Origin of the sequence: Thermococcus sp. Bubb.Bath, from assembly GCF_012027595.1 — an archaeon.
In the GTDB taxonomy this organism is placed as follows: Archaea; Methanobacteriota_B; Thermococci; order Thermococcales; family Thermococcaceae; genus Thermococcus.
This window is the reverse complement of the sequence record NZ_SNUR01000002.1, coordinates 220,402-274,056: the sequence shown is the minus strand read 5'-3', so window position 1 is coordinate 274,056 and position 53,655 is coordinate 220,402. Positions and strand designations below refer to the sequence as shown.

The following is a 53,655-nucleotide window of genomic DNA, read 5'->3' as shown; positions in this document are numbered from 1 at the left end:
CTCCTCTCAATTATCTTCTTTCTCTCCGGGTCATCAAGGTTCAGGTCGGTTATAACCACGTTGGACGGATGAAGCGGATAGAAGACCTCCGTACCATCGCCCTTTTTCTGGGTTACCCCCTCAACATGTATCCTGTATCTCTTGAGGTCTACTTCCATGACCTTCCTCTCTTCAGGACCCTTGAAGTCTCCCCTCACGATCTTTACCTTGTCTCCCTCCCGAATGGGAAGGTTCCTTACTCCGTACTTCTCCCTCAACTCCCTGCTGAGGGGAGCGCTCATGAGCTTCTGCCTGAGGTGAAGGGGAGCGTTGTGGAGGAACTTCCTCTGCTTCTTGGGCTGTTTGGAGTTAAGCCTCATCTTCTCACCCTCCTTCTCACAAAACTATGCTCGCTATGCTGCCGAGCCTGACCCAGCGCTCGGCGGCTTCTCTAGCTATCGCACCCCTGATCTCGGTGCCCCTTGGGACACCTTCTGGGGTAACTATTGCCGCCGCGTTGTCCTCGAACTTAACGCGCATGCCGTCAAGCCTTCTGTACTCCTTTCTCTGCCTTACTACAATGGCCCTGACTACCTGGTGCCTGATGTCAGGCCTTCCCTTCTTGACCGCCGCTATGACCATGTCCCCAACGCCAGCGGAGGCGAGCCTCCTCCTGGTACCCTTGTAACCAACGACACCTATGATCTGAATGACCTTGGCGCCGCTGTTGTCGGCGACCTTTAGGTAGGCACCGATGGGGAGAGCGCGCGTTGGCCTAACCGGACTTATACCTCTGGTAGCACCCGCACCCTTCTTGGCCATCCATCACACCTCCTCTGCCCTCTCTGCCTTCTGGGTTATGGCAACGACGACGAAGCTCTTGGTCTTGCTTATAGGCCTTGTCTCGGCTATGAGAACCCTGTCGCCGACCTTCGCATCGATGCACTCTGGATTGTGGGCGTGAACCCTGCTCCTCCTGAGCTCGTACCTCTCATACTTCTTGAGGTACTTGTAGTGCTGTCTCTCAACGACGACTGTCTTCTTGCCCTTGTCGCTGACGACAACTCCCTCGAAGTACCTGCCGTGTATCTTGAGGTGCCCGTGCCACGGGCAGTTTGGATCATTACATTTTTCAGCGGGAGGCTGAACGTTCAATCCGATCTCTCTCATTTCCGCCACCTCTTCTTCAGTCTCATCTCAGGTCTCCCAACCAGTTTGGTTCCATCCACCACGATCCGTTCGCCGGCGGCCGTCTTAAACTCAAACTCGGCGACGTCCTTCGGCACGGTCCAGACCCTATCACCCAGGATGGTGAGAGTGTTACGCGTCTCATCAAGGACGTAGCCCTCGATGCCAACCAGCTCTGGATGAGATGCCCTTATAACCTTTGCTTTCAGCCCTATCAGCTCGTGCCACACTATGTTTTTCCTAGTTACTCGACCTCGATGAGCTCCTCTGAAAATCCAAGCCCCCCAAGTAGGGTTTTGATTCTGTCCCTGTGGTCTCCCTGAAGCTCTATCCTTCCCTTCTTCACCGTTCCGCCGCATGCCAGCTTCGCCTTCAGCTTTTTTGCAATATCGTCGAGGTCGAACTCCTTATCATCTATGCCCTCTATTATGGTCTTGAGCTTGCCGTAGCGGGCTCTCTCCACGTAGACACGTATCCTCTGCTGCTCCTTCAGGACTTCCTTAAACAGCATCTCATCCAGAGGGTTAACAATCCTGGGCACTAAACATCACCTTTTCCTCGAAAGTTTCTCCTTCCTTATAGTCAGCAGGCGCGCGATGTCGCGCCTGAGGTCACGAATGACCATGGGGTTCTCGGTGGACGTCCCCATGGTGAGCATTCCCCTCTCCTTGGCGAGTTCGAGACGGAGCTGCCCGAGCTTCTCATCAATCTCGTCAATGCTCATGTCCCTAATCTCACTGGGCTTCATTGGAGCTCACCTCCTCAACGACCGGCTTCTCAAGAACCTCTATCTCGTCCGGAAGCCTTGCGTCGGGTGGCATGATTGAGACCTTAACGCCGATGACACCGAGCTTGAGCTGGGCCTGGGCGTAGCCCCTGCTGACGAGGGTCTCAGCCGGGTTTCCAACCTTGGCGAGGTAGCCTTGGTAGAAGCGGACGCTCTTGGCTCTCTCACCCGTGAGCTTTCCGCTGAGCCTTATCTCAACACCGCGAGCACCGTTCCTCATGATGGCCCTTATGGCAGAGTAGGCTGCCCTCCTGAAGTGGACGCCCCTCTCAAGGGCCTGGGCGAGCCTGACGGCCTGAACCTTAGCGTTGAGATAGGGGTTCTTGATCTCCTCGACCTCAATCTGCGGGTTCTCAAGCCCGAAGTCCTTCTCAAGGATCCTGGTGAGCTCCCTTATCTTCCTGCCGCCCCTACCAATGACGTATCCAGGGCTGGCCGCAAATATGACGACCTTAGCTCCAAGGGGGGTCTTCTTTATGTCTATTCCTCCGTAGCCGGCCCTTCTGAGCTCCTTCTCAAGGTACTCGTCGATGAGCATCTCCTTAACGTTCTCTTTGATGAAGTATCTCTCAATCGCCAAAGTCTCACCTCCTAATCTCCTCGACGACTATCTCCACATGAGTGGTCTCCTCGTTGAAGGGTGTCGCCCTTCCGAAGGCCTTGGGTGTGTAACCCCTGAGAACGGGGCCCCTGTGGGCTGCCGCGTGGACTATCTTGAGCATATCCACGTCGAGGCCCTTCTGCTCCGCGTTGTTCTTGGCGTTGAGGAGTATCTTCTTGACGTTCTTGGCGACCTTGACCGGGTACCTTCCGGGACCGAAGCCCCTGCCCGGTTTGTGACCCTGGCTGTCGTGGTGCTTCCTGAGTGGAACCGGTCTCTTCTTAGCTATAACGTCGTCGAGGTAGCGGAGAGCGTCGTTGACCATCATACCCCTTATCTCCCTGAGGAGTTCAACGGTGTGCTTGGGAGACATCCTGAGGTCCCTTCCGCTCGCCCTCGCCATCCTCTCGGAGTCAAAATTTTGGAATGAGTAGGAAAATCTGCCCCTGCTCATCTAAACCACCTCACTTCACCGCAACGAACATCGATGACCTGGTGGCACCGACACCCGGTGAGCCATGCTGGACGATCTTCCTCGTGAGGGCAAACTCTCCGAGGTAGTGGCCTATCATCTCATCCTGTATCTCGATCGGGACGAACTCCTTCCCGTTGTGAACGTGGATGGTCATGCCGACCATCTCTGGGAGGATGACCATGTCCCTGCTGTGGGTCCTTATCGGCTTGCTGTACCTGCCCTTCTTTGCGAGCCTTATCTTCCTGAGGAGCTTCTTCTGCTCCGGGCTAAGGCCCCTCTTAAGGCTCCTCCTCTGCCTGCTCGGAAGGAGCTTGGCAAAGTCTTCAAGTGACATGTTGAGGAGTTCCTCAAAGGAATAACCCCTGTACTTAAACTCCTTCTTTCTCGCCATCTTCATCACTTCCTCCTACCAACTCTTCTCGCGGCTATGTGACCAACCTTCCTTCCGGGCGGGGCTCTTCTCGAAACGGTCGAGGGCCTTCCTATGTGGTGCTCCTTACCACCGTGCGGGTGGTTGACGGCGTTCATCTTGACGCCCCTCGGCTTCGGCCAGAACCTGTTTCTAGCTTTCGCGATGTAGTAGGCCTTACCTGCCTTGACTATCGGCTTCTCAAGCCTTCCACCGCCGGCAACGACGCCGATGGTAGCCCTGCATGCAGGGTGGAACTGCTTGAGCTCACCGCTCGGAAGCTGAACTATGACCTTGTCCTTCTCCCTGCTGACGACGAGGGCGTAGGAACCGCCGGCCCTAACGTACTTACCGCCGTCCCCTGGCCTGCCTTCAATGTCATAGACATAGCTTCCCTCAGGTATCATAGCGAGTGGAAGGGAGTTGCCTACCTTTACCGGGGCCTTCGGTCCGATGGCTATCTCCTCACCGACGAGTATTCCTTCCGGAGCTATGATGAGCTTCTCCATGCCGTTGTTGAATTTGACCCTCGCGACCGGGGCGGTCCTCCCGGGGTCGTGCATTATCTCGACGACCTTGCCAATGAGGGTCTCATCCTTCGTGAGGTTGAGCGGAACGTACCTGACCGCACCCCTGTAACGGTGGGATGGAGCGCGGAAGGTCGTGGTGCCCTTACCCCTCCTCTGCTGAATCAAACTCTTTCCCATCTCACCTCACCTCAGAACAATCCTATCCTGGCAGCGATCTCACTGGCGTTGTATTCGGGCTTGAGCTTCACGTAAGCCCTCTTTTCGCCCTTCATGGTGATGAGGGTGTTGACCTTCTCGACCTTAACGTCGAACATCGCTTCCACGGCCATCTTGATATCCTGCTTTGTGGCCCTCTTATCGACCACGAAGGTGAGCTTGTTCTCCCTCTCAATAAGGGAGACCGCCTTTTCCGTAACGACCGGCTTGACAATAACCTTGTACGGATCCATCTCTCATCACCCGTAAATCTCCCTAAGCCTCTCTATAGCGCCCTTGGTCCATATGGTCAACCTCCCAGGGTGAGTACCCGGAGCGAGGAGCTCTGCGCTGAGGTTGTCAACGGTCACGATGTCAACACCAGGGTGGTTCCTGGCTCCCTGAACGATACCCTCGTTCTTGGCAACGACCAGGAGTGGGCCCTTGGCCTTCTTGTACTTCCTACCGCGCATCTTGCCCTTTCCGGCCCGGATCTTGGTGTTCCTTTTAGCCCTCTCGATGTCGTCCCAGACACCGAGCTTCTTGAAGATCTCCCTAGTCTGGGCAGTCTTGAAGACCTTCTGGAGGTCGTCGGTAACGATGATGGGAACCTGCAGGACGTTGTCAACCACGTGGCCCCTAGCCCTCACAAGGTCGTAGTTGGCGGTGGCAGCGATGGCGCTCATTATGGCGAGCCTTCTCTCCTTCTTGTTGATGTCCTCCCAGATTATCTTCTCGACCTTCGGCGGGTGGGTTCTCCTTCCACCCACGGCGAAGGGCACGAAAGCTGCGAACCTTGGGGAGGTCTTTATCCTCTCAACCCTGGCCATTCCGTGGCCCTTTCCGATGTTCTCGGTGACCCTTCTCTTACCCGCGTAGGGGCTCCTTCCCTTGGGCTGTATCCTGTGGGTCCAGGAAGCGATGACGGCCCTCCTGATGAGGTCGGGCCTGAAAGGAGTGCCAAAGACCCTTGGAAGCTCAATCTCCTCTACCGGCTCGCCTTCAAGGTTAAACACCTTAACCTTCATCTATCTCACCTCACTGCTTGGACTCCCTACTGACGTATGTGATCTGCGGCCTCTCAACGGGCGGCCTCTTCTTCGGTGCCCTTATGGCCGGCCTGACCCTGACGATCCTCTTGAAGGAACCCGGAACGGTTCCCTGGATGAGGAGGAAGTCGCTCCTTATGACCCCGTAGTGTGGGAAGCCTCCCTTCGGGGTGATCTCAACCTCGTTCTTCTCGTCGAGCTTGAGCTTGCCGTTCTCGCCTATCGCTATGAGCCTCTTGTTGAACTCTGTCCTGTGGTGAAAGCCCATCTGACCCGCGAGCGGAACGGTCCACATGACCCTGGTCGGGTGCCACGGACCGAGGTTACCGATGTGCCTGGCCTTTCCGGCACGCTGGGCCTTGTGGAACTGTATCTTGACGCCCCAGCGCTTGACCGGGCCCTGGGTTCCCTTACCCTTTGTGACGGCTATAACGTCGAGGAGCTCTCCCTCGTGGAGAACCTCGCTTGCGCGGAGCTCGTTGCCTATCTTCTCCCTAGCGTAGGCGAACTTGGCGGCAACGTCGCCGCCGCCTATGGCGTACTCCATGACTTCGGGCTTCTTCTTGAGCTTGACGAGCCACGGCTGGGTGTGGACGAGGAGCCTTACATCGACTATCTCACCATCGTTGATGAGGTCCTCAAACTGGCCGAGCTTGGCCTGGAAGGCCTCCTCGTTGTAGTCCTTCGGCAGGGTCTTTATCCTCCTCTTGATATGCTTGTGAAGATCGTGGAACCAGACCTCTGTCGCAGTCTCAAGACCGAGGTAACCCTGCCTGTAGGCCCTTATGCCGTAGACGAAGAGCGGCGGGACCTCAACTACCGTAACCGGCATGAAGATCTCCTTGCCCTTCGTGAGCCCTGGCCTGTCGTCGACCATGAGGATGTGAGTCATGCCGGCCTTGTATCCGGCGAAGCCCAGCATCCTGACTTCGCTGTCCTGAGGCCATGTCTTAATCCTGGGGACCACACTCCTGGCCCTTTTTCTGGGGGAGTAAGCCAGTGAACCTCTCCTTGGCCTGTGTACCTTTCCCATCTCAATCCCTCCTTATGAGATTAAACACAGCGAGCGTCGCCAGCACGGCCTCTTCAGTACGGACCGTAGCCGTCCGCTGATTTGGGACCGTGTTGAGTATTAGATCAAAGGGATAATCTTCCTCTCCGAGGAGCTCCCTCACGCCCTTCCTCGGTGAGCCAAAGACCAATCCGACCTCCCCCTCCAGCGGGGGAAGCTTCACGTCCCTAATGTCACGACCCCTCCGAGAGGTCGCGATGACCAAATCCAGCCTGGCCTTTTTAAGTGTTTTCGCCAGCGGTTTCCTCGTGAGGTGAACCCTGTACCCCCAGTACTCCTCTGGTTCTGCTGGTGTAACTCTGAGCGGCTTTGTCGAGACGATTCTGAACGTTGCGCGCCCTTCGACGTCCCCTTCTACCATTGCAAGATCGTCGAGGCCTATGTCAGCATAGGTCCGCTTTCCCTTCCTGAAGGCAAAGCCCTCACGGATTTCGCCGACCTTTGGTTTTCCCTTGAGCTTGTGGTGGGGGGTTCTCAGCGGCGGGATGACGCCGACGTACTTGAGCTCCGGCATGAGGGGGAACAGCCTTTTCCTGAGGTACTGGGGCGTTTCCGCGTACTCGAGGATCGTCTTGATGAAGTTTCCGTCCTTCCCGCCTGCCCTATAAATCCATATGTGCTCGACGCCAAAGATTGCGCAGGCCCTGGCTATCTGTCCGACTTTGTACGTCCTGATCTTTGGATCGTCGGTCTCTTCGAGGAGTGAATCGGGAATGAAGACGTGCCAGGCCATTTTTCCGTCATCCTTTGATATGGTAGCTCCAACGCTGGACTGGGGTCTGTGGAGACTATTTAAAAGGCTTTCGAACTCCTCCACCCTCTTTTGGGTTGGAGGGTGTGAAATTTTTTTGCAAACAAACTTCGCCTGCGCGAAGTTTGATCAAGGTTCGTGGTTCCTTTTAGAATTGCCATTCTGCGGGGATTTTTACAATAAACGAAGCTAAAAAGTGAGCGAATTCTTCGAGCATGCTCAATTGGAAAGGAGTTTTTCTCACCTTGACGCCCTACGGGCGTCGATTACAAAGCAAACTCACAGAAAACAAGGCCGCTAAAATTGGAATTCCAATCCAACAGCAAATTTCCAGGAAAATCGCCCTGAGAATAACACCTTTAATAAGAACCACAAACTTTGATGAAACTTTGCTCAGCAAAGTTTCTTAGAAACCAGGGAAACTACGTTTCCCCACCTTCCTTTTTCCTTAAATTTACTAGGAGCTCCGCCCCACACCCCCAACCACCGCCTATATAGCTCCCCAAAACCTTGCAAAAAAGTGATTCTGCAACAAGGACCCCCCATTCAGTTGGTAGAACTTCACCACTTCCCCAAGCAGAGAATGAAACGGTTTTAAACATGATAGCATAGCTAGAGTTGTGGTGGGAATGAGGTTCGTCCTCGATACGAGCGTCTTTGTCAACCCCAACGTAAGGGGAGAGTTCGGCGAGAACTCCCTGGGCCATGAAAACCTTTCTGGGCTACGCTGAAAGGTTATTCGGAAAGGTTGAGTTCTACGTTTAAACCAGTGTTTATAGGGGAGATAGTGCACTTCATCGATATAGAGGAAGTCTCACCGGGGGTGGAACTCTACCTCGTGGAAAAATCCCCCAACGTCCACGATATCAAGATTCCAGCCTTTGTGATTTACGAGCTTATAGACGACCTGAGAAGAAGGATTGATAAGGGGCCCTGGGTGGCGGAGAAGGCCGTGAGAGAAAGCCTGGTCGAGGAGGACATCGACAAAATCATCCAGAAACTGAGGAGAAACTACAGGAGAGCCTCCGTGAGGGGATAGTGGACAGCAAGGAAGACTTCAAGCTTATACTCCTGGCCAAGGAGCTCGACGCGACTATCGTCTCGGCAGACGTCGAGATACTCACCTGGGCCCAGAAGATGGGGATAAAATGGGTCGACGCGGCCAGGTTCCGCGACGTCCTTGAGGAGCTCGTTGAGAGACTAGGCCAGGAGTAGAAGGGCAGACAAAGCCACCGCTGGTTATCGCCAGAACTTTGTCCCTAACCCTGACGACGCGGACGTTGTAGCCGTCGACCTTTTCCTCAACGTAGAATGGTCCCTTCTTGAAAACCCGCCTTATACCGTTCTCAAGCTGACGACCCGTTTTATGTGTGGAAATCCCAGAACCACGGTGCCATCCTCAAAGACGACCGTTCCCCTTCTGAAACCCCCCGCAGAATCCCAAAAGCGGACGTATCTGATACCCTCGAACTCGTCCTCGACCAGGGAGCCCTTACCTTCAAGAACTTTGAGTCTCTCCTCAGGGAGACCAAGCTTAAGGAGCATCTCCCTAAAGTACGAGCCCACCATTCTCCCACCGGTGAGTGTAAGGTGGCATCTTTAATAATCATTATGAAATTATGCCAAACTCGCAAATACAAAATTTTGATATCACGTAAACCCATCAAATCAAAAGAGAATAAGCAAGAGAAAAAGCCAGCCAAAGGGCCCGACATGCTTCAGCGCTGCGCTTCAGCGCTTCATCGTGGAGAGAACCTTGGTGGTAACCTCGTTCCCATCCTTGTCGTAGATGCGGTAGTAGGAACCGTAGGGAAGCTTCATCCTGGCCCTGTAGACCGCCTGGAGGGCGAACTTGAGATGGGACTCGTTCACCCAGACGGTGAGTATCTTCTGGTCCTTCCTGACGCGAGCGGCAAGACCTATCGGCTTTCCAAAGGGCCTCCTCATGCCGTTTCCGTAACGGTCTGCCTTCCTGCCTGTGGCCATCGGGTTCTCCCTGAGAACCTGGAACGGATAGACCCTTATCTTGAAGTGGAAGTTGCTCCTTCCGACGGTCTTCTGGAGGTACCTGTTCACATGGATACGGATTGACTCCAGAGCGTTCTGCCTTATCTGCATGGGCTGTTCAGCGTGAAGGCTGACCTCGTACTGGAAGTCGGCCGAGAGGTTGCCCATGTCGAATATCGTTATCCTCGGGCCGGGGGCACCGCGGATGTATTCTCTCCTGGTGTAAGCGGGCTTTTTAACGTCCCTATCAATCTTAGCAGGTCTCAGTCCCATACTCTCACCTCCAAATGAGCATAAGTCAAAGCCTATCCTTAGCTCCACCTCGCTTTTATAAAAGTTTTGGAGCGTTTAAAGAAAACTCATCAATCCCTACCTTTAAGCTTAACTGACTCAAAGAGGAGCGCCAGCGAAACCGGGAGAAAGGTCAGGAGGGCGAGGTTGAGGGTAACCCCCAAGTGAACCTCACCTAGAGAGTAGGTCACGCCGAAGAGCATCCCGCCAGCGAAAGTTGAGAGGTTCTGCACCCCGTTAACTCCACCTATGGCGAGGGACGAGCGATGGTAGGAAGCGAGAACCTTCCTTGAAATGGGCCTGAAGCTCTGAAAAGCAAAAAGGGCAAGAAAGATGCCGAGAAAAACCGTTGGGGCACTCTTCACCGCCGCAAGGATTGGAGAGATCGCCGCCAAGAAAGAGGTGAGAATTACCATCCTCCTCTCGCTCCTCACATCGGCGAGCCATGAAACGCCGTAGCTGAGCAGCGCCGCTAGAAAACCAGTCCAGCCGATGAGGGTCGCCGTCGTCCCCTTGGCCATTCCCAAAGCCTCAGAAACGTAAACGTATGTTATCTCCCCCGAGGTGAACGCCACTATGACAGCCATGAGCGATGCTATTATTAGAACCTTTCTCGGATCGAGGGAAGGTCTCTCCCCATTGGAGGTTCTTTTTCTCCTCGGGACTATCCAGCCATAGAGGAGAGCGTAGCTGGAAACCATTATGAAGCCGGTCAACAGAAAAAACGCCGAGGAAATCCACATCTGGCCCGACAGCCCCCATCCAACGGTGTATGCGTAGACGTAGTTACCGAGGAGAGAAGCGAGGCTCCCAAAGAAGAAGTAGACCGAGGTTATCCTCGCCCTTATCTCGTTTGGGGTCGCCACGGCTATCACGAACTGGGCCATCGGCCAACTTAGGCCGTTGAGAAAGCCGTTCAGGAGCTTTATTCCAGCGACCTGGAACCAGTTCGACGTGAGGGGATACAGCTGAACGGCAAAGGCGTTGCCCATCATCGCCAGGGCACCGATGTAAACGAGCCTTTTACCCCTCTCCAGAAGAAGACCACCGAAGACTGAGGTGAAGGCCCTCGCGAGGACGAATGACATCGAGACTATCGAGATGGAGAGCATTGAAGCTTTGAGGACGTCGCGCGTGTAGAAAGCTATCGCTGGGGTGGCGAGACGGAAGGCCATGGTCCCGGTGAAGGCCGAGATGATGAGCAGGATGATTCCAGCGAGGCGCTCGCGTTCCATCAGACCACCCTCTGAACGTTCGGGGAAATGTTTAAAAGTCTTGGCCGGACCGAAGAGAATTCTAAATCAAACCGGAATTTCCGACGAAATTTCACAAAAAGATGGTACAACACGGGCAAACACTTTTTACCCCATCGGACAATTCCCGTCGAGGTGATGCGGATGGAACTACACTTTGATATGTCCTACGAAGAGGCCTACAGGGAGGTTTACGAGCTCGTCAAGCCGAAGTATAAGCTCTTCACCGCAGGTCCAGTTGCATGCTTCCCGGAAGTTCTCGCGATAATGAGCGTCCAGATGTTCAGCCACCGCTCGGCTGAGGCCAAGGAGGTTCACGCTGATACACTCAACAGGCTTAAGGCTTTCCTTGAGGCCGACAGAGGGGAGGTAATCCTCTTTCCGAGCTCCGGAACCGGCTTTATGGAGGCCGCCGTCAGGAACACGATTCCACGCGGCGAAAAGGTTCTCGTAACAACTATCGGGGCGTTTGGAGACAGGTTTGCTGAGGTCGTCGAGACCAACGGAAGAAAGGCGGTTATCCTGCGTAAGGAGCCGGGCCAGGCCGTCAAGCCAGAGGAGCTCGACGATGCCCTCAGGAAGAACCCGGACGTTCACGCAGTGACCATAACCTACAACGAGACCTCCACCGGTGTCCTAAATCCACTCCCGGAGCTTGCCAAGGTCGTCCACGAGCACGACAAGCTCCTCTTCGTCGATGCCGTCTCAGCCATGGGTGGAGCTGATATAAGGTTCGACCAGTGGGGAATCGATTTGGTCTTCGCGAGTAGCCAGAAGGCCTTCGGCGTCCCACCGGGACTTGCGGTGGCAGCAGTCAGCGAGCGCGTTTTCGAGATAGCCGAGAAGATGCCAGAGCGCGGCTGGTACTTTGACTTACCCCTCTACAAGAAGTTCAACGAGAAGAAGAAGGGAACGCCCTCAACCCCGCCGCTCCCGCAGATATTCGGCCTCAACGTTGTTCTCAGGATAGTCGAGAAGATGGGCGGCAAGAAGGAGTGGCTTGGCATGTACAGGGAGAGGAGCGAGACCATACGCGAGGGCGTCAAGAGCATGGGGCTGAGCGTTCTGGCAGAGCCCGGCTACGAGAGCCCGACGATTACCGCCGTAGTTGTTCCGGAGGGCATGAAGGGTGTCGACGTCTACAACGCTATGAGGGGGAGGGGCTTCGAGCTGGCCAAGGGCTACGGAAGCGTTGCGGAGAAGACCTTTAGGATTGGAAACATGGGTTACATGACCCTCGAGGACATCGAGGAGATGCTCGCCAACCTCCGCGAGGTCATTGAAGAGTTCAGGAAGGCCTGAGACCGGAACCAATTTAAACATCTTTTCTTTTCCATTTAACGTGGAACCATGGTCTCCAAAAAGATGCTCTCACTTTGGATGATCTTAAACTTCATCGCATTCTGGGCTGTCTGGCTCTACACCACAGGCTACTCCGCCAAAGGTTATTTTCCGGGGGAGAGCGAGAGAGCAGAGGAATACGCCCCATACATTTACACCGCACTAGGGGACCAACCCGTTAAAATGCTCTATATGGTTGATCAAAACGGCACGATACACTACTACGTGGTATGGAAAGATGAGCACATGGGAAATGAGCTGAAAGACAGAATATACCGGCTGTTCAGAAAGCTGATATACAGGGGTTCAAGCATGGACATAGAGACCGTTGAGATCAACCCTGAAAAGAGGGAGTTCCACTTTGAAACAAGGGGACATAAAAGTGTCGATGGAGTAATGCTGGAGGACGGAAGCTGTCGCGTTTTCGAAACAGGAGAAACGATCCATAACTGTACTTCAAATGGAACCCACCTTAAAGTCTACGTGGTGACCTGGAACCACATGCTCTGCCTCAAGCCGGAAGCAGGGACAGGGAAAGTGGAGGTGGAGCTGAAGAAGATGAGCCCTCTAGACTACACGTCCCTCACGGTATACAGAAGAAACAACGAGAATACGCGAGAGCTCATAATAAGTGCCACAGAATACTCCATCGTGGTAACGGGAGGTATAAACGTCGTTTTATTCATCGCATTAAAGAAGTGGGGAGAGAACATCAGAGAACGGGCTCAAGGGTTCCGTCTTTCACTTCGTAAATTCTGTCGATCGATCTTTCGCCGGTTCTGAAATCCCTCTTGAGCGAGACAACGATGTCAAAGCGCCTGAAAACCTCCTCAGTAATGCCAAGCCAGTGCATCACCTCTGATTTGATATCATCCGTCATGGCCAAGGAGGTCACTATAAAAGCGTAGTCGTCTATGAGGACATCAAAAAGGTTGGAAACACTTATCGTATGGATCGTATCAACGACAACATAGTCAGGGTCTATTTCCCGTATCCTGGATATGACCTCATTAGTGCGGTTCTTCAGCGGCTTCTCGCCGAACTGGGTGTCAACGACAACGATATTGGGCTTGAAGGGTTTGAATTCACCGTAGGCCGTGACAACCGCAACCTTCCAATCGTCGGGGATGAAATGCGTCAAAGCTTCCACAAGCTTCGTCTTTCCAGAGCGGCTCGAACCTGCAATGAGAATGTCCTTTTTACTCAAAATGGCCCCTTTAAGGACCTCCAGCTGCTCGTTGGTTGCAGACCCATAGCGGACGAGATCTTCGGGGGTAAATATGTAGACTCCCATGCGTTGACCACCATACATAATTCTCAGAGAACGTTATAATGTTATCGACGAATGGGTAATTCAAAAGTCAAATATAGAAAGAAAATTTGTCATTAAGTCAATATAAAAGCTTGTTAGATGTCAATTTTTGCCCAAAATTCAAAATTATTTGCATAAAAGTCATAAGGGATGAGGTTACTGACAATAATCAGGTGATTACATGAACGCCCTCCAAATAGTTACCCGAAAAATTGAACCAATAATGGAAGTTCAGACGAGAACCATTGACTATATGACAAGATACATGGTGAGCAAGGGATTCAAGTGGATGCTCCCCGTGATGCTCAGCTCAATAACCGACCCCCTGTGGCCAGATCCCGCGGCAGAGAAGGCATTGAAACCGCCGGAGGTTGAGGTCTACGGCTCCAGGTTGAGGCTGACCCACAGCATGATACTCCACAAGCAGATGGCTGTCGCGATGGGGATAGACCGGCTCTTCATCCTCTCCCCAAACATCAGACTCGAAGGGCGGGAAGCCGACGACGGCAGGCACGCCTACGAGTTCACCCAGCTCGACTTTGAGATAGCCGGCGCGAGCATGGACGACGTCATGACCCTCATTGAAGGCCTCATCAGCGGCCTCTTCAAGGAGGCAAGAAGCTGGGGGCTTGAACGCGAGGTCCCCCGGATAAAGCCGCCCTTCAAGCGCTTCACTCTGGAGGAGATAATGGACGAATTCGGGAGCGAAGATGAGGCAAGCAGAGCCACGGACGAGCCATTCTGGATAACCGACATTGAGAGGGAGTTTTACGATAGGGAGGAGCCGGAGAGGCCGGGCCACTTCAGGAACTACGACCTCTACCTGCCCGAGGGGTACGGCGAGGTCTCAAGCGGCGGCGAGAGGGAGTGGGCGTACGAGGTGATAGTGCGCAAGATGAAGAAAGCCAGCATAAACCTCGAAGCCTTTAGACCATACCTTGAGGTCGCGAGGGCAGGTCTCCTGAGACCCAGCGCCGGGGCGGGAATAGGTGTCGAAAGGCTCATCCGCTACATGGTGGGCGCAGGACACATAGCGGAAGTCCAGCCATTCCCCAGAATCCCAGGTGTTCCAGCGGTTATTTAAAGTTCTTACTCCTCTATACTTTTTTGATACCCATTGATGTTCGAAAACCTTATTAAGATATTACTGATAAAATAACCCGGTGGGACTGGTGAACGATGCGATTTTCAAGATGTTTGAAGGCATAAAGCCCGGCGAGATAGTCCTCCTGGAATATTTACCCTCACACATACCCGAGTTCTTCGTCAAAGAGGTCGTGGAGTACGCGAAAGCAAAGGGATTACCCCTTATCATCGATGACAACTTCGACACCCTTCCGGTCATAGTCAACAACATGGACACCCTTGATATCTCCATTGATATTAATAACGTCCCAGTCATAAAAACAGGGGGAAGAATAGATGTCGGAAACGTCATCGCAAAGGTCAAATTCCACCCAGACCCCAGAGTTTATCTGATGAACTACATCAACGCCGCAAAAGGAGCTTTTGATGAGTATCCCAACGCGATGAATATGGTCCTAGGCTTAGAAAGCCTCTTCCACCTCCCAATGTCTGTGCCGGAGTTCTACACGATAATCCTCAACCTGGAGAAATTCCTTGGAAATGAAAAGAGAAGAGCGTTCTATTTAATGAATAAAGAGGTGCTAAACGCTCTCCCTTTCTACACAGCAGCTGAAATGAGAAGGATTGCAAGCACGGTGGTAGAGCTAAAGCCGTACCCAACGGGAGCGAGGGCACTTTTCGTCAAATCCCCCAACATTGGTATACTGGGAAGGGAGGTCATAGTTGACGTGGGTGAGGAGTTATGAACAACGACGTTGAAAAGCTGACGGAGATACTACTCAGCAAAAAACCAGGGGGAACAGTACTGGTCGAGAACTACGCTCCCCTTGGGACCGAGGCAATTCTGACGCTCCTGCTCAGGAGTGCAGAGGAGAGGGGCACTCCCGTACTCATAGAGGACATACTGGATACGCTCCCGGTGTACATCAAACACCTCAAGTTGATGGACGTCGACGTCGACCTAGACAAGAGCAACGTCCTGAAAATAGGAGGCAGCGAGGCCGTTGGAAACATCGTTAAAAGGATGAACTTTGATGTTGATCTGAAAGTATACCTACGCCAGTACGAGAAAGCGTTCTCTGAGGTTTCCATAGGTGAACCATTCATAGACATCATCCTCGGGTTCGAGAGGATTTTTGCATTCAACGACAACATAAAAGATCTCTACACGCTGATATCGAGCCTAAGGCAGTTCATCACAGACAAAAAGAGAAGGGCATTCTACTTCATTGAAAGCCCCATAATGAACAAACTAAAGAGTTCTCCCCGACCCATCCTGGAAGACTTGGCGACGTCAGTTGTCTCCCTCAGCGAGGAAAAAGAGATGCTCAGAGTGAGGATAAGGAAAGACCCCATGATACTACGGCTTAATATCGGAGAACTGGTGGTACCTCTCTCAGACATCCTGAGAATTCCAAGAGAACTCGCCAACGACCAATGAAGTTTACAGATAAAAAAATCTCGATAATGAGGAAAAATCAAAGTGAAACACCAGCGGTCTCAATTCTCCCGGGGCTTCCAACCTCTCCTTCAACCTCAAATACCTTTCCAAAGAACCTCTCAACTACCCAAACGTTGGTGAGCAAATGGTTCGTTACCTCACTCACCCCAACCTCGCCACCGGCAAAAGCCAAGAACGGCACCAGCTGATCGCCGAGGAACTTATCCACCGCCATTCTCGTTGTCAAAGCCCCAATCAGCTCGTCCGCCGCTTCCCTTCCTACAGTTTCAGCGGGTTTTCCGCGTTTTCCAAGGGCATCTCCGCCGAGCCTAAGTTTATCCGTCTCGGCCCAAACCACCACACCGCTTCCGGGCCCCAGGGAGCGCGAAACTTCGGTCTCTATCCCAACTGGAACGCTGTAAAACTCTTCCAGCCTCTCCCGAGCGGCCTTTGCCTGCCTCTCCGCCACGTGGGCTGGAAGGTTGGTAGCATGGCTTATCCCACCAAAGCGCTCAACCCTTTCGAATTCGAGTGCTCTAAGGGGCTTTTTCTCTTCCCACGGCTCCACTTTACCAACCACGAGGCCGCCGCCCTTTGGATAGTGGCCGCGCCGCTTTATCTCCAGTTCGACTTTAAGGCCCATCTTCTCAAAGGCGTGAAGGGTAACGTGCTTGAGGTAATCTACCGGCGGGCTCCAGGGGACGTCGGTTCCCCCGGTTATCTCAAAGCTACCTCCAGTAAACGCCATCGCTGGAAGAAGAGCCTGGAGGATGAGAGTTATACTCCCAGCGGTCTTAACGGGTACTCTTATGTGCTTAGGCTCTGGTTGTCTGGGGATGAACTCAAGCTCTGTCGAGCCGACGCTGGCCCCTTTGACTTTCGCGTTGCTCAGCTCCTTCAAAGCCAGAATCCCGTGCAGGTGCTGTGGTCTTAAGCCAGGATTGGACCTGTTGGCGCGGATTTTGGTTATTCTAACTGCCTTTCCGGTTATTACAGATAGAGCAACGCTCGTCCTCAGTATCTGGCCTCCACCTTCCCCGTACGAGCCGTCTATCTCAACCCACTCCATGTTACCACCGTGGAGTCTTCAAAGGAGGGAGATAAAAACATGACCTTCTCACGCGGAACTCAGAAACATTTTTACCGGCACCGGGGAAGTTAAAACGGTGAGAAAATGGACGAACTTGAATTCTGTGTGAAAAGCCTCAGTTATCCGCTGGGAATGCTGATTGAAGGGCTGGAGCGTAGGAGAGGCGATATAATAACCGTTTCCAGGGGACGGCTATACACGATGGAGATGCCCTTCGCGGCCCTGTGCTACCTCACAGCACTTATGCTCTTCAACTCCCTCGACCAGGTCGACAGGAAGAGGCTGGGGAACGATTACTCTTCAATCTATGGGTTCGGGCGGAAACTCCTGGGCTCAAAGCTGGGGGAGAGGCTTAAACCATATCTCAAGAGCCCCGGAAAGTACATAGGGATAATAGAGAGACTTGCGATTCCATGGCTTGAGTTCGAGGAGAGGAAGATGAAGGTTGAGCCCTACCTGAAAAAACTCAAACTGGGGGAAATCCGGGACCGGAACGAGTTCCTCAGGAGATCAGATTTCCTTAAAGAACTCTCGGTTGATGAGGCGCTCCTGCTGTCGTACATCGTGGAGGAACCCAAAAAGAAGGAGCTGGTAAACGCGGCCCTTGGAAAGCACAACCCCTCGTTCAGGGAAGCGGCGAAGGCATACTTCACCACCCTCCGCGGTTGAACCTAAGGGCTATCTGGAGGGCCTTCCCTTTCTCCACTCCGAACTTAGCCACAATAGCCCCAACGAGCTCCGCCAGGGCATCAACGTTTTTTAGGTTCAGCCTCTCCGGTGGATAGTCCGAAAAGAGGGAGGAGTCAACCTCCATCCCCAGGCGGGAGGATAGCTCTGCGGCAAACTCCTCAACGGACAGGGGCGGTATCCTGATGACCGCGGGGAAATCGAGGAAGTAGTACTTATCCGCGTTTTTCGTCTCGACGATTACCACGGAGCCAGCGTCCAGGAGCTCGGCAACCTTCTCGACCGGGGGCTCCCTGAGGAGAATCGCCTCCGGAGGGATGTACTGGGAAATATCAACCCCCGCCAGGTTCTCAACGAGAACACTGACACCCAGCGAAAGCATCTCCTCTGGAGAGGGCTCTTCATCCTTTACCGCCCCTGAGAGGGCCCCCTCATTCTCCCCGACTATGCGGTTGTAGAGGGACTCGCTGACCATCGTTATCTGGTAGACCGTCTTGGCATCCCCCAGGTGCAGGACGCCGTTGGAGAGGAGCTTTAGACCCAGCCTGGAGAGGGCCGAGCTGAGGGAGGATTCAGTCCTCGTTGTTATCGCCTCCCTGTCCCCAACGTCCTCAGTGCCGCTGCTCACAAGGAGGTAGTCTGCCGGGAAGAGGCCGCGGGCGTTAAAGAAGCGCTCAAGGGTCTTCTTGGCGAGCTCCTCGCTCACGGCGTAGACCCTGACGAACTCCACGTTGCCAACTGGGTCCACTCCTATCAGAACGACCGCGTCTTCCCTCTCCATCGGAACGAGTATGTCCTCCATCACCATCGCCCTAAACCCTGTGAAGGGGTTAAAATCAACCTCAGAGGCTCATGGCACCGAGGAGCTCCCCGGTGTCTATGTTGATTATCTGGACTTCCCTCCTCCTCGTGTCGAGCAGGGCCACGCTCTTAACGCCGGTGACGTAGCCGCAGACTTCCCCCGGGTTTATGAGGATGGTCCTCCCTTCTTCCCTTATCTCGTAGCGGTGGGTGTGGCCCACGACGACAACGTCGTAGAGCTTGCTCCTGGCGAGGGCGCGAACGAGGATGTCGTTCGTCCCGTGGGTCACGGCTATCTTCATCCCGTCGGCCTCAAGTTCTATCAGCTCGTCGTATATACCAAGCGCCTCGTAGAGGCCCTTCCTCTCGCCGTCGTTGTTTCCAAAGACGCCCTTTAGGGGGGCTTTCAGATTTTTCAGTTCTTCCGCCACGAAAGGAGCCACGAAGTCTCCCGCGTGGATGACGAGCTCGACGTTCCTGGAGTTGAAGAACTCCACGGCCTTCCTTATGGCGGGGAGGTTATCGTGAGTGTCGCTCATTATGCCGATCAGCATCGTTACCACCTAAAACTGGTTCCCCCAACGGTTTATAGGGTTATCGTGCCCATCAAAGGCGCTATGAATATATGAATACATGAACACGTTGGAGTGGAAAAGAACCTCCCACTGAACTGACCATGAGGGAACTCATCGGGACGGCCAAGGTTTATTAGGCCCTCGTCCAACACCCCAACAGGTGGTGGCATGCTGAGCGGGAGGGCCCTCATACCAATCAAAATCCTCAAGCCCCTGGGAGACTGGAATAAGGGAGACATCGCCCTGGTTGAGGATTGGAAGGCCAAGGTGCTCTGGGAGAGCGGAATCGGCGAGATAGTTGACGAGACAGACAAAGTCATAGGCGAGATAGACCGCGCCATCTCTGGGGAGAGGGAGAGTGAGCCCCTAACTGCCCTCCCGGCCGGCCTCTACGACAGGGCCGAGTTCTACATATATTATCTCGAAAACTACGTGAGGAAGAACCCCGAGGAGAGCATAGACGTCCTGGGGATCAAGATGACGAAGCTCGCGAACCTCAAGAAAAAGTACCGCTATTTGAAGGAGCTCCGCTTCAAGAAAATCCTTGAAACGGTGAGACTCCGGCCCAACAGCCTGGAAGTCCTCGGAAGGCTCTCACCGGAGGAGAGGAGGATATACATCGAGCTTTCCAAAATCAGGAACGAATGGCTTGGGGAGTGAGGAGAATGGAAAGGGAGGAGATGATATCGCGCTTTTCCACGTTCTTCCGCGAGTACAAAGACGACGAGGGGAACCCCGTTTATCTAAACAAGCTCAGGGATCTGCTGACGGTGGTCCCAAAGCGCTCGCTCTCGATAGACTGGAACCACCTGAACTCATTTGACCCGGAGCTCGCGGAGGAACTCCTTGAGAACCCAGAGGAGGTAATAGCCAGCGCAGAGGACGCGGTTCAGATCGTCCTTCGCGAAGACCTAATGTACAACGGAGAGCTTAAAATTCACGCCAGGTTCTTCAACCTCCAGCACACCCTCCTAGTCAAAGAGCTGGGGAGCGAGCACATAAACCGCCTGATCCAGGTTGAAGGCATAATCACGCGCGTGAGCGAGGTCAAGCCCTTCGTCGAGAAGGCCGTCTTCGTGTGCAAGGACTGCGGAAATGAGATGGTTCGCCTCCAGAGACCCTATGACAACCTGGTGAAGCCCGCAAAGTGTGACGCCTGTGGAAGCAGAAACGTTGAACTCGATGTGGAGAAGAGCCGCTTCATCAACTTCCAGAGCTTCCGCCTTCAGGACAGGCCGGAGAGCCTCAAGGGCGGCCAGATGCCGCGCTTCGTCGATGCAATCCTTCTTGACGACCTCGTTGATACCGCCCTGCCCGGTGACCGCGTCCTCGTCACAGGAATACTCCGCGTTATCCTGGATCAGAAGGACAAGAGGCCGATATTTCGGAAGGTTCTGGAAGTAAACCACATAGAACAGCTCAGCAAGGAGATAGAGGAGCTCGAAATCTCACCAGAGGACGAGCAGAAGATACGAGAGCTGGCAAAGAGGAAGGACATCGTCGATGCGATAGTAGACTCAATAGCACCCGCAATCTGGGGCCACAAGACGGTGAAGAAGGGAATAGCACTGGCGCTCTTCGGTGGAGTCCAGAGAACGCTGCCGGACGGGACTAAACTCAGAGGAGAGAGCCATGTTTTGCTCGTTGGAGATCCGGGAGTAGCCAAGTGCGTTGACTACGATACAAAAGTAGTGCTTGCCGATGGAAGCATCAGACCAATCGGAGAGCTCGTCGATAAAGCTATAGAGAACGCCAAAAACGATGGAAGGCTCGGAGTCGTTGATGACGGTTATTACGCCCCCATAGACCTTGAACTCTACGCTCTCGATGCTTCAACACTTAAGGTGAGGATGGTTAAGGCGAACATCGCGTGGAAGAGAACCTCTCCAGAAAGAATGTTCAGGATAAAAACGGCAAGTGGAAGGGAGATAAGGGTAACGCCCACACACCCATTCTTTGTATTCGAGGATGGGACCTTCAAGACCAGAAAAGCCGAAGAGTTGAAGGTTGGGGATTTCATTGCAGTTCCCAGGACTATCCCTACAACTGGAAAACCAGTAAACCTCAGCGAGGTACCTATTCAAAAACCAAAGACTGCAAAGAGCAGATTGACACTCCCAGAGTTTGCAGATGAAGAATTTTGGTACGTTATTGGGTTGATTACGGGAGAAGGCCACACCCAGAAACGCGGTAGTAGTGCGACCCTTTACTTCACCAATAACGATGAAGAGCTGATAGAAAGGGTTCACGGATATCTAAGTAGGATTGGACTTAATCCAACTGTGAGAAGCCCACACAAAGGAAAGACCGCAAGTGAGGTTTATGCATCCGGCATTGAACTTTACAGCCTCCTTGAATGGCTTAGAATAGCCGGCAACTCTGCAGAGAAGAGAATCTCACCTCAACTATTTAATGCCAGAGACGTCGATATAAAAGCCTTCCTAAGAGGATACTTCGATGCCAAAGGAACCGTTGATAAGAGAAGACCAAAGATAACGATTGTTTCAGCATCAAAAGAACTTGTCAGAGGAATACAACATCTGCTGCTCAGGTTCAGCATTAAGTCCCAGTTCCATGAGACCGTTAGTAAAGCAACAAACGGAAAGATGAAGGAAAAAAAGACGTACTATCGACTTTTCATAACCGGAGAGGACGCCGCAAAGTTCAGGGACATTGTTGGATTCGGACTTCCGAGAAAGATGGAAGTCCTCAGAGAAGTTACTCAGAACATCAAACCCAACACGAATGTAGATGTTGTCCCCGGCGTTAGCAAGCTCCTCAGAGAGGCTAGGATGAAAGCAGGACTCACCCAAAAGGACATGGGGATAAACCGTTCTACGTATCTGCATTATGAACGGGGAGACAGATTGCCCAGCAGAGAAAAGCTCATGGCTATAGCTCAAACTCTAAAAGCCCAATTACCCAACTCGGATGATGTTAAACTCCTTGAACTTCTTGCAGGCTCAGACATATTCTGGGACAGGGTGGAAGAGATAGAGGAATACAAGCCGGAGCACCCGTGGGTCTATGACCTCCAGGTTCCTGAGCACCACAACTTCATAGCGAACGACATCTTTGTCCACAACAGCCAGATTCTCCGTTACGTCGCCAATCTGGCCCCAAGGGCTATTTACACGAGTGGGAAGAGCAGTTCGGCTGCCGGTCTTTGCATTGCGCCGGATTCACTTATTGTGACCGATTCGGGGCTTCATGAAATAGGGCCACTTGTCAAAAACTGGATGAGAGGCATGGGGGATATTGAGTACTCAGAAGGAATATCATACACCCCCTACCTCGGAGAAAGTCTGGCATTTGAAAGCAATTCCGGTAAAGTTAAAGAGGCCGTAATGAGCCGGGTCTGGAAGCTAAATGCTCCCAGGGAACTCGTTAAAATAAAAACAATCGCAGGAAAGGAAATAACTACGACTCCGGAAACAAAACTGCTCACCTTCGACGGAACCTTTGAATGGAAAGAGGTCAGCGATGTTAAACCCGGGGATTACGTGGTAACGCTGAGAAAGCTTCGGGTTGAGAAGAAGCCAATCTACACTATGGAGCTTATTAAAGATTTGGACGACCTCGTGATCTACGGAGCCAAGAAAGAAGTTAAACGCCTAATCGAGAAGATAACTAAAGAAAAAGGCCTCACGAAGAGGGAACTGGCCAAAACTCTAGGAGTCAGCGAAGATATGGTATACCACAACTGGGTGAACGAAAAAGCAAGGGGCAATGTAACCATAAAACACCTGAAAAAACTTGCTGAACTGGCCGAAGAACCACTCCATGCCATTCATCCCTCTGAAGTCGCGCTCCAGGATGGAAAGAGAATCAAGATACCAAAAACCATCGATGAAAAGTTTGCCTATTTCATTGGATTGGTCGCTGGGGACGGCGATGTCTCCAGGGCAGGATGGGGTGTTTCAGTAAGGTTCTCCAATGGAAACGGGGGAATGAGGGAGAAATTCAAAGAGCTGGCAAAGGAGCTCTTTGGAATTGAAGCCAAGGAAAGCCAGCAGGGATGGAGAGTCCCTGCGGTGCGCTTCCACTCGAAGATCGTCGCCCATATTCTCAACGAACTTGGAATCCCGCTCTCGCCGAAGTCAAGCAGGCTAGATATCCCACCCAGGCTCTTTAATGCTCCAAAGGACGTGCTTGCCGCTTACATAAGGGGGCTTTTTGATTGCGATGGCACAGTGGTTATAAAGACCAATGGCTCCTCATACGTTGAATTAGACACGGTGAGCGAAAAGTTAGCCAGAAAGCTTCAGTTGGCCCTTCTTCGCTTTGGCATCCTGTCCCACCTAAGAAAGAGGAGCAGAAAAGGCAAAGTTAACGAGATAAACGGAAGAATGGTTATCCCCAAACACGACAGATGGGAGCTCAAGATTTACGGGGAGAACATACTCCGCTTTGCCAAAGAAATCGGCTTTGAGCACCCAGAGAAGAAGGAAAAGCTTGGTAAGCTCGTCGAACGTATTCACCTCTCAAAGAAGGACACCAACGTCGACGTAGTTCCGAGTGTCGGAAAGATAATCAAAGAGATAAGAAAGTTCTACGGGATGAGTATTGAGAACCTCTACGGCTCAAGGGTAGGCTCGACAGTCGAGAGGGGGAAGACGATTTCGAGAGCACTCCTCAGAAAAGTCGTATCGAACCTTGAGAAGGCGAAGGTTGAGACAGTCCCGGTTAGATTGCCAAATGACCTCAGGAGAAGGATCGGCAAGGCACTAAAACCGAGCGAGCTCGGACTTAAACGCGAAGAGTTCTACGAACTGTTCATAAGAGAACGGGACAGACCCATAAGGTATAACCTTCTCGTTAAAGCCGCGAAACTTCTCTCGGAGAAAGATGAACAAGCATATAGGGAGCTTATCTGGCTCTTAAGCGAGGTCGCCGCTCGAGAAAAAGAAATGCGTGAAAAGATTGAATTCCTTAGAGGCCTGGTCAATTCAGAGGTTCTCTTTGAGAAAGTCAAAGAAACAAAGCAGATTGAAACACCCTACGATTACGTCTACGACCTCACCGTCGAAGGTTCACACAGCTTCATAGCCAACGGTTTCGTCGTCCACAATACTGCAGCAGCCGTCCGCGACGAATTTACGGGCTCCTGGGTGCTGGAAGCAGGTGTTTTGGTTCTCGCCGACGGTGGATTTGCCTGTCTGCATCCAGACTCCCGCGTTCTCGTCGATGGAAAATACCAGCGCATAGAGGATCTCTTTGAGCTCCAGAAGTCGTACAAAGCGCGCTCGGGCAACGAAATTGTGGACATCCAGGAGAAAAACATGGAAATAGTGGCCCTCGACCTCTCCACCATAAAGACAAGAAAAAGCACAGCCACTATAATCCGCAGGAAGCCTTGGAAAGGCGATTTAATCCGCTTAAAGCTGCGCTCAGGCAACGAGATAACGCTAACCCCCGACCACCTGCTGATAGACGGAGAGACTCTGGAGTGGAAGGAGGCGGAGAAATTCAGAGTTGGGGACAAAATACAGGCCATAGATGAAAACCTGAATCCAAAAGCTGATGAAATCGTCTCAATTGAGCGCATACCCTACGAGGGTTATGTATACGACCTCTACGTTCCGGACGAGCATAACTTCATCGCCGAGGGAATAATCGTCCACAACTGCATTGACGAATTTGACAAGATGAGCGACCGCGACAGGAGCGCGATACACGAAGCTCTTGAACAGCAGAGCTACCACCACGACTTCGAGCTTCTCTTAGCGGATGGCAGGAAAGTAAAGATAGGCGAGCTCGTTGATGAGCTCATCGAGAGGAACCGGGATAAGGTCATACTTGGAAAGGACACGGAGATACTTCCCGTTGATGACGTCGAGCTCCTAGCTTACGACCTTGCAAAGAAGGAAGTCGTTAGAGTAAAGGCCGACCGCGTGAGCAGACACACGGCTCCAGAGAGGTTCATAAAGATACGGTTCTCAAATGGCAGGGAGATTACAGTAACACCAGAGCATCCGGTTATGGTGTGGGAGAAGGGGGAAATAACCGAGAGGCCCGCCGAAAAGGTAATCCCCGGCGATATTGCATTGGGAGTGAGACGGTATCCCATCCACGTTGATGGAAAGTCCATGGAGCGCTACAAAGATCCTAGAGAAGCGGAAGCCTACCAGGACCACCTCTACTTTAAGGGGGTTCTCTCAAAGATCAGAAAAACGGGCCTGAACCTCACAGTTGAGAGGGCCGAGAGGACGCTACCAAAGGAACTCGTGAAGCCGCTCTTCCGCGCATCCCGGGCTATTGGGGTAAGACTGAGCCCGAGGGAAAGGGCGCGACTGAGCCAGCCCCTCGTTAAGGAATCCCACATGCAAGAGATTCTCAACAAGATAGAGGAGAGGCTGAGAGACCTCGAAGAGTGGAAGGAGAAGGAACCTCTGAAGGCCCTTGATTCCATACCCAAGAGCTGGCTGTACTTCAGGTACGGGATCACAGTGAACAGACTCAAGAAGGAGATCGGGAAGGGAGAAGGCTTCCCCGTGGAGATAGTCAGGAGCGCGGTCGACGAGAAGATCAGGGAGGCGAGGAAACATCTCGACGAGTTCTACTCCCTGTGGAACGCCAACGTGAACTTTCTGAGGGTAAAGCGGGTCGAGGAAGTTCCAAACGACCGGTGGAAGTGGGTCTATGACGTTACCGTCGAGCCGTACCACCTCTTCGTTTCCAATGGATTGGTTCTCCACAACTCGATAAGCATTTCAAAAGCCGGCATCACAGCCACGCTGAACTCCAGGACGACGGTTATAGCGGCCGCCAATCCAAAATTCGGGCGCTTCAACAGGATGAAGTCCCTTCCGGAACAGCTCGACCTGCCGCCAACGCTCCTCAGCCGTTTCGACCTCATATTCCTCCTCCTGGACGAACCGGACGAGAAGGTGGACGCCAGCATAGCCGAGCACATCCTCAAGGTTCGTAGGGGGGAGGCAGAGGCGGTAACTCCAAAGATACCCTACGACCTGCTCAAGAAGTACATAGCCTACGCGAGGAAGAACGTTCACCCGGTTTTGAGCAGGGAAGCCATGGAGGAGATAAAGAACTACTACGTCAGAATGAGAAAGGGATTCAAGCGGAGAGGAGAGAGCGAGGAGGAGATGCAGCCAATACCGATTACAGCAAGGCAGCTGGAGGCACTCATAAGGCTGAGTGAAGCCCATGCACGCATGCGCCTGAGCGAGACAGTTACGCGGGAGGACGCGAGGGCGGCGATAGAGATCATAGAGAGAATGCTGAGGACAATCGCGGTGGACGAAGAGGGAGCACTCGACGCGGCAATCCTTGAGGTCGGTAAGAGTACGAAGAAGCTCAACAAGATAGAGAAACTGATAGACATAATCAAGAACCTTGAGAGCGAGGGAGAGTTCGGGGCCCCGGAGGAGAGTGTGATAGAAGCCGCTAAGCAGGCGGGACTTGGAACAGAAGGCGATATAAAGCGCCTCCTCAACGATCTGAAGCGCGATGCACGGGTATACGAACCGAGGAGTGGATTTTACAAAGTTCTCTAACTCCCCCCTTATTTCCCCTTAAAGGCAAGGATTATAAAGCGGCACGGCCACATGGAATGGGGTGAGAACATGAGCGAGAAGACGGACTTTTACGATTTCGAGAGCCTGCTTGGCAAGGCTTATGAAGAACTTCCCGAGAACGTAAAGGAGCACTCCTCACGTTTCGAGGTTCCACCTGCCCAGGTCACGATAGCGGGCAACAGGACAATAATAGAGAACTTCGTGGGCATAGCCGAGGCAATGAACCGCGACCCGAACCACCTCCTAAAGTTCATCCTGCGCGAGGTTGCAACGGCCGGAACGCTCGAAGGGAGGAGGGTAATCCTCCAGGGGCGCTTCACGCCGTACCTCATAAGCAACAAGCTCAAGAAGTACCTCAAGGAGTTCGTCATCTGCCCGGTCTGCGGAAGCCCGGACACGAAGATAATCAAGAAGGGCCGCTTCCACTTCCTCAAGTGCGAGGCCTGCGGTGCGGAGACGCCGATAGCACACCTGTAAAGCCTTTCCTCTTTTTGAATTCTCACTTGTCTTTAGGGGAGAGTTTTGATTATTCCAAATGGATACCTCCAAGCGCGTTTCCGATAGCGAATGGCTCTTTGAACTCTGTTAGATAGACCTAACGCCTTTGAAAACCCTTTTAAACTTTACAAACTACAACCTCCAGCAATTTACGGAGGAGTTCTTATGAGCATGGAAGATAAACTTGAGGAGCTCTATGAGAGAAGGAAGAAGATTATGGCGATGGGCGGCGAGAAGGCCGTCGAGAAGCAGCACGCCAAGGGCAAACTCACCGCCAGGGAGAGGATAGAGAAGCTCCTCGACCCAGGAAGCTTCGTCGAGATTGGTGCCTTCGTGAAGCATCGCGGCACGGAGTTCGGAATGGACAAGAAGGAGCTACCTGCCGACGGTGTCATCACCGGCTACGGAACCATCGACGGGCGCCTGGTTTTCGTCTACTCCCAGGACTTCACCGTCATGGGCGGTTCTCTCGGTGAGATGCACGCGGCAAAGATAAAGCGCATAATGGAGCTAGCCCTTGAGGCAGGGGCTCCGGTCATAGGTCTCAACGATTCCGGTGGGGCGAGGATACAGGAGGGCGTTGACTCCCTGAAGGGCTACGGAGACATATTCAAGATGAACACCCTCCTAAGTGGCGTCGTCCCACAGATTACGGCCATTATGGGCCCATGCGCCGGTGGAGCAGTTTACAGCCCTGCCATCGGTGACTTCATTCTGATGGTGGACAACCCGGCGACCTTCATGTTCATCACAGGTCCACAGGTCGTCAAGGCCGTTACGGGCGTTGAAGTCAGCTCCGAGCAGCTTGGGGGTGCGATGGTCCACGCCCAGAAGGCGGGGCAGGCACACCTCATCGGCAAGAGTGATGAGGAAGTTCTGACGCTCATTAGGAAGCTCGTGAGCTACCTGCCGTCCAACAACATGGAGAAGCCGCCAAAGGTCAAGACTAGTGACTTACCATTCAGAAAGAGTGAAGCGCTGTACTCCATAGTTCCTGACGACCCGAACAAGGGCTACGACGTGAGGGGGGTTATCTACGAGATAGTCGACAGGGACGAGAACGGAAACCCCGACTTCCTGGAGATTCTGCCGTACTTCGCACCCAACGCCGTCGTCGGCTTTGGGAGGATGAACGGCCAGACCGTTGGAATAGTCGCCAACAATCCGATTTACTTCGCCGGCGTTCTCGACATCGACAGCTCGGACAAAATAGCGAGGTTTGTTAGAACGTGCGACGCCTACAACATACCGGTGGTTACCCTCGTTGACGTCCCAGGTTACCTCCCCGGAACCCAGCAGGAGTACGGGGGAATCATCAGACACGGTGCAAAGGTCTTATACGCATATTCTGAGGCGACCGTTCCGCTCGTCACCGTCGTCCTGAGGAAGGCCTACGGTGGAGCATACCTGGCCATGGGAAGCAAGCACCTCGGTGCTGACTTCGTGTTCGCCTGGCCGACGGCGGAGATAGCGGTCATGGGTCCGGAGGGAGCGGCAAACATCATCTTCAGGAAGGAGATAGCAGCCGCTGAGAACCCGGAAGAAGTCCGCCAGCAGAAGATAGCCGAGTACCGCGACAAGTTCGCCAATCCGTACGTGGCCGCGGCGCGCGGATACATCGACGACGTTATAGACCCGGCTGAGACCAGGGGGAGGGTAGTTATGGCCCTTGAAGCGATGGGGAGCAAGAGAGTAAAGCTCCCGCCGAAAAAGCACGGCAACATGCCGCTGTGAGGTGTTAGCATGTCGTCAGCACTAATAGAAGGCGGATGGGTAACGGTAATCGGCGTTACCGTCGTCTTTATTATCCTGGGAATACTGGCCCTAGTTCTCTACTTCGTGGGCTGGCTGGAGAGGCGCCTCGTCGAGAGAGAGACGCCAGCTCCGGTGCCGGCCCCAACACCGGCTCCTGCAGAGCCTAAGCCGGAGGAGAAGCCGGAGATTCCGCCGAGGGACCTGGCGGTTATAACGGCGGCGATACTCGCTTACACTGCAGAGAAAGCAAGCCAGCTGAGGCCGGTCCCGTTCAGGAAGAAGATTTCGGATGCATGGCGCCTCTACGGCCTCCACACCGCAACGGAGGAAGTTGAGGATTTCAACTATGAGAAGAGGAAGTGGTGAGAATGGCGAAGGTTAAGGTCATCGTTGATGGCGTTGAGTACGAGGTAGCGGTAGAGGAGCTCCCTGGAGGAAAGTTCAAGGTCAGCTTTGAGGACAAGAGCTATGAGATTGAGGCACAGGGTTTTGGAATAGACGTGAGCGCCCTTAGTGCCCAAGCGAGCGTTTCAACTGCCCCTGCTCCTGCGGTTTCTTCACCTGCTCCAGCTCCAGTTGCACCAGTGGCACCTACAGCTCCGGCAACTCCTTCACCGGCTCCTGCGGGTGAGGGTGTTGTTACTGCTCCAATGCCGGGAAAAATCCTCAGAATACTCGTCAAAGAAGGAGAACAAGTCAAAACTGGACAAGGACTCCTGATCCTTGAGGCAATGAAAATGGAGAACGAGATTCCAGCACCAAAAGATGGCGTAGTGAAGAAAATCCTCGTCAAAGAAGGAGACACCGTAAACACAGGAGACCCAATAATAGAAATCAGGTGAAGGGGCATGACGGGCTTTATAGACTTCCTCGGAACACTTGGCTTCCTTCAGCTGACAGTGGGCAACCTCATAATGATACTCGTCGGCCTCACCCTCGTCTACCTCGCGATAAAGTACGAGATGGAGCCCCTGCTGCTCCTGCCAATAGGTATAACCGCAGTGCTGGTGAACCTGCCGTTAAACGGAATAGCCAACTGGCCGGTGGCCATAAACCTCCCGCAGGGAATAGAAGGAAACATATTCGCCACACTCACGTACATGAACCAGCACTACGGCTCGCCGGGCCTATTTGACATAATCTACTACACCCTTGTAAAAACGGAGATAGTCCCGCTCCTCATATTCTTCGGACTCGGGGCAATGACGGACTTCGGGCCCATGATAGCCGATCCAAAGACGGCTTTGATGGGCGCTGCTGCTCAGATAGGTGTCTTCGTTGCAATGCTAACGGCTCTGGCGATAGGCTTCAACCTCCACCAGTCGGCGAGCATAGGAATCATCGGTGGTGCCGACGGGCCGACCACAATCTACCTAACTACAAAGCTGGCCCCTGAGATACTGGCAGCGACGGCCGTTGCAGCCTACAGCTATATGAGCCTCGTCCCACTCATTCAGCCTCCTATCATCAAGGCATTAACAAGTCCAGAGGAGAGGAAGATACGCATGGAGCAGCTCAGACCCGTTTCAAAGAGGGAGAAGATACTCTTCCCAATAATCACCATGATAGTCATTGGACTGCTCGTTCCGAGTGCGGCACCACTGATAGGCATGCTCATGATAGGAAACCTCTTCAGGGAGAGCGGCGTTGTTGAAAGGCTCAGCAAGGCCGCACAGGAGGAGCTCATGAACATCGTCACCATATTCCTCGGCCTCGGCGTTGGCTCGACCATGAGGGCCGAGAGCTTCCTTACAGCCCAGACCCTTGAGATACTCGGACTCGGTGTCGTTGCCTTCGCCAGTGCAACCGCTGGAGGAGTGCTCTTTGGTAAGCTTATGAAGAAGTTAAGCGGCGGGAAGATAAACCCGATGATAGGTGCCGCTGGGGTTTCAGCAGTTCCGATGTCGGCCAGGGTCGTCCAGAGAATGGCGAGCGAAGAGGATCCCGGAAACTTCATCCTCATGCACGCAATGGGTCCGAACGTCGCCGGCGTTATAGGAACTGCAGTTGTCGCCGGAGTGTTCCTTGCCCTCCTTGGGTAAGTTCTTTTATTTCCCCTTTGTACCATTTTTTCATCGGAGGAATTCCAGCTACTCCACTTATTTTAGGGCCCCTGAACAAAACATTAAAATATGGGAAGGGTTCTCTAAGGTAAAGCGGTGGTGAAGATGAAAGTAAAGACCATAATGACCAAGGATCCCGTGGTCATCGAGCTCCCTGCCACTAGGAGCTATGCATTGGAACTATTCAGAAAATACAACGTTAGAGCGTTCCCAGTTGTGAACAAAAAGACCGGGAAAGTCAGCGGGATAATAAGTATAAAGCGCCTTCTTCTGCACCCCGACGAGGATCAGCTGGCCATGATCATACAGCGAGATGTTCCGATGGTAAAGCCCGACGACGACCTGAAGAAAGCCGTGAGAATGATGCTCGAAATGGACTATCGCCGGGTGGTCGTCGTTGATGAGGACGAAAAGGTCGTTGGTATTCTAACCGTTGGGGACATTATAAGGCGTTATCTCTCCAAGAACGGGAAGCTAAAGGACGTAACAATCGAGAACTACTATCAGAAGAACGTCGGTGTCGTCTGGCGCGGAACCCCCCTAAAGGCTGCCCTAAAAGCCCTCCTCCTATGCAACGCCATGGCAATCCCGGTCATAGACGACGACGGGAACCTCGTTGGGATGGTAGACGAGACGGACCTCCTGAAAGACGGAGAGGTAATCCGAGTAATGAGGAGCACTGAACTGGCCGTTTCAAGCGAGGAGGACTGGATACTGGAGAGCCATCCAACGCTTCTCTTTGAGAAAGCCGAGCTCCAGCTTCCGAAGAAGCCCGTTGAACAGATCATGAATCCCCACCTGGTAGTGGCAACCCCCCACATGAGCGTCTATGATGTCGCCCAGAAGATGGTGCAGCACGAGATAGAGCAGTTGCCCGTGATAAAAGGAGAAGGGGAACTCACGGGCATAGTCAGGGACATGGATATGATAAAGGTCATCCTGGGTAAGTGACCTTTTCTTTTCGGTGGTTTTTATGGGTGAAGTCATCCTCTCCATTTTTGGTTTCGGTAACGTTGGACGGGCAACTGCACAGGTTCTCCTGGAGAAAGCCGGGATTTTCAGGGAGAAATATGGAGTTAACATCAAAGTCGTCAGCATCTCAGACACAAGCGGAACGGTCTGGCTGCCCGAGGGGATAGACCTCCCAGAAGCCCTTCTCGTGAAGGAGAACTTTGGAAAGCTTTCGAAATGGACGAATGACTACGAGGTTTACAACCTTTCTCCGAGAGAAGCGGTTAGAGAGATTGATGCCGACGTAGTCATAGACGTTACGAACGATAAAAATGCATGGGAGTGGCACCGAACGGCGCTCAGAGAGGGGAAAGGAGTGGTAACCAGTAACAAGCCACCTCTGGCGTTCCATTACGAGGAGCTCATCAAAGAAGCAGAGAAAAGAGACCTTCCGTACCTCTTCGAGGCGACAGTAATGGCGGGAACTCCGATAGTGGGGCTACTCAGGGGAAATCTCCGTGGGGACACCATTGAAAGGATTGAGGCAGTTCTCAACGCGACGACCACCTTCATCCTGACAGAGATGGAAAGGGGTATGAGCTTTGAGCGGGCACTCGAAAGGGCCCAAAAGCTTGGAATCGCGGAGCGGGACCCGAGCGGCGACATAACTGGGGTGGACGCTGGTTACAAAGCCACGATACTCCACTGCCTAGCTTTTCGTCCGATAACGTTTAACGAGGCAAAGGTCAGGGGGATAACTGAGGTAACGGAGGGAGAGATTGAGAGGGCCAAAGCACGGGGGAAAACGGTGAGACTCGTCGCCAGGGTTGAAGGGGGCAGCGTAACCGTGGAACCAAAGGAAATACCAAGGGACAGCCCCTTAGCGGTTGAGAGCCACGAGAACGCGGCGATTATAAAGACCGACCTCCTTGGAAAGCTGGTCATCAGTGGAGCAGGCGCAGGGTTGAAGGAGACGGCCAGCGGGGTCATAGGGGATATTTTGAAGGCTTCACTAACGCTGCTGAAGAGATGATTGGCCAGCTTCGTTGTTCTCTCCAGCTATCTTCTGAAGAAAGAGAATCAGGGAAGGGAATACTTCTCCCCCACAATCTCCACCACAACCCGGGTACCCCCAAGCTTAGTGGGCGTGGGGTACACGCGGATTGGGGTACCACACACAGCGGTTTCAAGGGGTTCGTTCAGGCGAAGTTCCCGCAAACTGTAGCCATCTTCCAAAACGGAGAGAACCGGCGTATCCTGGTCGTACCAGTAAATCCGGTCACAGGTTTTTTCGCCGTTAGTAACTCTAAGGGCAGGTTTTCCACCCACTGCCATCCCAATCAGAGGCCCCAGAACCATTCCACCAAAAAGTACCCCCACAAGTGCTGAGGAGGTGAAGGGCGCTATAACGAACATGAAGAAGATAAACAACAGCACTGCGATAGCCAGGGAAACTATTGCAGCTTTTCTATTGTAGCGTCTGTATTTCTTAACAGTGATCACGTAACATTCACCCACCTAACAATACGTAAGAAACTCTTTTTAATAGTTGCCTCCACTCAAGGTAACCTGACCTTTACATCTTCTGCTTTTATCACGAGCTCTATCTTTCCAAAGAGAAGCAGCATCAAAGAAAATTGCGCGCAATCCTTTTTAACCTTTCATCGAGCCATGTGGTGGTGAAAAGAGCATGGAGCACGTCATAGCCCTCCACCAGGTCTACGCGGAGCTGATATTCCGAGGACTGAAGACGGTGGAACTCCGAAAGAGAAAGGCCTTCAATGAGGGAGACCTAGTTTTTCTCTACGTAGCAAGGGGAAACCCCTACGAGCTCAGGGACACGTTGAGAAGGCTTGGCCTCCACGAGGAGCAGACTTTAACGCGGAGGGGAACGATAGCGGGCGGTTTTGAGGTTGGAGAGGTTATCAAGGCCGACCTCGACACGCTCTGGGAGATAGCCAAAGATACAAGCGGATTGACTTTAGTCCACAGCGAGAACGGTAAGAAGTGGCTTGGGGAGTACATAAAGGACTTCGGATACGCCTTCACGATAGAGAGGCCCTTTCTGTTCAAGGAGCCAATAAGTAGGGAGGAAATGAAGAGGCGCTACGGAATCCACGTGGAGGGAATAATCCACGTTTCGGCGAGAACGAGGAAGGAGTGGGTGAAAAACCTGATGGAAGACCTCCTGACGAGGGAGGTCGTTTACCTCTAATCGGTCTCTTCTTCGTGGTCTTTCTCTTTGGAGGAACCTCCCTCCCCAGAACCTTCATTCGACCCAGCTTCTAGTTCATCCGGGTTCACCTTCACGTATGGGCCGAGGCTGAGGGAGTCTATCTCCTTCTGCGTTAAAAGTCTGCTCTTAACTTTCTCGCCGACGAGGGCGCTGTTGCCCAGTGGGTCCATTATCCTGACGGTGAGAGGTTTTCTGCCCTCCCCAACCTCCTTAATGTACTCAAGCACTTCGTCCGCTCTCTTCACGGCCTCTTCGTCGCCTTCCTGCCGCTTGAACTCCCTGGCCATCAGCAGGGTCTCCCTCACCCTCTCCAGAACCCCTTCAACGTTGCTGACGAATCCCTCGGCGGCCGGGCCGGGCTCAATCTTAACGCCTATCTCGTCGAGCTCTATTGTTCCGCTCTTGCTTCTGACGACGCGCGTGAAGAGGTCTTTCTCCTCCTCTACCCGAACGGTGTAGAGCTTGGGCGGCCTGTCCTCGAGCATGACGACGTCGGCGTTTCGGTAGCCGCACTTCTCGCAGAATATCGTGCTCTCCATGACCTTTCCGAAGTAGGGAATCTCGTGGATGTACTGCATGGCCTTGAGCGTGCCCTTCCCACCGCATACTGGGCAGTCGCCGAGGGTGATGACCTGAATCTCATCTGGATTAACGTTATCCTCTCTCTTCTTTTCCTCTCTCTCCACCATCTTCACCACCGGAGAGTGAACTCAAAAAGGGTTTATAAAGTCACGTGCTTAGTGCAAAAACGGCAAGAATAGGAACGGGGTATGAAGAAAGAAAATCACTTGGCGAGCTTTATGTCTTCTGGGGTCAGGAGAAGCCTTATCTCGTTCTTGCAGACCTTGGCGACCTGACCGCCGAGGGCGGCGCTCATTCCCTTTATCTGCTCCGCAACCTTCTCAAGGATGTCCGGTTTGACCTCCAGCGGGCTTAGGTCGACGAGAACGAGGTTGCCGTTCTGGAGTTCGGTGGATATCGTCTCAAGGTCGGAGTAGCTCGTCACTATGACCTTCTTGATGTACCTGACCTGAGGTTTAACTATCTCCCTGGCGAGAACATCCTCCTCAAGGGGGATTACGTCAACGTCCCTCGGAGCCTGGGTTTTATCCTCCTTAGCGGGGGCAACCTCCTTAACGGGCACGGACTTCTTGGGTTTATCCTCCGCCGGCTTCTTCTTAACGATGCTATCAAACAGCCCCATTCTTTTCACCCCGGTTTAATCGTAACGAAAGCTGGACTAAATTGGACCTCAATGTTTATATCTCTTTCCCATAGAAAAAGGGGCCTCATTCGGCCCCACCTATGGACTTCATGAGGAGTTCCCTGAGCTCAGCCGATTTTTTGATTGCGATATCGACGGCGTACATAACCTCCTCAAGCTTGAAAGAGCCGCCTTCTCCTTTCTGAGCGGCGGAGATATGACCCGTTTCGTCGGTGGTTATGGTTATCCTGCTGTCCATAACGTTCTCTTCGTCGAGGTTCGGATCCACGACTATGTTGGAGCCAATCTTGGCGAACGTTACCGGAAGTGGAACGTGAGTTACTGGGAGCGGGAATCTCTCCTCAAGGCGCACCAGCTCTCCGGTCTCCTCGTTGTACTCTATCTTGGGAATCTGAGTCGTCAGAAGGGCAGCCATGGCGGCAAGGCCCGTGGCGTCGATGAGGTTGCCGTCATGGTCCAGGACGTGGACGTCTATGAATATGACGTACACGAGCTTCCCTGGGATGATAACGAGCTTCTCAAGGTCGACGGCCCCGCTCTCCCTTATGCCCCTGTCAACGACGCGGGCGAGCTCAATAGCCCTCTCATCCGGCGGGCCGGGCTCAAAAGTCGGCGATGCGAGCGGGACAAGCTCAACGTTAGTTGTCATAACACCTCTGTCAGGTAGATCGGGGAAGGGCTCGCCAACGTCGATCTTTATGCCGACGAGAACCCTGGTATCACCAAGCCTGACCCAGGCAGAACCCTCAGCTTTCTCTACGAGGCCGGTCTTTATCTCGATGTCGCGGTAGTCCTCAAAGCCCCTTCCATCTATCCTCTTATTATCCTTAAGCAGGCTGAGGATCCGGTCCCTCATTATACCGGCCATTACCTCTGCATCACTCATTCTCAGCCACCTCCTCGGCGATCTTGAGGTACTTTTCCCTCAGTGCATCCCTCTGCTTCTGATAGACTGCCTTGGCGCCTTTTATCGCGAGCTTTACGGCCTCCATGAACTCCTCCCTGGTGAGGTAGCCGTCCATCTGGAGGAGAGTTATGTCGTTTTTCAGGGGCATTATAGCCACTGGGACGTCCGCCTCACCATAGTTGTCCTCATCCTTGTTGAGGTCAAGGACGATCTCCCCGTCTATCTTCCCGGCTGCGCACGCGGCAACCAGGTCCCTCATTGGAACGCCCGCATCAGCGAGGGCAAGTGAAGCCGCGGTTATGCCTGCAACGCGGGTACCAGCATCGGCCTGCAGAACCTCAATAAAGACGTCTATCACTGTCCGCGGGAACATCTCAAGGATCAGGGCGGGCTCAAGGGCTCCCCTGATGACCTTGCTTATCTCAACGCTCCTCCTGTCGGGGCCCGGCTTCTTCCTCTCCTCAACGCTGAAGGGTGCCATGTTGTACCTGACGCGGAGAACTGCCATATCCGGCCTCTGGAGGTGTTTGGGGTGTATCTCCCTCGGCCCGTAGACCGCAGCGAGTATCTTGTTCTTGCCCCACTCTATGTAAGCGGAGCCGTCAGCGTTCTTCAGGACCCCAACTTCCATATTGAGGGGCCTGAGTTCGTACTTCTTTCTTCCGTCAACCCTCTTACCGTTCTCATCGATGAGCTTCAAACCTTCCGGCCTACCCATCATTGTTCTTCACCTTTGTTCTCTTCATCAAGGCGGGGAACCTCTCCTATTACCCCGCGCTCCTTAAGTTCGTTAAGCCGGGAGAGGAGCATCTCCTTCACCCTGTCGGTCAATCCCTGGGTGTGACTCTCCCTGTTAACCTTGAGTATAGCCTCAACAGCCAGGTTTTCGAGTTCGGGCTTCTTTCCGCTGACCCATACCCATCCGTTCTGGCCGACGATTATCCTCGTCCCAGTAAGCTTCTTTATCATGTTTATCATTGAACCGCCCTTGCCTATGACCCTCGGAACCTTTGAGGGGGTTATCGTCACGAGCTGGCCTCCCCTGAGCGGGCCACCCCTGAACGGCATTCCCCTCGTTGTGAGGTCTATCTGGTTCACTTCGTTGTATGCCTTCACTTTGGCGTAGATTATGTCACCTATATCGAATATCTTCCTGAGATCAGTCTTGGCCAAATCGATGCGCTCCTCTGCGGCATCCTGGACGCGAAGGCCCGCCTCGTACGGTGCTCCTATGTCAACGGCCCAGTTAGAGAACCTGACGTCGACTATCTTTCCGAGGACGTTGTCGCCAACTTCGGGCATGTACGGCCCTTCGAGGGGTATTACCCGTATTAAGTCTCCCCTGACTTCCACCAGGCCTACCACGGTTGAGTAAATCCTGTTGCCTTCCCTGAAAGTCCCTCTTCCAGCCTTAAATGGTCCCTGGGCAAGTAGCGTTCCAGGAACAACCAATTCCCTGGGTTTTACAAAAACTCTCTTCATAGTCCCTTCCTCTCTACAAGTTTAGTTACGGCTTCGCCCTTTGTAAGGGCGTTGAGCTTCTCATAAAACTCCTCCTCAACCCCTCCGGGGATTTCGATGAGGAACATCCACGAGCCGTCGCTGGCCCACTCCTCCCTCTTGATGTTGCCGAACTTCCTGACTTCCCCATAGGCTTTGCCCACATAATCGCTTGGAACCTTGACCGCTATGACTTTCATCTCCAACTTTATCGGGAGAAGCGGTCGGATAGCTCTGATGACCCCTGGAACCTGGGCCTCGGCATCCTTGAAGAGGTCCACGTGCACGCCGGCTTCTTCCATGGCCTTCAGAATCCTGTCCACGGGATGGGGATAGCCAGTTCTTGGATCAACGGCGTGTCTGTGTATCATAGTAGCTATGTAGCGCCTCTTGTCCTCAAGCATCTGCCTCCTCTGCTCGGCGGTGAGCTGAACCTCCCCTTTTTGCAGTATCGTCTTGGCGACCTCATAGGGATCACTGGTGCCGAATATCTTCTCCATCTCGTGCTCGCTCGCCTTGTCACCCTTGTGCGCATCTTTGAAAATGTAAGGAGTGGCGAGGATCTCCTCTATCGGGACGTCCTTGCCCTCCTTGAAGTCCCTCGCCAGGTAAGGATCGACCAGTATCTCAAACGTTTCACCATGCGTTTTCAGACGGGCGATGACGGCTCTATCAAGGCTTATTGGCATCGCCCGTCACCTCAGTAGTTTTGGTCGAGTTCTGAGTAGTCCTCAGATTTCTCCTCGACCTCTTCCTCTTCGGCCTCTTTGAGGACATCGTTGAGGTACTGCTCCACGTCTTCCTTTGAAAGCTTCTTCCAGCTCTTGTCTTCCATGGTGATGTAGGCAACCTCTATGCCCTCCGCGCTGGGCTCTTCAAGGGTCTTGGCCAGCGCGAGTATGGCGAGCTTTATCGCTCCCTCCATGCCGATGTCATCGCTGTAGTGCTCCTCAAAGATTGCCATGGCCGTGTTCCTGCCGCTTCCTATCGCGACCGCCTTCCACTCAAAGTAAGCACCGCTCGGATCGGTCTCATAGAGTTCGGGCTTCTCGTTGACGCCCGCCATGAGTAGGGCCGCACCGAAGGGCCTCACACCGCCGTACTGGGTGTGGGCCTGCTTGAGGTCGCATATCTTCTTAACCAGAACGGTGAGAGGAACGGGTTCGCCGTAGGTGAGGCGGTAAACCTGGGCCTCAAGCCTGGCCCTGTCAACGAGAACGCGGGCATCGGCTATTATGCCGCTCGGAGCGGCGGCTATGTGCTCGTCAATCTGGAAAATCTTCTCATAACTGCTCGGTTCAATCAGCCTGCTGGTTATCCTCTTCTCAACGGCGAGGACAACGCCATCCTTCCATTTTACTCCAACGGCAGTCGCTCCCCTCTTTACAGCCTCCCTGGCATAATTAACCTGGAAGAGCCTCCCGTCCGGACTGAAAACCGTTATAGCCCGGTCATAACCTGCCTGTGGTGGTACAAACGCCATCATATATCACCCCTATCCTTTCTTAACCTAACACTCATTCCCATGGGGATAATTAAGCTTTTCCATTAAGCCTCCCTGAAGGCAATGGCCGCGAGCTTTCTGGCCGTCCTCCTCGCAAGTTCAATGGGAATAAGCGCCAGGGCAAACAGCACTAATGCAACCCCAACGGATGCTTTCCCCAGAGGATTCCAGAGGAGGATAGCAAACGCCAGGAGCATTATCAAGAGCCCAGCAGATAGAGCCTTCCTGTAAAAACTGTAGAGTTCTTCTGTCTCGCCCAACTCCATCACCGTAAGGGGGATAAAGCAGTTGGCTTTAAAGCCTTTCAGGTGATGGTATGGAGTGTCCGTTTTGTAAGCCAGAAATGGAGGTAGTGCTCTACGAGGACAGTCTGATTAGAATACTGGCAGATTCTTATCCAGCCAGCAGGGGGCATATGCTCGTCGTTCCAAGGAGGCACGTGGAGCGGTGGATGGAACTCACAGAGGAGGAAAAAGGGGCGCTGATCAGGGGAGTTGAAATCGCAATGAGCGCACTCTCCGAGTCCCTCAATCCAGACGGGTTCAACATCGGCATGAACCTCGGAAGGGCCGCAGGACAGACGGTTCCACACCTCCACGTCCACGTCATCCCCCGCTGGGAGGGCGACTGCAACCATCCGCGGGGCGGGGTGAGAAAGGCAGTTCTGGACGTGGAGGACGAGAACTTGAACATGAAGGAGCGCTGGAGGAAGAACAGAGTGGGAAAAGAGGAATTGAAAGCTCTCAGAAGGGCTTTCACGTTTTTGACAGCTCGATTCCCCTCTCAAGGGCCCTGAAGTTGATCTCCCAGAGCTTCTCGCGGAGGGTTGTTCTAATGCCCTCGTAGAGGCTCTCCTTTTTGAGGGGGACAAAGCCCTTTCCGAAGGCGTAGCCGAGCATGAGAACTCCCAAAGTTCTCGGGTTTATCTTATCCGCTTCCTTCTGGAAGTCCATCATGTAAACGGGGCAGATTTTACCGATGGCCTCCCTTATCTCGTCGAGTTCAGGATAGCGCTCCTTGCCGACGAGGGTTGTTGCCGTATGTATCGGGTAGGCGTTGATTATCGCGTGGCTTTTATTTCCGAGAAAGCGCGCGTTTCTGAGTGCCTCCGCAGGTTCGAGGGCGAGCATGAGGTCTGCTTGACCTTCCTCAATGAGGGGCGAGTAGACCTCCTCCCCAAAGCGGAGGTAGCTGAGGACGCTCCCGTAGCGCTGGCTCATTCCAAGGGTTTCACCTATTCTGACGTTGTAGCCTTTGTGCATGGCGGCGTTTCCCACTATCCTCGAGAGGGTGAGGCCGCCCTGACCACCGACACCAGTGATTATGAGGTTGAACTCCATCGACACCACCGCACCCAGTAGTCACCGGCGTTTTTAAGGGTTAGGCAGGCGGGAAGGTATTTAAAGTTGAAAGGGGAAGGAGCAAACATGACGTTCGAAAAGTACTACACGGTCTTCAATGCATACAGCGACATATACTCCGATGAGTACAGAAAAAGGATTGAAACGCTTGAGCCACTCCTTCTCAAATACATGCCTAAAAAAGGCAGGGTTCTCGACTTAGCATGTGGTGTCGGGGGATTCTCGTTCCTGCTGGAGGACATGGGGTTCGATGTTGTGGGTATTGACTCAAGTGGATTCATGATCGAGAGGGCCAAGGAGTACGCGAAGGAGAAGCGTTCAAAAGTGGAGTTTATATTGGGGGATGCAAGGGAGCTCCCGTTCGAGGAAAACAGCTTCGATTACGTGCTCTTCATTGGAGACAGCATAGTCCACTTCGACCCACCGGTCCTGAACAGCACCTTCAAGGAGGTGGCCAGGGTTCTGAAGCCTGGGGGAAGGATGCTGCTACACTTCCTCGACCTGAGGACGTTCCTTCCCAAGCTTACAAGCGGCCAGGTAATCGGCGCGGAGTACTGGATAAGCAAAGTTCTGACCGATCCCGATGAAAAAAGCGCGGTCATAGAGTTTCAGAGCGAGAAGGACTCTTTTAGAGTAAGATTTAACGTGTGGGGAAAAACGGCCGTAGACCTTTTAACAAATCTGTACTTCAGAAAGATTGCGGAGGAGAAGGTCAACGAGTACTCTTATTTCCAGGTTTATGTTCCAAAGAAGTGAGAAAGGGGAACAAAGTCATGCCTCCATGCGGAGACGTCTTATCACAAACCCCCTTTCTAGAGAGGCCAGGAACGGGGCCAGCCTCGGTCCACGGTCTTTGCCGATGAAGACGTTGTAGAGGGCCTTAAACCACTTCTTGCTCGGAATTCCGCGCTTCTTTGCCGCGTCGAATATGGCGTTGTTGAGCTCGTCAACGGTGAACTTCTCGTGGTTCTCCAGCCACTCTGCCACTTCTAGCATCGCCTCCCTGACGTTGGGCTCAAGTTCAATTTCAGGGGGCCTCTCAAGCAGGCTGAACGTAACGTCCTCCGGCGCGTACTTCTCGACCCAGTTCTTGGCGAGCCTTATGCGGAGCCTTATCCTCTCGATGTCCTCATCGGTGAGGTTCTCCGGGACGTGGCCCTGCTCCTGAAGGACTCTTATTACTCCCTCCTCATCGAGGTGGGGCATCTGAACTAGCGTGACTAGGAACCTGAAGGAGGCCTGTGCCAGGAGTCTATCCGAGAGCTTCGGCATTGAAAGCTCATAAGTCCTCTTCAGTTCCTCCTCTTCATCCGGGTTCTTTGCCTTCTCAAGTCCGAAGTATATCCTCTCAACCTTGTCGAACTCGTCGTAGAGGTTGAGCAGGCCGAGCCCGAGGTCTATCTTAAGCTCCTTGTTCGGGCGAGCCTTCGCGTAGATAAAACGAATTATTCCAGGTTCGAGTACTTCGTAGAGGTCGCTCAGGAGGATGACGTTGCCCTTTGAGCCGCTCATCTTGCCCTTCTGGCCCTTTATTCCTACGAACTCGTACATGAGCGTGAGCGGCGCCTTCCAGCCGAAGACCTTCTCCACTATCTCCTTTCCAGTGTCGTAGGAGCTTCCGGCGGCAAGGTGGTCCTTTCCAGCGGGCTCGAAGTCAACCCTGAAGTGGGCCCATCTCATAGGCCAGTCAACGCGCCAGCGGAGCTTGACGTTGCCCTCACGGATGTCAGTTTCTCCCTCCCTGCCACAGTGGGGGCACTTATAGCGAACCTTCCACTCACCGTCCCAGGAGACGAACTCGGCTTCCCTTCTGCACTGGGGGCAGTAGACCATGACCGGCTGCCAAGAATCCTCAAGGTGCGGCTGCTTTGCCCTGTCGCGGAATTCGTCGAGGATGGCCTTTATCTCGTCCCTCTTCTCAAGGGCAAGCCTTACTTCCTCAGCATACTCACTGCTCTTGTACAGCTCGTAGGCGTGGAGGAAGTCCACCTCGATGCCGAGCTTTGAGACCTCCTCCTCAAAGAGGCTCATGAAGTGCTCGGCGTAGCTGTCGTGACAGCCCCAGGGGTCCGGAACCTCACGGACGGGCTTCGTGAGGTGCTCCTTCCACGCGGGCGGGACGTTCTTGGGAACCTTCCTAAAGCGGTCGTAGTCGTCCCACATGTGGATGTGCCTCACCTTCTTGCCCTTGTCCCTTAAGGCGTGCCCGACTATGTATGCGGTGAAAAACTCGCGGAAGTTGCCTATATGAATGTAACCGCTCGGGGTTATCCCGCTCTCTACTACGTACTCCTCCTTGTCGCCCCTTTCATGGATTATCTTCTCGGCCATGTAATCAGCCCAGTGAACCATTCTCACCACCGCGCTTAGCTCGGGAAACCCCCTTTTAAGGTTAAGGTCCATCTTGAACTACTCATTCAAGGGCAAAATTTATAAACTTGACAGGGGCTCCGGGAAGAGAATAGAGGTCTACGCTTACAAGGGGAGAACCCGGAAGGACATGGGGATCCCAGTCTTTGGCTATGCCCTGGGTCTTCACGGGCTAACTCTAGCGGACGAATACCTTCGCGAGAAGGCCGAAGAGAATGACATCCCGGAGGAGAGGCTCCGCTACCTCAAACTGGGCCTCAAGAAGAGGAAGGAAACGAAAGCAGGGTTAAAAGTTGGCATCGTCTGGGAAGACGGAAAACCGAGCGAGATAACTCTCAAGCTCTCGACTACCGAGCCGCGGATAAGGATTCAAGGACTTTACGGGGAACTGATGGGGAAATCGCGCGGTGAACTAACGAGGACGGATGACTGGTACATCGTCGTTCACGCGGAGGATTTCGCCAACGCCCTCCACAAGGTTATGAGCGCTTTCGGATGAGGAACGTATTTACCCAAAACAACCTTTTATTTTTGGTGGAATCTATGGTTTCAAACTGGCTCCTATGGAGCGGTGTCGCCGCCTCGTTTATTCTGGCAGCAATATACGGAACAAGAAAACTCGGGCCAGAGTGGAGTGGGTGAACAGAAAAATAACCATTTCAGCATTGTCCCGGCCGTTTTGATGTTCTATTACGGGCTGCTCCCTATATGGGTATTCAGCGCCGCCGCCTTTGCCTTTGGGATGTTCCAGGTATGGCCTCACTTGAAGCGGAGGGAGTGTTCATGGTACCGGATAGGGTACAACTGCGGGCTGTCTTTTTCGCCTTCTCCTCCTCGGTATCCTCCGATATTTCAGAGGAAGCACACACTGCGCTTCTGCTGGCGATTGGCGGTAAGCGATGGGGTTACAGGGATAATCAGGCACTACTACTTCAGGAGAAACGGCTTCAATGTAAAGCTCAAAAAGCACTGGACAGGAAGCTTGGGCTACTTCCTCACCGCCCTGCCAATAGCCCTCTGGCTCCTCGGCGGGGGAATAATAGGAAAGGCCGTATAGGCGGTCGTTCTCACGCTAACCGAGTATCAGAGATGGCTCGATGATAATCTGGCAGTTCCACTCGTCGGGAGCGCTCTGTTCTTTCTCTACTGAGCCCAGCGCACCTTCAGACTGTCCTTCTTTACCTTGTTAAACTCGGCAACAAAGGCATTTCCGGTTTTCTCCATGAATTCATTAACGTCTGTGATGCCGAGCTCCTTCAGACCGATGGCCTCGACCCCCTCTGGGATTCCCTTTGCCTCGACGTTTATCCCGATGTGGATCTTTACGCTGACCGGAGAGACGGTGGCTATTGATATGCTGAGCTTTTTCCCATTAACGTAGATGTCATCACCCCTCCTTTCCGTCCTTACCCCGTATTCGGACAGAACCTCGCACAGCTTCGCTATGAAGAGCTTCTGGAGCGTCGAGGCGAAGAGGGTGTTCACGAGCTCGAACACCTCAATGATATAGTGCACCATGTCGTCGCTCTTTATCTCCTTGCTTTGACGGAGGTCTTCGATGTCTATCATCTCCCCAACCTTGACGTCGCACTTCCCGCGAAAGACGATGATAGAGTTTCCAAGGATTCCAAAGTTCCTGTAAGCCCAGTGGCTCTGAATAGCCGAGCCGTCGTAGTCTATTCTTTTGTCCTTGACGATGAGGAGTTCCATCTCAACCACCCCAATCCAGTTTTTCCAAGAGTTGTTTGAGCCCCTCAAAAGACTTTACGTCGATCCACATGTGGATGAAGTCCACTTCACGAAGCTCCATCTTAATCCTGTCAACGTGGATTGCCCTGTCATCGACGTAGATGACGTCGTCGATGGTGTAGCCGATCGATTCAAGCTCCTCGATGGTTCTCCGTATCATGTCAGCTTTATCGGGATGCCCCTCGATTTTAGGGAAGAGGAAGTAGCCCCAGAGGCCAAAGCCTTTGAGGATAGGCTTGACTTTCTCCCCGATGTTCCAGCTGGCTATTGAGAGGAGAGAGCGCTCAGTAGCCAGTCGAGGAATTCCCGGACACCATGAAACAAGTGCAGTTCTTCACCGTAGGCATCAACAAGGTGGTCGCCACAGGAAATCGCTATTGCAGTTAAAGGCAACGATTGCAAGGAGAACAGAATTTTCAGAGAGTTATTGGGGCTGAGCCGTGCATAGGCGAGCTGGTCTCTCAGACGTCCCGCCCGGGGCACTCGGGCGATTGGGAGCGGCAGACTGAACGGGTCGGTTTCCCTTCCCGCTTACATCCCCGCCCCATCAACCGGGTCTTCTTCCCGGGCCCTCGTCCTGGGCAACGGACCGGTCACCCAGGCCCAACGCCCAGGAGTGGCCGCCTGTTTTCGGGGGCCGCTTCGGCCTTAGATGCTTTCAGGCCTTATCGGCTACGGCGTAGCTGCCCGGCTGTGCCCTGTAGGACAACCGGTAGACCAGAGGCCGCGGCTCCCTGTTCCTCTCGTACTGGGGGAGCCTTCCCCTCAGGTGGCCAACACCTCCGGTAGATAGCATCCGACCTGTCTCACGACGGTCTAAACCCAGCTCACGTTCCCCTTTAATGGGTGAACACCCCCACCCTTGGCCCCTGCTGCAGGACCAGGATGGGAAGAGCCGACAGCGAGGTAGCAAGCCTCGGGGTCGATATGGGCTCTCGCCCGAGACGACTCTGTTATCCCCAGGGTAGCTTTTCTGTCATCCCTGGCCCCCACCGGGGAGGCTCAGGGGTTCGCTAGGCCACGCTTTCGCGGCTGGACCCGCCTCTGTTACGGGTCCAGTCAGGCCGGCTTTTGCCCTTGCACTCTACGGCGGATTCCTGACCCGCCTGAGCCGACCTTAGGGCACCCTCGATACCTTTTCGAGGGTGTGCCGCCCCAGCCAAACTGCCCACCTACCGCTGTCCCCGCGTCGCGGGTTAGCCATACGGCAGAGGGTGGGCGGTGTCTCATGGACGGCTCCACCCGCCCCGGAGGACGGGCTTCGACGCCTCCCGCCTACGCTGCGCACCCCCCGCCGTATGGCAACGGCAGGCTGCAGTAAAGCTCCATGGGGTCTTCGCTTCCCACCGGAGGTCCCAGGCATATGCGCCTGGCAGAGGTTTCGCCGGGCCCCAGCCGGGGACAGTGGGGACCTCGTTACGCCATTCATGCAGGTCGGCATTTAACCGACAAGGAATTTCGCTACCTTAAGAGGGTTATAGTTACCCCCGCCGTTTACCGGTGCTTCACCCGGTTGGACCCGGGCTTCACATACCGGCACTGGGCAGGCGTCGGCCCCAGTACAAACCCTTTCGGGCTAGCTGGGACCTGTGTTTTTACTAAACAGTCGGGTCCCCCTAGTCACTGCGACCTGCGGATTACTCATCCGCAGGCACCCCTTATCCCGAAGTTACGGGGCCAATTTGCCGAGTTCCCTCGGCTGGGTTTCCCCCGACACGCCTTAGGCTTCTCACCCAGGGGCACCAGTGTTGGTTCTCGGTACGGTCACGGTGGATCGTTCCTAGAGGGCTTTTCACGGGCCCCAGGGATCGGCGGAACCCCCCTTACGGGAGGCCCATCACGCTTTCATCCGGTTCTCGCCATTACGGCACTCCCCGGACTTATACGCTTAGCCGGCCTTGTGGGCCGGTCCGCCTACCCCGAGGCGTCACCCTCTGGGCTTGCGTTGCCGCACCTACCACCGTGGTACGGGAATATAAACCCGTTTCCCTTTCGCGGGCGCCGAGTTACGGACCCGCTTAGGACCGACTAACCCACGGCTGACGAACATTGCCGTGGAACCCTGGCCCCTTCGGCGGCCGGGATTCTCACCCGGCTATGCTGCTACTCCCGGCAGGATCCACAATACCGACGGGTTCACTGGACCTTACGGCCCAGCTTCAGCCCCATCGGAACGCCCGCCTACCCGATCACGGACCAATCGGTCCGTGCGCCGGGGTCTCGGCAGCCGGCTTGAGCCCCGTCCATTTTCGGGGCCCCTGACCTCGACGGGTGAGCTGTTACGCACTCTTTAAAGGATGGCTGCTTCTAAGCCTACCTCCCCGCTGTCTAAGGCCAGGGACACCCTTTGGAGTAACACTTAGCCGGCATTTAGGGGCCTTAACCCCGGTCTGGGTTGTTCCCCTCTCGGTTGACGGCTTACACCGCCACCCTACTCCGGCCATCTACAGCGGCAGTGGGTTCGGAGTTTGACAGGGAGCCGGGGGATTTCTCCCCCTAAACCCCCAATCAGTGCTCTACCCCACCACCTACCTCCGGCCGGGCTATCCTGGGGGATAATTCGGCGGGAACCAGCTATCGCCGGCCTCGATTGGCCTTTCACCCCTAGCCCGAGGTCACGGGAGCGAATTGCACGTCAGCACCCCTAGCGGGCCTCCATCCCTCGGTTGAGGGACTTCACCCTGCCCCGGGCTAGATCGACCGGCTTCGGGTCTCATCCGAGCGACTCCGGGCGCTTTCACACCCCGTCCCTCACCCTTACGGGTTGCGGACCTGTCGGTTTCCCTGCGGCTTCGGGGTTGACCCCCTTAACCTCGCCGCTCGGATGAACTCCCTGCCCCGTGATCCAAGACGGACGGTGCAACTCCGGTCGCCTTCCCTCGTACTCCACGGTCGCCCGTGTTTCCTTCGGGAAGGGTCAGCCCTTTCGAGCCGTACCCTCCTATCGCCGCCTGGTTTCAGGCTCTTTTCACCCCCCTTCAGGGGTGCTTTTCAGCTTTCCCTCACGGTACTAGTTCGCTATCGGTCTTGGGACGTATTTAGGGTTGGGAGCCGATGCCTCCCAGCTTCCCGCCGGATATCCGACCGACGGTACTCAGGGACACCGCAGGAGCTCGGGAGCTTACGCCTACGGGGCTATCACCCTCTACGGCACCGCGTTCCAGCGGACTTCGACTTCACTCCCAGAGCTCCGACGCGGGCCCTACTACACCACATCCCCCAGACCTTTCGGCCTAGGGTTCAGTTTGCCCTGTGCCGCTTTCGGTCGCCCCTACTAACGGCATCGCTTTTGCTTTCTTTTCCTGCGGGTACTAAGATGTTTCAATTCCCCGCGTTCCCCCTCCCGACTGGGAGTGCGGCAAAGCCGCAGGAGGTCCCATTCGGGAATCCCCGGTTCGACGGCTGCCTGCGCCTCGCCGGGGCTTATCGCAGCTTGCCACGCCCTTCGTCGGCGCCCCAAGCCGAGCCATCCACCAGGCGGCTCAATTGCCACCGGGCGGGACGTTTTCTGGACCAGCTCGCCTATGCACGGCCCTCACTGTGACCCCTGTTCGAGGTCTCAGGCCCTTCCACCCCAAGCAGAGCTTGGGATGTGCACCTCTTCGTGGTGGACCGGCCGGGATTCGAACCCGGGGCCTTCGGCTTGCAAAGCCGACGCTCTCCCAGGCTGAGCTACCGGCCCACTGATGGCAGGCCCGACATCTCTTAAACCCCCCGGACGGATTTTCCGGCAATAGGAGGTGATCGAGCCGTAGGTTCCCCTACGGCTACCTTGTTACGACTTCTCCCCCCTCACGGAGCCCAGACTCGACTCGGCCTCCCCGAAGGGAGACCAAGCCTCATCCAGACCCCGCTCGGGTGGAGTGACGGGCGGTGTGTGCAAGGAGCAGGGACGTATTCGCCGCGCGATGATGACACGCGGGTACTAGGGATTCCAGCTTCACGCGGGCGAGTTGCAGCCCGCGATCCGAACTGGGGACGGGTTTAGGGGATTCCCTTCCCCTTTCGGGGTCGGATCCCATTGTCCCGCCCATTGTAGCGCGCGTGTAGCCCGGGGGTTTCGGGGCATACTGACCTACCGTCGCCCGCTCCTTCCTCCGGCTTATCGCCGGCGGTCCCCCCAGAGTGCCTCCTCCCCAGCGGGGAGGACTGGCAACTGGGGGTGCGGGTCTCGCTCGTTACCACACTTAAGTGGACGCCTCACGGTACGAGCTGACGGCGGCCATGCACCTCCTCTCGGCGTGTCCGGCAAGACCTTCAGCCTGGCCTTCATCCTGCCGTCGCCCCCGGTGAGGTTCCCGGCGTTGAATCCAATTAAACCGCACGCTCCACCCCTTGTAGTGCTCCCCCGCCAATTCCTTTAAGTTTCAGCCTTGCGGCCGTACTCCCCAGGCGGCGGGCTTAACGGCTTCCCTTCGGCACCGGGCGAGCCCGAAGCTCACCCGACACCTAGCCCGCATCCTTTACAGCCAGGACTACCCGGGTATCTAATCCGGTTCGCTCCCCTGGCCTTCGTCCCTCACCGTCGGACCCGTTCCAGCGGAGCGCCTTCGCCACTGGCGGTCCTCCTGGGATTATAGGATTTCACCCCTACCCCAGGAGTACCCTCCGCCTCTCCCGGTCCCAAGGCCTGCAGTATCCCCAGCAAGCCCCACGGTTGAGCCGTGGGATTTCGCCAGGGACTTACAGGCCCGGCTACGGACGCTTTAGGCCCAATAATAGCGGCCACCACTCGGGCCGCCGGTATTACCGCGGCGGCTGCCACCGGCCTTGCCCAGCCCTTATTCCCAGAGCTCTGTACACTCCGGAAAAGCCGTGGCGATGCCACGGCACTGGGGGTCCCCCCGTCGCGGTTTCCCGCATTGCGGAGGTTTCGCGCCTGCTGCGCCCCGTAGGGCCTGGACCCGTGTCTCAGTGTCCATCTCCGGGCTCCCACTCTCATGGCCCGTACCGATCTTCGGCTTGGTGGGCCGTTACCCCACCAACTACCTAATCGGCCGCCGGCCCATCCTCGGGCGGGCAAAGCCCCTTTCGGCCTGAGGACCTTCCAGTACCTCTGGCCTATGGGGAATTAGCCCCAGTTTCCCGGGGTTATTCCCCTCCCGAGGGTAGGTTACCGACGTGTTACTGAGCCGTCCGCCGGTGCGCGCAGAGCGCACCCCATGACTCGCATGGCTTAATCGGACCCCCATAGCAGTGGCCTCCGGCAGGATCAACCGGAATTGAGCAAGGAGTACGGCCGGTGGGACTTCCCTCAAGGGGAAGTACCAAATATCCGTCCGGGGTTTGGTCGAGATGTCGGGCCTGCCTTACCCCCGAGGGACCCTCCTTCCGGAGTTTCCTCGGGAGCGCACGTTTTTGTGACCCGAGCTGGAGGGCGGGGTTCATTATGGGTACTTTGCACCCTGTCCCCCCGACGCCGCCGTCTTGGCGCTCGGGTTTTGTCGCGCCCTGTTCGGGCGCTCCACCCTATAGGCGGGAATCCCACCAGTACAAAATTTTTGCAAAACATTTATCCGGGGAGATTTTTAGAAAAGAAACTGTTAAGATTCCTCAATAAAATACACAAATTTGAACATAAAATTGACAAAAATTTTACGAGGGAGATCGAAGTGGGGACACCATGACAAACAAAATAACTGGTACATATCCTAATCCCAAAGATCCAAACAATTCACACAACACTTCAACTGAGGGAAGAGCAAGGAGCATAAAGAGACACCACCTTGGACAGACAAGAAAAAGTGAAGAGAACAACAACCGATTAAAGCCTCACTATATCCGGAACTATACTTATCTTCGAGACCGGAGTGGGTATAGTGTTGGTAACCGCGAGCTCATCAACGGCCTTACTCACCCTATCTATAGCACCCTCTGCAAAGACCCCGTGGGTTGCCGCAACGAACACCCTACCAGCACCCATCCACTCCAGAAGGTTAGCGGCTTTAATCATAGTCCCCCCAGTGCTTATTATGTCATCCACTATGAGAACGTTCTTGCCTTCTACATCTATGTCAACGGGCCTCATCTTAACCTCCGTCGGAGAGATGCGCCTCTTCTCAAAGTGGCTGAACTCAAGACCGAGCCTCTCGGCCACCGCCTTCGCCCTCTCCCTAGCACCCTTGTCAGGGGCCAGAACGATCCCCTCCCCAAGCTTTTCCTGGAAGTATTCAGCTATTGCCCGCGCCGGCGAGAGGTTAACGGCCTTCCCCGGGAAGAACCTTAGGGTCTCCGGGTTGTGTATGTCAACAACGTAGAGCTCGTCGTAGTAGAGCCCCAGAGCCCTCATGACAGCCCTAACGCTCACCGGTTCCCCTTCCTTCGTGACCCTATCCTGCCTTGAGTAAGCCAGGTACGGAACTACGAGGCGCAGCCGGTCAAATCCCCTCTCACGGAGGGCATCACCCAGAATAAGGGCCTCCAGGATGTTCTCGTCCTGCGGCTTGTAGGTGGATTGGATAACCATGGCCTCCTCACCGGACGAGAGAACCCTCACGTACTTCTCCCCGTCGGGGAACTTCCTTATCTCCACTTTTCCAAGGTTCACGCCAAGGCCCTCGATCTCTTCCCTGAGGTGAGATGCACCGGATCCAACGACTATCATCACGATCACCTCTATTGCCGCCAGCCTGTAAATCACTTCCCCTTAAAAAACCGACTGTGACGGGAATATGTCAAACGAGTAGAACCGCTATGATCCCGGCCAGGAATATTCCGTCGAAAGTTCCCGCACCCCCAATGCTAACCATCTGGGCACCAAGGTTTTTGATGCGCTTCCAGTTCATGAGATCCGCCCCTATGAGAACCCCCATTGTCCCACTGGCGTAGGCTATCAGGGGCTTATAAGGACCACCGAAGATAAAAGCCAACAAGACGGCAATAATGGGAGGAACAAGGGTCGGTATCGCGATGCCAACTCCCGGAACAGGTCTCGCAACGGCATGGCTGAGGAGCGCGGCAACTGCAACCGCAACCAGCACCTCACCAACAACTGCATATTCGCCAATACCCCAGAGCCTTACGAGCTCATACAGGACGACGCTGAGAGGCACGAGGGCTCCCCCCACGTTGACTGAGATTACAATCTTCTGCTCGGCCCAATCAAAATAGGGGACAGGATAAGCGATGCCAAAGAACCGGGCCTCCCTAACCCTGACCACGGGCACGTAAGAACTCTGCTCCGCTATTGGGATGTTTATGAAACTACCGAAGATGGAGAATAGGAAGAGCGAGTAAGCCACTGGTATAGGAATTCCCAGCCTCTGAAAAGCTGCAGTAACGATGCCAGAGAATACCGTAAAGAAGAGCAAAAAGAGGAGGACAAACAGGAACAGAAAAGGAAGGGTAAGCGGGGGAACAAGATAACGATAGCGGCTCATGGCCTGCCATCACTCCTTGAACTCAACGAACTCGTCCTTCATCCCATCTTTGGTTATGGTAACGACCTGAACCTTCCTGTCCCCCGTGTAGACGTCCCTCTTGCCGGCAGTTCTAACGGCCCTGATGGCCAGTCCCCTCGCCTCGTCAATGTTCATGCCGTCCTTGTAGCCATCCTCGATTATGGCTATGGCAAACGGGCTTCCAGACCCGGTAGCGGTGTACTTCTCAAACACGAGGCCGCCGAGGGCGTCGAGGCTCGCAAGCGTCGGTTCGTCCACGTAGCCGCCGATGAGAATCTGAACCATGTACGGGAACCACTTGTTCTCGTTGAGTATGTTGCTGAGCAGGTTGGCCATGGCCCTCGTCGTCATTGGCTTCCCCCACGTGAACTGGTAGTACCTGGCCTGGGCCTCAAGGGTCCTAGCAAGGGCCTGGACGTCACCAACGCTTCCAGCAGTCGTTATCGCTATTCTGTCGGTTATAGGGAGTATCTTCCTTATGTTAAGCGTCTCAACCATGTGGTCGAGTGAAGCCTGAGTGTCAGCGGCGAGAACTATTCCGTCCGCTGCCTTTATACCCACAGTGGTCGTCCCGGTTTTCTTCTCGGGGATGTTCATTTCCCTCACCTCCAGAAGACTTTAGGGCAGGGGGATTTAAAGGTTTGGCATGTCAATAGATGCCACGACCGCACGACCCAGTGAGCCATCGACGAACTCCATCTTGACACCGTAAACCTTCTCGAGAACAATCGGCGTAAGCTCCTCCCTCATTCCCTCCCAGACCGTTTTCCCGTTGGCGAGGATTAGAACTCTGTCCGCGTATCTAAGTGCTAGGTTCAGGTCATGGAGAACTGCCACAACTATCTTCTCACCCTTCAAGCTCTTCAAGAGTTCCATTACTCTTAAGGCGTGGTTCACGTCGAGGTGACTGGTCGGCTCATCGAGGAGGAGAACTTTACCTCCCTGCGCAAGAGCCCGGGCTATGAGAACGAGCTGATACTCCCCCCCGGAGAGCTCAAGGATCGACTCCTTCCGCCTGTCCCACATACCAACCCTCTTCAGGGCCTCCTTCGTGTCGCCGCGGGTGAAGTACGTCCCCATCTCAACGAACTCTTCTATAGTGAAGTTGAACTCTGGGAGCGAACTCTGGGGCACGTAGGAAACGAAACGGGCGCGCTCCATAGGCTTCATCGAAGTAACATCGATGCCGTCAACCAGCACCTTCCCCTCCGGTTTGAGCACGCCGGCTATGCACTTGAGAAGGGTTGACTTGCCGGCGCCGTTGGGGCCGATTATTGCAAGAAGCTCCCCCCTCCTGGCCTCAAACCGGACGTTATCAAGAACCCTTCTATCGCCGTACGCAAAAGAAACCTGAACCTCCATCATTCCCTAAGCTCACCCCTCTTGTACTTCCGTAGGAGATACAGGAAGAACGGACCTCCCATCATGGCGGTGACTATTCCTACAGGAACTTCATCCGGAGTCGCCACAGTTCTGGCCAGGAGGTCAGCCGTTACCATGAGCAAACCGCCAAGGAGTGCCGCGTTGACCGTCAGCCTTTTATGATTCGGCCCCACAAGGATGCGAGCCATGTGCGGGGCCATAAGACCTACAAAGCCTATTACTCCTGATGTGGCAACCGCCACGGCCGTAACGAGCGCTATCAGAAAAATCAAGATCTTCCTGAAGAACTCAACGT

57 protein-coding genes, 1 tRNA gene, 2 rRNA genes and 3 pseudogenes (2 of these 63 cut by a window edge) are annotated in these 53,655 nt (G+C 54.2%); 21 read left to right on the top strand and 42 right to left on the bottom strand.

Annotated features, from left to right (window positions below):
* The 14 genes in view from rplX to E3E29_RS06610 are tightly spaced (at most 36 nt apart) and all read right to left on the bottom strand, a layout consistent with a single transcriptional unit that may run on beyond the window.
* Positions 1 to 359: the 5' portion of a 50S ribosomal protein L24 gene (rplX, locus tag E3E29_RS06675; RefSeq protein WP_167910182.1), read on the bottom strand. 10 nt of this gene lie to the left of the window's left edge; only the first 359 of its 369 coding nucleotides appear in the window; it begins with the start codon at positions 357 to 359; its stop codon lies off the left edge, out of view.
* Positions 360 to 375: 16 nt separating this feature from the next.
* Positions 376 to 801: a 50S ribosomal protein L14 gene (locus E3E29_RS06670; RefSeq protein WP_167910181.1), complete on the bottom strand. Its 426-nt coding sequence runs from the start codon at positions 799 to 801 to the stop codon at positions 376 to 378.
* 3 nt (positions 802 to 804) lie between these two features.
* Positions 805 to 1,149, bottom strand: a complete 345-nt coding sequence (locus E3E29_RS06665; protein ID WP_167910180.1) for a 30S ribosomal protein S17 — start codon at positions 1,147 to 1,149, stop codon at positions 805 to 807.
* Positions 1,146 to 1,526 (bottom strand): ribonuclease P protein component 1, encoded by a 381-nt coding sequence (locus tag E3E29_RS06660; RefSeq protein WP_167910179.1) that lies wholly within the window; start codon positions 1,524 to 1,526, stop codon positions 1,146 to 1,148. Before E3E29_RS06660 ends, E3E29_RS06665 begins: the two co-directional genes overlap by 4 nt.
* Entirely contained in the window at positions 1,412 to 1,678 is a 267-nt protein-coding gene (locus E3E29_RS06655) for a translation initiation factor (RefSeq protein WP_206205833.1), read from the bottom strand. Before E3E29_RS06655 ends, E3E29_RS06660 begins: the two co-directional genes overlap by 115 nt.
* Positions 1,679 to 1,714: 36 nt before the next feature.
* Positions 1,715 to 1,915, bottom strand: a complete 201-nt coding sequence (rpmC, locus tag E3E29_RS06650) for a 50S ribosomal protein L29 (protein WP_167910177.1) — start codon at positions 1,913 to 1,915, stop codon at positions 1,715 to 1,717.
* Entirely contained in the window at positions 1,902 to 2,534 is a 633-nt protein-coding gene (locus E3E29_RS06645; protein WP_167910176.1) for a 30S ribosomal protein S3, read from the bottom strand. The genes rpmC and E3E29_RS06645 overlap by 14 nt, the downstream gene beginning before the upstream one ends.
* Positions 2,535 to 2,538: 4 nt before the next feature.
* Positions 2,539 to 3,009, bottom strand: coding sequence for a 50S ribosomal protein L22 (gene rplV, locus E3E29_RS06640; RefSeq protein ID WP_167910175.1), 471 nt, complete (start codon positions 3,007 to 3,009; stop codon positions 2,539 to 2,541).
* Positions 3,010 to 3,019: 10 nt separating this feature from the next.
* A complete protein-coding gene (locus tag E3E29_RS06635) occupies positions 3,020 to 3,421 on the bottom strand; it encodes a 30S ribosomal protein S19 (RefSeq protein WP_167910314.1) in 402 nt (133 codons plus the stop codon).
* 5 nt (positions 3,422 to 3,426) lie between these two features.
* Entirely contained in the window at positions 3,427 to 4,146 is a 720-nt protein-coding gene (locus E3E29_RS06630) for a 50S ribosomal protein L2 (RefSeq protein ID WP_167910174.1), read from the bottom strand.
* An 11-nt stretch (positions 4,147 to 4,157) separates the two neighbouring features.
* Positions 4,158 to 4,418 (bottom strand): 50S ribosomal protein L23, encoded by a 261-nt coding sequence (locus tag E3E29_RS06625; RefSeq protein WP_167910173.1) that lies wholly within the window; start codon positions 4,416 to 4,418, stop codon positions 4,158 to 4,160.
* Between the two features lie 6 nt (positions 4,419 to 4,424).
* Complete coding sequence (gene rpl4p, locus E3E29_RS06620; protein WP_167910172.1) at positions 4,425 to 5,192, bottom strand: 50S ribosomal protein L4; 768 nt, start codon at positions 5,190 to 5,192, stop codon at positions 4,425 to 4,427.
* Between the two features lie 10 nt (positions 5,193 to 5,202).
* Positions 5,203 to 6,246: a 50S ribosomal protein L3 gene (locus E3E29_RS06615; RefSeq protein ID WP_167910171.1), complete on the bottom strand. Its 1,044-nt coding sequence runs from the start codon at positions 6,244 to 6,246 to the stop codon at positions 5,203 to 5,205.
* A 1-nt stretch (position 6,247) separates the two neighbouring features.
* The gene (locus tag E3E29_RS06610) at positions 6,248 to 7,018 is read right to left on the bottom strand and encodes a putative RNA uridine N3 methyltransferase (RefSeq protein ID WP_167910313.1); all 771 of its coding nucleotides are present in this window, start codon (positions 7,016 to 7,018) and stop codon (positions 6,248 to 6,250) included.
* A 647-nt stretch (positions 7,019 to 7,665) separates the two neighbouring features.
* Between E3E29_RS06610 and E3E29_RS06605 the strand changes: the two are divergent.
* Positions 7,666 to 8,251: pseudogene (locus E3E29_RS06605) on the top strand (RNA ligase partner protein).
* Here the strand turns inward: E3E29_RS06605 and E3E29_RS06600 are convergent.
* The 3 genes and pseudogenes from E3E29_RS06600 to E3E29_RS06590 all read right to left on the bottom strand — a co-directional run.
* Positions 8,247 to 8,605, bottom strand: a pseudogene (locus E3E29_RS06600) (RNA ligase); the annotation flags it as partial. The pseudogenes E3E29_RS06605 and E3E29_RS06600 sit on opposite strands and share 5 nt — an antisense overlap.
* 162 nt (positions 8,606 to 8,767) lie before the next feature.
* A complete protein-coding gene (locus E3E29_RS06595) occupies positions 8,768 to 9,316 on the bottom strand; it encodes a 50S ribosomal protein L16 (RefSeq protein ID WP_167910170.1) in 549 nt (182 codons plus the stop codon).
* Between the two features lie 89 nt (positions 9,317 to 9,405).
* Entirely contained in the window at positions 9,406 to 10,569 is a 1,164-nt protein-coding gene (locus E3E29_RS06590) for an MFS transporter (protein WP_167910169.1), read from the bottom strand.
* Between the two features lie 162 nt (positions 10,570 to 10,731).
* Here E3E29_RS06590 and E3E29_RS06585 point away from each other — a divergent pair, with 162 nt between their 5' ends.
* Both E3E29_RS06585 and E3E29_RS06580 read left to right on the top strand, forming a co-directional pair.
* Positions 10,732 to 11,889, top strand: coding sequence for an alanine--glyoxylate aminotransferase family protein (locus tag E3E29_RS06585; protein WP_167910312.1), 1,158 nt, complete (start codon positions 10,732 to 10,734; stop codon positions 11,887 to 11,889).
* Positions 11,890 to 11,937: 48 nt separating this feature from the next.
* Positions 11,938 to 12,711, top strand: coding sequence for a hypothetical protein (locus E3E29_RS06580; RefSeq protein WP_167910168.1), 774 nt, complete (start codon positions 11,938 to 11,940; stop codon positions 12,709 to 12,711).
* Here the strand turns inward: E3E29_RS06580 and E3E29_RS06575 are convergent.
* Positions 12,641 to 13,222 carry a Flp pilus assembly complex ATPase component TadA gene (locus E3E29_RS06575; RefSeq protein WP_167910167.1) on the bottom strand — a complete coding sequence of 194 codons (582 nt, stop codon included), beginning with the start codon at positions 13,220 to 13,222 and terminating at the stop codon, positions 12,641 to 12,643. The genes E3E29_RS06580 and E3E29_RS06575 overlap by 71 nt on opposite strands.
* Positions 13,223 to 13,421: 199 nt before the next feature.
* On the opposite strand from E3E29_RS06575, the gene E3E29_RS06570 reads away from it, so the two are divergent.
* From E3E29_RS06570 to E3E29_RS06560, 3 genes are all read left to right on the top strand, one after another.
* A complete protein-coding gene (locus tag E3E29_RS06570; protein WP_167910166.1) occupies positions 13,422 to 14,324 on the top strand; it encodes an asparagine synthetase A in 903 nt (300 codons plus the stop codon).
* 79 nt (positions 14,325 to 14,403) lie between these two features.
* Positions 14,404 to 15,072 carry a DUF257 family protein gene (locus E3E29_RS06565; RefSeq protein WP_167910165.1) on the top strand — a complete coding sequence of 223 codons (669 nt, stop codon included), beginning with the start codon at positions 14,404 to 14,406 and terminating at the stop codon, positions 15,070 to 15,072.
* Positions 15,069 to 15,767, top strand: a complete 699-nt coding sequence (locus E3E29_RS06560; RefSeq protein ID WP_167910164.1) for a DUF257 family protein — start codon at positions 15,069 to 15,071, stop codon at positions 15,765 to 15,767. The genes E3E29_RS06565 and E3E29_RS06560 overlap by 4 nt, the downstream gene beginning before the upstream one ends.
* A 37-nt stretch (positions 15,768 to 15,804) precedes the next feature.
* On the opposite strand, the gene rtcA is transcribed toward E3E29_RS06560, so the two are convergent.
* On the bottom strand, positions 15,805 to 16,836 hold the full coding sequence (rtcA, locus tag E3E29_RS06555; RefSeq protein ID WP_167910163.1) for an RNA 3'-terminal phosphate cyclase: 1,032 nt from the start codon (positions 16,834 to 16,836) through the stop codon (positions 15,805 to 15,807).
* A 105-nt stretch (positions 16,837 to 16,941) separates the two neighbouring features.
* Here rtcA and E3E29_RS06550 point away from each other — a divergent pair, with 105 nt between their 5' ends.
* Positions 16,942 to 17,526 carry a hypothetical protein gene (locus E3E29_RS06550; protein ID WP_167910162.1) on the top strand — a complete coding sequence of 195 codons (585 nt, stop codon included), beginning with the start codon at positions 16,942 to 16,944 and terminating at the stop codon, positions 17,524 to 17,526.
* Here the strand turns inward: E3E29_RS06550 and E3E29_RS06545 are convergent.
* Both E3E29_RS06545 and E3E29_RS06540 read right to left on the bottom strand, forming a co-directional pair.
* Positions 17,507 to 18,352: a hypothetical protein gene (locus E3E29_RS06545; protein ID WP_240922797.1), complete on the bottom strand. Its 846-nt coding sequence runs from the start codon at positions 18,350 to 18,352 to the stop codon at positions 17,507 to 17,509. The two genes, E3E29_RS06550 and E3E29_RS06545, sit on opposite strands and share 20 nt — an antisense overlap.
* A gap of 34 nt (positions 18,353 to 18,386) precedes the next feature.
* A complete protein-coding gene (locus tag E3E29_RS06540) occupies positions 18,387 to 18,899 on the bottom strand; it encodes a metallophosphoesterase (protein WP_167910310.1) in 513 nt (170 codons plus the stop codon).
* A 189-nt stretch (positions 18,900 to 19,088) separates the two neighbouring features.
* On the opposite strand from E3E29_RS06540, the gene E3E29_RS06535 reads away from it, so the two are divergent.
* The 9 genes from E3E29_RS06535 (at position 19,089) to E3E29_RS06495 (ending at position 32,758) form a co-directional block, all read left to right on the top strand.
* Positions 19,089 to 19,580 (top strand): DNA replication complex GINS family protein, encoded by a 492-nt coding sequence (locus E3E29_RS06535; RefSeq protein ID WP_167910161.1) that lies wholly within the window; start codon positions 19,089 to 19,091, stop codon positions 19,578 to 19,580.
* Between the two features lie 5 nt (positions 19,581 to 19,585).
* Positions 19,586 to 26,437, top strand: a complete 6,852-nt coding sequence (locus E3E29_RS06530; RefSeq protein WP_167910309.1) for an LAGLIDADG family homing endonuclease — start codon at positions 19,586 to 19,588, stop codon at positions 26,435 to 26,437.
* Positions 26,438 to 26,506: 69 nt separating this feature from the next.
* Positions 26,507 to 26,935, top strand: coding sequence for a translation initiation factor IF-2 subunit beta (locus E3E29_RS06525; protein ID WP_167910160.1), 429 nt, complete (start codon positions 26,507 to 26,509; stop codon positions 26,933 to 26,935).
* A 186-nt stretch (positions 26,936 to 27,121) separates the two neighbouring features.
* Complete coding sequence (locus E3E29_RS06520; RefSeq protein WP_167910159.1) at positions 27,122 to 28,690, top strand: carboxyl transferase domain-containing protein; 1,569 nt, start codon at positions 27,122 to 27,124, stop codon at positions 28,688 to 28,690.
* Between the two features lie 9 nt (positions 28,691 to 28,699).
* Positions 28,700 to 29,077, top strand: a complete 378-nt coding sequence (locus E3E29_RS06515; protein ID WP_167910158.1) for an OadG family protein — start codon at positions 28,700 to 28,702, stop codon at positions 29,075 to 29,077.
* Positions 29,078 to 29,079: 2 nt separating this feature from the next.
* Positions 29,080 to 29,553 (top strand): acetyl-CoA carboxylase biotin carboxyl carrier protein subunit, encoded by a 474-nt coding sequence (locus tag E3E29_RS06510; protein WP_167910308.1) that lies wholly within the window; start codon positions 29,080 to 29,082, stop codon positions 29,551 to 29,553.
* Between the two features lie 6 nt (positions 29,554 to 29,559).
* On the top strand, positions 29,560 to 30,753 hold the full coding sequence (locus E3E29_RS06505) for a sodium ion-translocating decarboxylase subunit beta (protein WP_167910157.1): 1,194 nt from the start codon (positions 29,560 to 29,562) through the stop codon (positions 30,751 to 30,753).
* A 126-nt stretch (positions 30,754 to 30,879) separates the two neighbouring features.
* Entirely contained in the window at positions 30,880 to 31,725 is an 846-nt protein-coding gene (locus E3E29_RS06500) for a CBS domain-containing protein (protein WP_167910307.1), read from the top strand.
* Between the two features lie 22 nt (positions 31,726 to 31,747).
* On the top strand, positions 31,748 to 32,758 hold the full coding sequence (locus E3E29_RS06495; protein ID WP_167910156.1) for a homoserine dehydrogenase: 1,011 nt from the start codon (positions 31,748 to 31,750) through the stop codon (positions 32,756 to 32,758).
* Positions 32,759 to 32,805: 47 nt separating this feature from the next.
* Here E3E29_RS06495 and E3E29_RS06490 read toward each other — a convergent pair whose 3' ends face one another.
* Positions 32,806 to 33,243, bottom strand: coding sequence for a hypothetical protein (locus E3E29_RS06490; protein WP_167910155.1), 438 nt, complete (start codon positions 33,241 to 33,243; stop codon positions 32,806 to 32,808).
* 172 nt (positions 33,244 to 33,415) lie between these two features.
* Here E3E29_RS06490 and E3E29_RS06485 point away from each other — a divergent pair, with 172 nt between their 5' ends.
* A complete protein-coding gene (locus E3E29_RS06485) occupies positions 33,416 to 33,940 on the top strand; it encodes an ASCH domain-containing protein (protein ID WP_167910154.1) in 525 nt (174 codons plus the stop codon).
* Here the strand turns inward: E3E29_RS06485 and E3E29_RS06480 are convergent.
* The 8 genes from E3E29_RS06480 to E3E29_RS06445 all read right to left on the bottom strand — a co-directional run bounded on the left by E3E29_RS06480 (position 33,937) and on the right by E3E29_RS06445 (position 39,363).
* Positions 33,937 to 34,650, bottom strand: coding sequence for a ZPR1 zinc finger domain-containing protein (locus E3E29_RS06480; RefSeq protein WP_167910306.1), 714 nt, complete (start codon positions 34,648 to 34,650; stop codon positions 33,937 to 33,939). The genes E3E29_RS06485 and E3E29_RS06480 overlap by 4 nt on opposite strands.
* A gap of 95 nt (positions 34,651 to 34,745) precedes the next feature.
* Complete coding sequence (locus E3E29_RS06475; RefSeq protein WP_167910153.1) at positions 34,746 to 35,165, bottom strand: cell division protein SepF; 420 nt, start codon at positions 35,163 to 35,165, stop codon at positions 34,746 to 34,748.
* Positions 35,166 to 35,250: 85 nt separating this feature from the next.
* Positions 35,251 to 36,072: an exosome complex protein Rrp42 gene (gene rrp42 / locus E3E29_RS06470; RefSeq protein WP_167910152.1), complete on the bottom strand. Its 822-nt coding sequence runs from the start codon at positions 36,070 to 36,072 to the stop codon at positions 35,251 to 35,253.
* Entirely contained in the window at positions 36,065 to 36,814 is a 750-nt protein-coding gene (rrp41, locus tag E3E29_RS06465; protein WP_167910151.1) for an exosome complex exonuclease Rrp41, read from the bottom strand. The genes rrp42 and rrp41 overlap by 8 nt, the downstream gene beginning before the upstream one ends.
* Positions 36,811 to 37,575 carry an exosome complex RNA-binding protein Rrp4 gene (rrp4, locus tag E3E29_RS06460; RefSeq protein WP_167910150.1) on the bottom strand — a complete coding sequence of 255 codons (765 nt, stop codon included), beginning with the start codon at positions 37,573 to 37,575 and terminating at the stop codon, positions 36,811 to 36,813. Before rrp4 ends, rrp41 begins: the two co-directional genes overlap by 4 nt.
* Positions 37,572 to 38,282: a ribosome assembly factor SBDS gene (locus E3E29_RS06455; RefSeq protein WP_167910149.1), complete on the bottom strand. Its 711-nt coding sequence runs from the start codon at positions 38,280 to 38,282 to the stop codon at positions 37,572 to 37,574. The genes rrp4 and E3E29_RS06455 overlap by 4 nt, the downstream gene beginning before the upstream one ends.
* An 11-nt stretch (positions 38,283 to 38,293) precedes the next feature.
* Complete coding sequence (gene psmA / locus E3E29_RS06450; protein ID WP_167910148.1) at positions 38,294 to 39,076, bottom strand: archaeal proteasome endopeptidase complex subunit alpha; 783 nt, start codon at positions 39,074 to 39,076, stop codon at positions 38,294 to 38,296.
* A gap of 65 nt (positions 39,077 to 39,141) precedes the next feature.
* On the bottom strand, positions 39,142 to 39,363 hold the full coding sequence (locus E3E29_RS06445) for a hypothetical protein (protein WP_167910305.1): 222 nt from the start codon (positions 39,361 to 39,363) through the stop codon (positions 39,142 to 39,144).
* Positions 39,364 to 39,413: 50 nt separating this feature from the next.
* Between E3E29_RS06445 and E3E29_RS06440 the strand changes: the two genes are divergently transcribed.
* Entirely contained in the window at positions 39,414 to 39,893 is a 480-nt protein-coding gene (locus tag E3E29_RS06440) for an HIT family protein (protein WP_167910147.1), read from the top strand.
* On the opposite strand, the gene E3E29_RS06435 is transcribed toward E3E29_RS06440, so the two are convergent.
* Positions 39,853 to 40,437, bottom strand: a complete 585-nt coding sequence (locus E3E29_RS06435) for an indolepyruvate oxidoreductase subunit beta (RefSeq protein ID WP_167910304.1) — start codon at positions 40,435 to 40,437, stop codon at positions 39,853 to 39,855. The genes E3E29_RS06440 and E3E29_RS06435 overlap by 41 nt on opposite strands.
* 87 nt (positions 40,438 to 40,524) lie before the next feature.
* Between E3E29_RS06435 and E3E29_RS06430 the strand changes: the two genes are divergently transcribed.
* Positions 40,525 to 41,214: a class I SAM-dependent methyltransferase gene (locus E3E29_RS06430; protein WP_167910146.1), complete on the top strand. Its 690-nt coding sequence runs from the start codon at positions 40,525 to 40,527 to the stop codon at positions 41,212 to 41,214.
* 15 nt (positions 41,215 to 41,229) lie between these two features.
* On the opposite strand, the gene lysS is transcribed toward E3E29_RS06430, so the two are convergent.
* Positions 41,230 to 42,810 (bottom strand): lysine--tRNA ligase, encoded by a 1,581-nt coding sequence (lysS, locus tag E3E29_RS06425; RefSeq protein ID WP_167910303.1) that lies wholly within the window; start codon positions 42,808 to 42,810, stop codon positions 41,230 to 41,232.
* A 79-nt stretch (positions 42,811 to 42,889) separates the two neighbouring features.
* Between lysS and E3E29_RS06420 the strand changes: the two are divergent.
* Positions 42,890 to 43,327, top strand: a pseudogene (locus E3E29_RS06420) (PhoI); the annotation flags it as partial.
* 183 nt (positions 43,328 to 43,510) lie between these two features.
* A complete protein-coding gene (locus E3E29_RS12045; protein WP_342764686.1) occupies positions 43,511 to 43,885 on the top strand; it encodes a hypothetical protein in 375 nt (124 codons plus the stop codon).
* Between the two features lie 86 nt (positions 43,886 to 43,971).
* Here E3E29_RS12045 and E3E29_RS06410 read toward each other — a convergent pair whose 3' ends face one another.
* The 10 genes from E3E29_RS06410 to E3E29_RS06365 all read right to left on the bottom strand — a co-directional run.
* The gene (locus tag E3E29_RS06410; protein ID WP_167910145.1) at positions 43,972 to 44,538 is read right to left on the bottom strand and encodes a DUF366 family protein; all 567 of its coding nucleotides are present in this window, start codon (positions 44,536 to 44,538) and stop codon (positions 43,972 to 43,974) included.
* Position 44,539: 1 nt separating this feature from the next.
* Positions 44,540 to 44,737, bottom strand: coding sequence for a hypothetical protein (locus E3E29_RS11825; protein WP_240922796.1), 198 nt, complete (start codon positions 44,735 to 44,737; stop codon positions 44,540 to 44,542).
* A gap of 311 nt (positions 44,738 to 45,048) precedes the next feature.
* Positions 45,049 to 48,075 (bottom strand): 23S ribosomal RNA (locus tag E3E29_RS06400).
* Between the two features lie 107 nt (positions 48,076 to 48,182).
* Positions 48,183 to 48,259 (bottom strand) — tRNA-Ala (locus tag E3E29_RS06395).
* A gap of 53 nt (positions 48,260 to 48,312) precedes the next feature.
* Positions 48,313 to 49,800: ribosomal RNA gene (locus E3E29_RS06390) — 16S ribosomal RNA — on the bottom strand.
* The 16S and 23S rRNA genes sit together here with 1 tRNA gene alongside, the layout of an rRNA operon.
* A gap of 541 nt (positions 49,801 to 50,341) precedes the next feature.
* Positions 50,342 to 51,181, bottom strand: a complete 840-nt coding sequence (locus E3E29_RS06385; RefSeq protein ID WP_167910144.1) for a ribose-phosphate diphosphokinase — start codon at positions 51,179 to 51,181, stop codon at positions 50,342 to 50,344.
* Between the two features lie 70 nt (positions 51,182 to 51,251).
* Positions 51,252 to 51,956, bottom strand: coding sequence for a DUF1614 domain-containing protein (locus E3E29_RS06380; RefSeq protein WP_167910143.1), 705 nt, complete (start codon positions 51,954 to 51,956; stop codon positions 51,252 to 51,254).
* 9 nt (positions 51,957 to 51,965) lie between these two features.
* Entirely contained in the window at positions 51,966 to 52,574 is a 609-nt protein-coding gene (psmB, locus tag E3E29_RS06375; RefSeq protein ID WP_167910302.1) for an archaeal proteasome endopeptidase complex subunit beta, read from the bottom strand.
* 36 nt (positions 52,575 to 52,610) lie between these two features.
* The gene (locus E3E29_RS06370) at positions 52,611 to 53,342 is read right to left on the bottom strand and encodes an ABC transporter ATP-binding protein (protein WP_167910142.1); all 732 of its coding nucleotides are present in this window, start codon (positions 53,340 to 53,342) and stop codon (positions 52,611 to 52,613) included.
* Positions 53,339 to 53,655, bottom strand: partial view of an iron ABC transporter permease gene (locus E3E29_RS06365; RefSeq protein ID WP_167910141.1) — the end only. It continues 703 nt past the right edge of the window; 317 of the gene's 1,020 nt are visible here — the last part of the coding sequence; its start codon lies off the right edge, out of view; the stop codon is at positions 53,339 to 53,341. Before E3E29_RS06365 ends, E3E29_RS06370 begins: the two co-directional genes overlap by 4 nt.

Bases quoted from the DNA above. Each gene is read 5' to 3' on its own strand.
- rrp4 (WP_167910150.1), bottom strand. From the start codon at position 37,575: ATGAAGAGAGTTTTTGTAAAACCCAGGGAATTGGTTGTTCCTGGAACG.
- E3E29_RS06655 (WP_206205833.1), bottom strand. From the start codon at position 1,678: ATGCTGTTTAAGGAAGTCCTGAAGGAGCAGCAGAGGATACGTGTCTAC.
- E3E29_RS06660 (WP_167910179.1), bottom strand. From the start codon at position 1,526: ATGCGGCGGAACGGTGAAGAAGGGAAGGATAGAGCTTCAGGGAGACCA.
- rpl4p (WP_167910172.1), bottom strand. From the start codon at position 5,192: ATGAAGGTTAAGGTGTTTAACCTTGAAGGCGAGCCGGTAGAGGAGATT.
- E3E29_RS06575 (WP_167910167.1), bottom strand. From the start codon at position 13,222: ATGGGAGTCTACATATTTACCCCCGAAGATCTCGTCCGCTATGGGTCT.
- E3E29_RS06455 (WP_167910149.1), bottom strand. From the start codon at position 38,282: ATGCCAATAAGCCTTGATAGAGCCGTCATCGCCCGTCTGAAAACGCAT.
- E3E29_RS06495 (WP_167910156.1), top strand. From the start codon at position 31,748: ATGGGTGAAGTCATCCTCTCCATTTTTGGTTTCGGTAACGTTGGACGG.
- rtcA (WP_167910163.1), bottom strand. From the start codon at position 16,836: ATGGAGTGGGTTGAGATAGACGGCTCGTACGGGGAAGGTGGAGGCCAG.
- E3E29_RS06670 (WP_167910181.1), bottom strand. From the start codon at position 801: ATGGCCAAGAAGGGTGCGGGTGCTACCAGAGGTATAAGTCCGGTTAGG.
- psmA (WP_167910148.1), bottom strand. From the start codon at position 39,076: ATGGCGTTTGTACCACCACAGGCAGGTTATGACCGGGCTATAACGGTT.
- E3E29_RS06500 (WP_167910307.1), top strand. From the start codon at position 30,880: ATGAAAGTAAAGACCATAATGACCAAGGATCCCGTGGTCATCGAGCTC.
- E3E29_RS06480 (WP_167910306.1), bottom strand. From the start codon at position 34,650: ATGGTGGAGAGAGAGGAAAAGAAGAGAGAGGATAACGTTAATCCAGAT.
- E3E29_RS06545 (WP_240922797.1), bottom strand. From the start codon at position 18,352: ATGGTGATGGAGGACATACTCGTTCCGATGGAGAGGGAAGACGCGGTC.
- E3E29_RS06635 (WP_167910314.1), bottom strand. From the start codon at position 3,421: ATGGCGAGAAAGAAGGAGTTTAAGTACAGGGGTTATTCCTTTGAGGAA.
- E3E29_RS06625 (WP_167910173.1), bottom strand. From the start codon at position 4,418: ATGGATCCGTACAAGGTTATTGTCAAGCCGGTCGTTACGGAAAAGGCG.
- E3E29_RS06535 (WP_167910161.1), top strand. From the start codon at position 19,089: ATGCTGAGCGGGAGGGCCCTCATACCAATCAAAATCCTCAAGCCCCTG.
- rpmC (WP_167910177.1), bottom strand. From the start codon at position 1,915: ATGAAGCCCAGTGAGATTAGGGACATGAGCATTGACGAGATTGATGAG.
- E3E29_RS06510 (WP_167910308.1), top strand. From the start codon at position 29,080: ATGGCGAAGGTTAAGGTCATCGTTGATGGCGTTGAGTACGAGGTAGCG.
- E3E29_RS12045 (WP_342764686.1), top strand. From the start codon at position 43,511: ATGTTCTATTACGGGCTGCTCCCTATATGGGTATTCAGCGCCGCCGCC.
- rplV (WP_167910175.1), bottom strand. From the start codon at position 3,009: ATGAGCAGGGGCAGATTTTCCTACTCATTCCAAAATTTTGACTCCGAG.
- E3E29_RS06585 (WP_167910312.1), top strand. From the start codon at position 10,732: ATGGAACTACACTTTGATATGTCCTACGAAGAGGCCTACAGGGAGGTT.
- E3E29_RS06515 (WP_167910158.1), top strand. From the start codon at position 28,700: ATGTCGTCAGCACTAATAGAAGGCGGATGGGTAACGGTAATCGGCGTT.
- E3E29_RS06475 (WP_167910153.1), bottom strand. From the start codon at position 35,165: ATGGGGCTGTTTGATAGCATCGTTAAGAAGAAGCCGGCGGAGGATAAA.
- E3E29_RS06550 (WP_167910162.1), top strand. From the start codon at position 16,942: ATGGACGAACTTGAATTCTGTGTGAAAAGCCTCAGTTATCCGCTGGGA.
- E3E29_RS06520 (WP_167910159.1), top strand. From the start codon at position 27,122: ATGAGCATGGAAGATAAACTTGAGGAGCTCTATGAGAGAAGGAAGAAG.
- E3E29_RS06410 (WP_167910145.1), bottom strand. From the start codon at position 44,538: ATGGAACTCCTCATCGTCAAGGACAAAAGAATAGACTACGACGGCTCG.
- E3E29_RS11825 (WP_240922796.1), bottom strand. From the start codon at position 44,737: ATGATACGGAGAACCATCGAGGAGCTTGAATCGATCGGCTACACCATC.
- E3E29_RS06380 (WP_167910143.1), bottom strand. From the start codon at position 51,956: ATGAGCCGCTATCGTTATCTTGTTCCCCCGCTTACCCTTCCTTTTCTG.
- E3E29_RS06590 (WP_167910169.1), bottom strand. From the start codon at position 10,569: ATGGAACGCGAGCGCCTCGCTGGAATCATCCTGCTCATCATCTCGGCC.
- E3E29_RS06530 (WP_167910309.1), top strand. From the start codon at position 19,586: ATGGAAAGGGAGGAGATGATATCGCGCTTTTCCACGTTCTTCCGCGAG.
- E3E29_RS06630 (WP_167910174.1), bottom strand. From the start codon at position 4,146: ATGGGAAAGAGTTTGATTCAGCAGAGGAGGGGTAAGGGCACCACGACC.
- E3E29_RS06440 (WP_167910147.1), top strand. From the start codon at position 39,414: ATGGAGTGTCCGTTTTGTAAGCCAGAAATGGAGGTAGTGCTCTACGAG.
- E3E29_RS06560 (WP_167910164.1), top strand. From the start codon at position 15,069: ATGAACAACGACGTTGAAAAGCTGACGGAGATACTACTCAGCAAAAAA.
- E3E29_RS06385 (WP_167910144.1), bottom strand. From the start codon at position 51,181: ATGATAGTCGTTGGATCCGGTGCATCTCACCTCAGGGAAGAGATCGAG.
- E3E29_RS06610 (WP_167910313.1), bottom strand. From the start codon at position 7,018: ATGGCCTGGCACGTCTTCATTCCCGATTCACTCCTCGAAGAGACCGAC.
- rrp41 (WP_167910151.1), bottom strand. From the start codon at position 36,814: ATGATGGGTAGGCCGGAAGGTTTGAAGCTCATCGATGAGAACGGTAAG.
- E3E29_RS06370 (WP_167910142.1), bottom strand. From the start codon at position 53,342: ATGATGGAGGTTCAGGTTTCTTTTGCGTACGGCGATAGAAGGGTTCTT.
- E3E29_RS06595 (WP_167910170.1), bottom strand. From the start codon at position 9,316: ATGGGACTGAGACCTGCTAAGATTGATAGGGACGTTAAAAAGCCCGCT.
- E3E29_RS06430 (WP_167910146.1), top strand. From the start codon at position 40,525: ATGACGTTCGAAAAGTACTACACGGTCTTCAATGCATACAGCGACATA.
- E3E29_RS06485 (WP_167910154.1), top strand. From the start codon at position 33,416: ATGGAGCACGTCATAGCCCTCCACCAGGTCTACGCGGAGCTGATATTC.
- E3E29_RS06505 (WP_167910157.1), top strand. From the start codon at position 29,560: ATGACGGGCTTTATAGACTTCCTCGGAACACTTGGCTTCCTTCAGCTG.
- E3E29_RS06570 (WP_167910166.1), top strand. From the start codon at position 13,422: ATGAACGCCCTCCAAATAGTTACCCGAAAAATTGAACCAATAATGGAA.
- psmB (WP_167910302.1), bottom strand. From the start codon at position 52,574: ATGAACATCCCCGAGAAGAAAACCGGGACGACCACTGTGGGTATAAAG.
- E3E29_RS06445 (WP_167910305.1), bottom strand. From the start codon at position 39,363: ATGGAGTTGGGCGAGACAGAAGAACTCTACAGTTTTTACAGGAAGGCT.
- E3E29_RS06525 (WP_167910160.1), top strand. From the start codon at position 26,507: ATGAGCGAGAAGACGGACTTTTACGATTTCGAGAGCCTGCTTGGCAAG.
- E3E29_RS06615 (WP_167910171.1), bottom strand. From the start codon at position 6,246: ATGGGAAAGGTACACAGGCCAAGGAGAGGTTCACTGGCTTACTCCCCC.
- E3E29_RS06580 (WP_167910168.1), top strand. From the start codon at position 11,938: ATGGTCTCCAAAAAGATGCTCTCACTTTGGATGATCTTAAACTTCATC.
- E3E29_RS06435 (WP_167910304.1), bottom strand. From the start codon at position 40,437: ATGGAGTTCAACCTCATAATCACTGGTGTCGGTGGTCAGGGCGGCCTC.
- E3E29_RS06540 (WP_167910310.1), bottom strand. From the start codon at position 18,899: ATGCTGATCGGCATAATGAGCGACACTCACGATAACCTCCCCGCCATA.
- E3E29_RS06665 (WP_167910180.1), bottom strand. From the start codon at position 1,149: ATGAGAGAGATCGGATTGAACGTTCAGCCTCCCGCTGAAAAATGTAAT.
- rrp42 (WP_167910152.1), bottom strand. From the start codon at position 36,072: ATGAGTGATGCAGAGGTAATGGCCGGTATAATGAGGGACCGGATCCTC.
- lysS (WP_167910303.1), bottom strand. From the start codon at position 42,810: ATGGTTCACTGGGCTGATTACATGGCCGAGAAGATAATCCATGAAAGG.